This is a genomic window from Variovorax xiamenensis (assembly GCF_050916385.1).
In the GTDB taxonomy this organism is placed as follows: domain Bacteria; phylum Pseudomonadota; class Gammaproteobacteria; order Burkholderiales; family Burkholderiaceae_C; genus Variovorax.
Genome location: NZ_CP139038.1, coordinates 6,305,683 through 6,361,373 on the forward strand (window position 1 = coordinate 6,305,683; position 55,691 = coordinate 6,361,373).

Below are 55,691 nucleotides of genomic sequence, written 5' to 3' on the forward strand. Positions count from 1 at the left end.
GGGCCGGGGCCGATGCCCGCCATCTCGATCACCCTCAATCCCTGCAATGGACCAGCCATGTCTGTCTCCTTCGGCGCCGCGCGGGCGCTGTCGTGTGGAGGCATCTTGGCGCCGGGGGGCCGGGGGTGCATCGTCGGAAGCGACGAATGCGGGAGAACGCTGAAGGCGCGCCCGGCGCGGCCCAGCGCAGGTCAGGCAGCGCGCAGCTTCGCCACGCGCCGCAGGTGCCAGGACGGCGGGCCGAACTGCCCTTCGATGAGCGTGGCGCGACGCACGTAGTGGCCCACCGCCAGTTCCTCCGTCATGCCCATGCCGCCATGCAGTTGCACCGCGCCCTGTGCCACGGCCTTGCAGGCCCTGGCGGCTGCCACCTTGGCCGACGAGACGGCGCGCGCGCGTTCCCGCGCCTGTGCGGTGTCGATCATCTCGCCGACGCTGGCGGCGAGCGCGGCGGCCTGCTCCAGCGCCATGTGCATGTCGGCCAGCCGGTGCTGCAGCACCTGGAAGCTGGAGATCGGCACGCCGAACTGCTTGCGCTGGCGCACGTAGTCGAGCGTGTCGCGCACCAGGCGGCGCATCACGCCGACGGACTCCGCGCAGACGGCGAGCGTGGCCTCGTCGAGCGCCTGCTCGATATGCGGCAGCGCGCCGCCCTCTTCGCCCAGCAATGCATCGGCGGGCAGGCGCAGGTCGTCGATGGCGATGTCGGCGGCGCGGCCGCCGTCGCGCGTCGGGTAGGCGCGAAGGCGCAGGCCCGGCGCGTTCTTCGGCACGACGAACAGCGAGAGGCCGGCGCTGCCGCGCACGCTCACGAGCAGGTGACTGGCCCACGGCGCGGCGTGCACCACGGCCTTGCGGCCGCTCAGGCGGAAGGAGCCGTCGGCATCGCGCATGGCTTCGGTCTGCACATCGTCGCGGTCGTGCCGGCTCTGCGGCTCGTCGTGCGCGAATGCGAGCACGGCCTCGCCGGCGACCACGCGCCCCAGCAGCGCGTCGGCCTGCGCGCCGGGGTTGCGCTGCAGCAGGCCCGCACCGATCACCATCGTCGAAAGATAGGGCTCGGCAGCGAGCGCGCCGCCCAGCGTTTCCATCATCGCGAGATGCGCGGCCATGCCGCCGCCAAGGCCGCCCTGCGATTCGGGCAGGGCCGCGCCCAGCAGGCCCAGTTCGCTGGCGAGGCCGCGCCAGAACGGCGGCGGTGCGTCGTCGGCCTTGCGCAGCGCGTACAGGCGTTGCTCGAAGCCGTGGTTGTCGTCGAGGTAGCGCGCGAGGCTGTCGCGCAGCATCGAGAGGGTGTCGTCGCGTTCGGTGGTGGCGTTCATGGAAGAAAGAGCCTCAGTTCGCCAGCAGGTGGGCGGCGACGATGTTGCGCTGCACCTCGTTGGAGCCCGCGTAGATGGAAGCGGCGCGGTCGTTGAGGTAGGCCGACATGGAGAACACGGCGTCCTCGGGGATGGGCAGTTCGCCGCCCTGAAGACTGTCGTCCAGCGGCAGGTCGGCGGCGGCGTAGTGGGCGGCGATTTCCACGCCCAGTTCGGTCAGCCGCTGGCGCAGCTCGGAGCCGAGCACCTTGCCCATGGATGGGCGGATGCCGGGCGGCTCGCCGCGGGCCTGGGCGCGCAGCGATTGCAGCTCGGTGGCTTCCAGCGCGTCGATGGCGCATTCGGCTTCGGCCAGGCGCAGGGCCATGTCGCCGGCCTCGTGCGTGTCGCCCTGCGACGCTGCCGCGAAGGCCGCGTCGGCCGCCTCCTGCAGCCGGCGCAGGCGCGCGCGCAGCATCGGCGCCCATGCGCCGCCGCGCTCGTGCTGCAGCAGGTATTTGGCGATGGTCCAGCCCTGGTTCTCCTCGCCGATGAGGCCCTCGGCGGGCACGCGCACATCGTCGAAGAACACCTGGTTGAGCTCGTGGTCGCCCGAGATGCTGATGATCGGCCGGATGGTGATGCCCGGAGCCGGGATGTCGAAGCACAGGAAGCTGATGCCCTGCTGCGGCTTGCCGCCCGACGCGGTGCGCACCAGGCAGAACATGCGGTTGGCGTACTGGGCGTGGGTGGTCCAGATCTTTGTGCCGTTGATGACGTAGTCGGATCCGTCGCGCACGGCCTTGCACTGCAGCGAGGCCAGATCGGAGCCCGACTGCGGTTCGGAGTAGCCCTGGCACCAGTAGTCCTCGCCCGAGCGGATGCCGGGCAGCCAGGCGCGCTTCTGCGCCTCTGTGCCGAAGGCGATGATCACCGGCGCCACCATGCCCGGGCCCATCGGCGCGCGCGGCGGCGCGTCGGCTGCCGCCAGCTCGGCCGAGAAGATGTAGTGCTGCATCGGCGTCCAGCCGGTGCCGCCGTGCTCCACCGGCCAGTGCGGAACGCTCCAGCCGCGCTTCGCGAGGATGCGGTGCCAGCGGTTGCCGTATTCGTAGTCGCTGAAGATGCCGCTGCAGCGCCGGCCGGCGGCGCGCAGTTCGGGCGTCAGCTCGCGTGCCAGGAAATCTCTGACCTCGTCGCGGAATGCGGTCTCCGCCGCAGTGAGTGCCCAGGCCATGGTGCTTGTCATCTCCAGTCGGAATGGATGCTTGGATGCAGCCGCCGAGTGTGATGCCTGCAGGGCCGGGCGGCATCGTCGGATCGGACGAACATCTCCCGGCTGCCGGGGCCTACGGATTTCAGTGGACTTTTGTTTTCATCCGGGATAGTCCGATACGTCGCCGCACCGCTTCCTGCTTCAATCCGGCAGGGAGTTGTTCCGGGCGCCAGAAAACGCGCCGCCCTGAAGGAGCACAGCAGTGAGCACTGTCATTCCAGGCTTCCCGCACGCCAGCGTCGAGCGGCTGTGCGACTACGAACTGCCGGAACCGCCTGCCGCCGCCCTTTTGCAGAATTCACCGGAAGTCGACGGCCCCGAAAACCTCGCGCTCGCCTGGTGGCTGTGGATGGACGAGATGGGCAAGAGCATGTTCAGGTACTACGACGCGTGGCGCGAGCAACTCGGCCACGCTGACGGAAGCGGCCCCGCCCGCAAGGGCTGAGCGCCGGTAGCTGATACGGATCAGGCTGCAACGGCTTCGCGCTGCGGCGTTGCCTTTGCAGGCACGGGCATGTGCTGCGCCCAGTCGATGATTTCCAGCGTGCCGTCGGCATGCTCGGCCAGCGCCGTGAGGCTCTCGACCCAGTCGCCGTCGTTGCAATAGAGGATGCCGTCGATGTCGCGCATCTCGGCATGGTGGATGTGGCCGCACACCACGCCCTGAGCGCCGCGCTTGCTGGCTTCGCGCGCCACGGCCACTTCGAAGTCGCCCACGTAGCTCACCGCCCGCTTGACCTTGCCCTTGAGGTACTTGGACAGCGACCAGTACGGCAGACCCATGCGCGCGCGCAGCGAGTTGAGGTGGCGGTTGAGCTTGAGCGTGAATTCGTAGAGCGAGTCGCCCACGTAGGCCAGCCACTTGGCGCACTGGATCACGCCGTCGAACAGGTCGCCGTGGATGATCCAGAGCTTGCGACCGTCGGCCGTCTCGTGGATCCATTCCTCGGCCACGTCGATGCCGCCGAAGTTGTGGTGCAAGTACTTGCGGGCGAACTCGTCGTGGTTGCCCGGGATGAAGATCACGCGCGTGCCCTTGCGCGCCTTGCGCAGCAGCTTCTGGATCACGTCGTTGTGCGCCTGCGGCCAGTACCAGTGACGCTTGAGCTGCCAGCCGTCGATGATGTCGCCGACCAGGAACAGCGTCTCGCACTCGGTGTGCTTGAGGAAATCGAGCAGGGCCCGTGCCTGGCAGCCGGGGGTGCCCAGGTGCAGGTCGGAGATCCAGAGGGTGCGGAAGTGCAGTGGTGGACGCGCGCGGTCGTCATCCTCGGGGTCGAGGGCCCGGGTCGCGGTGTCGCGCCATGCGCGAAGGAAAGCGTCGTCGCGTTGCATGGACCGGTAGGCTCCCACCGCCGGGTGACCATACGATGGCGCCCCCGTGACATCCCGATGACTTGTAGGCCTATCGCAACGCCACAATCGCGCGATGCGACCTGGCCAGATCATCGTTCTAGCGACCCCAGTCTTCTTCCTCCTGATGGCGATCGAATTCGCGGTCGGCCGCGCGCGGGCGCGCCGCGGCACGGGGCAGGACACCTACCGCCTCGCCGACGCCGTCAACAGCGTCGGCCTTGGCATGCTGAGCCAGATCAGCGCGGTGCTCACCGGCCTGCTGCGCATCGGCATCTACACCGCCGTGTATTCGGCGATCGCGCTCTTTCCGCAGGAGGCGGCGAAGGAGTTCTGGACCACCTGGTACGGCTGGCTGCTGGCGCTGGTGTTCTACGACTTCTGCTACTACTGGCTGCACCGCATGGGCCACGAATCGGCCGTGCTGTGGGCGGCGCACGTGGTGCACCACCAGAGCCAGCACTACAACCTGTCGACCGCGCTGCGCCAGACCTCCAGCGGCGCGCTGCTGGGCTGGATCTTCTACCTGCCGATGGCGGTGGCGGGCGTGCCGCCGCTGGTGTTCGCGGTGGTGTCCCTCGTCGACCTGCTCTATCAGTTCTGGGTGCATACCGAGCAGGTCGGCAAGCTGGGCTGGTTCGACCGCTGGTTCTGCTCGCCTTCGAACCACCGCGTGCACCACGCGGTGAACGACAAGTACCTGGACCGCAACTACGGCGGCATCCTGATCGTGTGGGACCGCATGTTCGGCACCTTCCGCGAGGAAGACGAGCGCTGCGTCTACGGCACGCGCGGCGAGCTGCGCAGCTGGGACCCGCTGTGGGCCAACGCCGAGGTGTACTGGGCGCTGGCCAAGGACTCATGGCATGCGCGCAGCTGGGCCGACAAGCTGCGCGTGTGGCTCAAGCCGCCGGGCTGGCGGCCGGCGGACGTGGCGGCGCGCTTTCCCAAGCAGCCTTTCGACATCGCCAAGGTGACTCGCTACGAGCCGGCGGTGAGCCCCGGCGTGCAGTGGTTCGCGGGCATCCAGTTCCTGCTGCTGATCGCGTTCGCCGTGGTGTTCCTCTGGTACTCCGACATCGTCCCGCTGCCGCTGGCCGCCGTGTGGCTGGCCGCGCTGACGGCCATGCTGTGGGCGATCGGCGGCGTACTGCAGGGGCGGCTGTCGGTCACGGAAGTGCTGCTGGTCGAGGCCGCCGCACTGGCCACGGCCAGCGCGGCGCTGGGCATCGGCTGGCTGCACTACATCTTCAAGCCGCTGGCCCTGACGATCGCGATCGTCCTCGCGGCCCGGCGGGCATGGGCTGCCGGCTCGATCACCCACTTCGACGGCCTGTTGCTGGCCGGCCTCGCAGCCTCGCTCGCGGGCGACGTGCTGCTGATGGGGCCAAGCGGGCTCTTCGTTCCCGGCCTCGTGTGCTTCCTGCTGGCCCACCTCGCCTACATCGCGCTGTTCCGCATGGGCGTCGGCCTGTTCCCCCGGCCCTGGGTCCTGGCGGCCACGCTGCTGGTCGGCGCGGGGATGTACGCCTTTCTCTGGCACGGCGGGCTGCCCGCGGCCTTGCGGATTCCGGTCGCCGCCTACGTGGTGGTGATCGCCTGCATGGCGGCGCAGGCCATCGGCCGGGCCGCCGTGCTGCGCGATACGGACCCGTCCGCGCCCTGGGTGGCGGTGGGCGCGTGCTTCTTCATGCTGAGCGACTCGCTGCTGGCTACGAACCGGTTCGTGACGCCGCTGCCGCTGGCGCCGCTGTGGGTGCTGGCTACCTACTACGCGGCGCAGGTGTTGATCGTGCGGCACGCACGACCGGCCGCGTGACTCTTCCTGCTTCCTCCTTCCTCGCGGAGGCAGGAAGCAGGAGCCCGGCGCTTCGCTAGGCGGACCGTCGCCCCATGGTCGGCGATCCGATCTCGAACGATGCCGTCTGGATGAGGCCCTGACTGACCACATAGACACAGACCATCTCCACGGTCCCGACGCCCTCGGGGAAGTTGCGCGTCACGATCTCGTGGTCGACCACCACGTTCCCCATTACCGAACGCTGCAGCAGATGGGCATGCAGATCAGGCTCCCTGAAGCGGACCTCGGTGCGGGCACGCAACTCCGCGTGCCCCGAGGCCAGGAGCTTTCCCGCCAGTTCGTATTGACGGGCATCCTCGGCATAGGTGGCCAGCCATGCGTCGAGATCCCTGGCGTTGTAGGCGTCCAGCTGGCGCTGGACCACGGCTTGCGCGACGGACTCCGGCGCCATCGGCTCAGCCATCGAATCAATCCACGCAGCGCTGGATTTCCACCGTCGAGTGGCGGATTTCCTCGTGCATCGAGAAGCACGCCCGCACATGGTCGGCCGTGAGCGTCGGCGAGTGCGTCACCACCGTGAGCGCGCAGGCGTACGCATCGCGGCCCACGCGCCATACGTGCAGGTCGGCCACGCGGGTTTCGGAATCGGCCAGCATTGTCTCGACGCCTTCGCGGATTTCCTCGGTGACGGGATGGTCCATCTCTCGGTCGAGCAGCACCTTGCCGGTTTCCTTCAACAGCCCCTTGGCCCAGACCGCCACCAGCACCGCGCCGACGATGCCCATCACCGGGTCGAGCCAGGCCCAGCCGTAGAACCAGCCGCCCAGCAGCGCCGCGATGGCGAGCACCGAAGTGGCGGCATCGGCCACGACGTGCAGGTAGGCCGAGCGCAGGTTCAGGTCGTGGCCATGGCCGTGATCGTCGTGAGCGTGGCCGTGGTGGTCATGGCCGTGATGATCGTGGCCATGCCCGTGATGATGATGCGCCCCGCCCAGCAGCCGCGCGCAGACCAGGTTGACCACCAGCCCCAGCACCGCCACCGAGATGGCCTCGGGATAGTGGATGGCCGAGGGCGACCACAGCCGCTCCAGCGAACCCACCACCATCAGCGCCGCCACGCCCAGCAGCGCCAGCGCGCTCGCGAAGCCGCCGAGCACCTCGATCTTCCAGGTGCCGAAGGCGAAGCGCGGGTCTCGTGCATAGCGGCGCGCGGCCGCGTAGGCGAAGGCGCTCAGGCCGATGGCCAGCGCGTGCGAGCTCATGTGCCAGCCGTCGGCCAGCAGCGCCATCGAGTTGAACCACCAGCCTGCGCCGATCTCGATCACCATCATTGCGGCGGTGATCCACATCACCAGCCGCGTGCTGCGCTCGGCGGAAGAGGTATCGGCGCCGAAATGGTGGTCGTGCTGCCAGGCGCTCAGGTCGTGGGTATGCATGGGAAATCAGGCTCCAAAGAGATCGGGACCGTCGGCGCGGCCGGAAGGCGGGGCCACGCCGAGGTGGCGGTACGCGGCCAGCGTTGCGATGCGCCCGCGCGGCGTGCGCTGCAGGTAGCCCTGCTGGATGAGGTACGGCTCGATCACGTCCTCGATGGTGTCGCGCTCCTCGCCGATGCTGGCGGCCACGTTGTCCAGGCCGACCGGGCCGCCGTCGAAGCGGTGGATGACGGCCTCGAGCAGCTTGCGGTCCATCAGGTCGAAGCCCTGCGGGTCGACGTCGAGCATGGCCAGCGCCCGGTGCGCGATGTCTTCGGTGATGCGGCCGTTGCCCTTGACCTCGGCGTAGTCGCGCACGCGGCGCAGCAGGCGGTTGGCGATGCGGGGCGTGCCGCGCGAGCGGCGGGCGATCTCGAAGCCGCCGGCCGGGTCGGCCTCCACCTTCAACAGGCCGGCGCTGCGGTGCACGATCAGCGCCAGTTCCTCGGGCGTGTAGAACTCCAGCCGCGCGACGATGCCGAAGCGGTCGCGCAGCGGGTTGGTCAGCATGCCGGCGCGGGTGGTGGCGCCTACCAGCGTGAAGGGCTGCAGGTCGAGCTTGATGCTGCGCGCCGCGGGGCCCTCGCCGATCATGATGTCGATCTGGTAGTCCTCCAGCGCCGGATACAGGATTTCCTCGACGACCGGGCTCAGGCGGTGGATCTCGTCGATGAAGAGCACGTCGTTCGGCTCGAGGTTGGTCAAGAGCGCCGCCAGGTCCTTGGGCTTCTCGAGCACGGGGCCGGAGGTCTGGCGCAGGTTGACGCCCAGCTCGGCGGCGATGATGTGCGACAGCGTGGTCTTGCCCAGGCCCGGCGGGCCGAAAAGCAGCACGTGGTCGAGGGCTTCCTGCCGCTTGCGCGCGGCGCCGATGAAGATCTCGAGCTGCTCGCGCACCTTGGCCTGGCCGACGTACTCGTCGAGCAGCTTGGGGCGCAGGGCCCGTTCGATCGCCTCCTCGTTGGGCGAGGCAGGGGCGGCGGACACCACGCGTTGGGGGGCGGGCGCGAAGTCGTCTGTCTGGATGGTCATTGCGAGGGGGTGTTCGCCGGGGAGTTTAGTACCTGCCACACACTGGCAGAATGCTTCGGCCATATAACGAACGAGGGGAAGCCAGCACGTGTCGATCTACGAACTGAAGCCGCGTTTCCAGGCACTGCTGCGGCCGCTGGTGGTCCGCCTGCATGCGATGGGCGTCACGGCCAACCAGGTCACGCTGGCGGCATGTGTCGTTTCGGTCGCGCTCGGGCTCTGGCTCTTCTTCGCGGCGCCCTCGCTGGCGGCCTTCGGGCTCATCCCGCTTTGGATGTTCCTGCGCATGGCCTTCAACGCCATCGACGGCATGCTGGCGCGCGAGCACAACCAGCAGAGCAAGCTGGGCGCCTTCCTCAACGAACTGACCGACGTGGTCTCCGACGCGGCGCTGTACCTGCCCTTCGCGCTGGTGCAGCCCTTCAGCGGCTTCTGGGTCGGCACCGTCATCGTGCTGGCCGGGCTGAGCGAATTCGCCGGCGCGCTGGGCCCCACCGTGGGCGCCTCGCGCCGCTACGACGGCCCGCTGGGCAAGAGCGACCGGGCCTTCGTGTTCGGCGCGCTCGGCCTGTATGTGGCGCTGGGCGGGCCGCTGCCGGGCTGGACGGCCTGGCTGATGCCGCTGCTGGCCGCGCTCGTGGCCTGGACCATCGTCAACCGCATTCGCCGGGCACTGGCGGAGGCCGACGACAAGAATTCAACAGGGACTCAATGACAAACACAACTCTACGCATCGCCGAGGAACTCCACTTCCAGACGCACGACGGCGAATCGCTCTTCTACCGCCGCTGGCCCGCCACCGGTGCCGCGCGGCGCGGCGCCGTGCTGCTGTTCCACCGCGGCCACGAGCACGGCGCGCGCATGGCGCACCTGGTCGACGAACTCGACCTGCCCGACTTCGACTTCTACGCCTGGGACGCCCGCGGCCACGGCCGCTCGCCGGGCCAGCGCGGCTACAGCCCCAGCTTCGGCACCTCGGTGCGCGACGTGCAGACCTTCGTGCAGCACATCGGCGCCGTCCACGGCGTGCCCGAGCAGGACATCCACGTGGTCGCCCAGAGCGTGGGCGCCGTGCTGATCGCCACCTGGGCGCACGACTACGCCCCCAAGGTGCGCGGCCTCACGCTCGCCTCGCCGGCCTTCAAGGTCAAGCTCTACGTGCCCTTCGCCCGGCCCGGCCTGGCGCTGATGCACAAGCTGCGCGGGCTCTTCTTCGTCAACAGCTACGTGAAGGCGAAGTTCCTCACGCACGACCCGGAGCGCATCGCCAGCTACGAGAGCGATCCGCTCATCAGCCGGCCCATTGCGGTGAACATCCTGCTGGGCCTTTACGAGGCGGCCGACCGCGTGGTGGCCGACGCCAACGCGATCACGCTGCCGGTGCAGCTGCTCATCTCGGGCGCCGACTGGGTGGTGCACCACAAGCCGCAGCACCAGTTCTTCGAGCGACTGGGCAGCGCGGTGAAGACCAAGACCGAGCTGCCGGGCTTCTTCCACGACACGCTGGGCGAGAAGGACCGCGCGCCGGCCGTGGCGCAGATCCGCGAATTCATCCTCCAGCGCTTCGACGAGCCCGCCGTGCCGGTGGACCAGCGCGAGGCGCACCTGAGCGGCGAGACGGCCGACGAGTCGCGCGCGCTGGCCGAGCCGCTCTCGCCCCTGTCGCCGCGCGGTGCCTACTGGGCCATGACCCGCGCCGGGCTGAAGCTGGGCGGCACGATGTCCGAGGGCATCAAGCTCGGCCACGACACCGGCTTCGACTCGGGCAGCACGCTCGACTACGTCTACCGCAACCATCCGCAGGGCAGCTCGTTCATCGGCCGCTCGATCGACAAGACCTACCTCGAGTCGATCGGCTGGCGCGGCATCCGCCAGCGCAAGATCCACGTCGAGGAACTGCTGCGCATCGCGATGGAGCGGCTGGCCGAGATGCACCGCGAGGTGCGCCTGATGGACATCGCCGCCGGCCACGGCCGCTACGTGCTCGACGCGGTGCAGGCCAGCCCCGTCAAGGCCAGCTCGATCCTGCTGCGCGACTACAGCGACATCAACGTGCGCGACGGCCGCGCGCTCATCGCCGAGAAGGGCCTGGAAGACGTCGCGCAGTTCGTGCAGGCCGACGCCTTCGACCGCATGAGCCTCGCCAGCGTCACGCCGCGGCCCACGCTGGCCGTGGTGTCGGGCCTGTACGAGCTCTTTCCCGACAACGAGATGGTTCGCCGCTCGCTCGCGGGCGTGGGCGACGCGGTGGAAGACCGCGGCTACCTGGTCTACACCGGCCAGCCCTGGCACCCGCAGCTCGAAATGATCGCTCGCGCCCTCACCAGCCACCGCCAGGGCGAAGCCTGGGTGATGCGCCGCCGCACCCAGTACGAGATGGACCAGCTGGTGGAGGAAGCGGGCTTTCGCAAGATCGACCAGCGGGTGGACGAATGGGGCATCTTCACGGTGTCTCTGGCGGTGCGCGTTACGCAATGACGCGCACCCCGCCGGCACGACGGCCCTGGAAGCGCGCCGCCGCCTGGCTGGTGTTCCTGGGGCCGCTGTTCTACGCGACCTACGGCTTCGCCAACTGGTGGGCCACCACGCGCGCCAACGTGCCGTCGATGGCCTTCGAGTGGGAGCGGCAGGTGCCGTTCTGGCCGTGGACCATCTTTCCGTACTGGACGATCAACGTCTTCTACGCGCTCTCGCTGTTCCTCGCGCGCAGCCGGCACGCGCTCGACCGGCATGCGCTGCGGCTGGTGACGGCCACGCTGGTCGCCTGCACCTGCTTCATCCTCTGGCCGCTGCACTTCAGCTTCGGACAGCCGCCGGTCGACGGGGCACCGGCCTTCCTGTTCAACGCGCTGCGCGGCTTCGACCAGCCCTTCAACCAGGCGCCCTCGCTGCACATCGCACTGGCCGTGATCCTGTGGGACTGGTACCGGCAGTTCATCCGGCCGCTGTGGGCGCGGCTGGTGCTGCACCTGTGGGCCTTCGCCATCTGCGCATCGGTGCTCACGACCTGGCAGCACCACTTCATCGACATTCCGACCGGCGCGCTGCTGGGCCTGTTCTGCGTGTGGCTGTGGCCGCTGGAGCGCGTGGTTTCGATGCCGCGCGCATGGCGCACCGCCCGCGATCCCCAGCGCTGGAAGCTGGCGGGCTTCTACGCCGTGGGCGCGGCGCTGTTCCTGGCAGCCGCGCTCTACGGCGGCGGCCTCGCGCTGTGGCTCGCATGGCCGGCCGCCTCGCTCGCGCTGGTGGCGCTGAACTACGCCGGTTTCGGCGCGCGCGGCTTCCAGATGAACGGCCACGGCCGCATGGGCTGGGCGGCGCGCTGGATGCTGGCGCCCTACCGCCTCGGCGCCGCCGTCAACGCCCGGCTCTGGACGCGCAAGCTGCCGGCCTCGGTCGAGGTGGTGCCCGGCCTTCGGCTGGGCCGCCGGCCGACGCACGCCGAGTGGCTGGCCGCCGGGAAGCCCCGGCTGGTGAGCCTGTGCGCCGAGCTGCAGATGCCCGCCGGCGTGCCGCATGCGCGCTGCGTGCCGGTGCTCGACCTGACGGTGCCGCCCACCGTGCGCCTGCAGCGCGCGGCCGCCGTCATCGAAGGCCAGCGCAGGAGCGCGGACGGTGCCACAGTGTGGGTCTGCTGCGCGCTCGGCTTCTCGCGCAGCGCGGCGGCGGTGATCGCCTGGCTGGGCCGCTACGGGGCGGCCGGCGGCGTCGCCCAGGCCGAGGACACGGTGCGCCGGGCACGGCCGCAGATCGTGCTGCGGGATGCCTGGCGGATGTCGCTGGAGCCGATCAAGCCCTTGCAGGAGGTGCCGCGCCATGACCGATGACAACGACAGAACCACCTGCGCCGCGCTCGCGGCGCTGCTGCGCGCGATGGCGCTGCTGGCCCTCTGGGGCTTCGCGCTGACCTGCATCTCGGCGCTGGTGCTCGCGCTGACGCTGCGCTCACTTTCGACCACCGCCACCATGGGCTTCGGCGCGGTCGTCATCCTCGGGGCGCTGGAACGCTACTTCGCTTTCCGGCTGCGCTTCGACGAGGCGCTGTTCGACGGCCTGGCACGCAACACCGTCGCCTCGCTCGACGCGCTCGACCGCTCGCTCGCCTCCCTCGGCCTGCGCGAGCCTCCGCCCTCGCAGCACGCTCCCCGCCCGCTGGACGACCGCGTGCAGGGCACCCGCCAGCTCATGCAGCGCCACGCCATCGTGGTGGCCTGCCAGAGCGCCATGTTCCTACTTGCCTTGATGACACAGGACATCTCTTGAACGCAGAAGAAGAAAACAAGAACAAGGACGAAAAGCCCGAAAGCACAGTGCTGCGGCGCGGCCTCGCCATCGTGGCGGGCAAGCTCATCATCGGCGCTGCCGGGCTGCTGACCGGGGTGCGCGCCATCTGGTCGGGCTCCACGCCGAAGGCCGAGCAGACGCTGTACTTCGCCAACCACACGAGCCACGGCGACTTCGTGCTGCTGTGGGCTACCCTGCCGCCCGACCTGCGCGCGCTCACGCGCCCGGTTGCCGGGCAGGACTACTGGATGGCCTCGAAGACGCGGCAGTTCATCGGCATCGACGTGTTCAACGCGCTGATGATCCGCCGCGACGGCTCGGGCCAGGGCGAGAACCCGGTCGAGCAGATGAAACAGGCGCTGGACGCCGGCGACTCGCTCATCATGTTCCCCGAAGGCACGCGCAACACCGGCGACGAGATCCTGCTGCCCCTGAAGAGCGGCCTCTTCCACCTGGCGCGCGCCTGCCCCAACGTGCGGCTGGTGCCGGTGTGGATCGAGAACCTCAAGCGCGTGCTGCCCAAGGGCACGCTGGTGCCGATCCCGCTGGCCTGCACGGTGCGCTACGGCGCGCCGATCTCGCTGGCCGAGGGCGAGGACAAGAACAGCTTCATCGCCCGGGCCCGCGCCGCCATGCTCGACCTGCGGCCCGAGTACGACCGCATCGACGAGAACGGCACGGCCGGCAGCCAGAACAACAACGGAGGGACCGCCGCATGATCGAGCTTTCTCCCTTCGCGTGGACCACGCTCAAGCTCTTCGGCGGCGTGGCCGGCGTGCTGGTGCTGGCCTCGGCCATCGGCGCGCTGCTCAAGTGGCGGGTGGCGCACGGCCAGCCGCATTCGGTGATCGACAACCTCAACTCGCGCGTCAACGCGTGGTGGGTGATGGTGGCGGTGATCGGCATCGCCTTCGCCTTCGGCAAGGGCGGCGTGATCGTGCTGTTCTACCTGATCTCGTTCTATGCGCTGCGCGAGTTCATCAGCCTGGCCTATACGCGGCGCGGCGACCACGCGCCGATCGCGCTGGCCTTCTACCTCGCGCTGCCGGGGCAGTACTTCCTGATCTGGATCGACTGGTACGGGCTCTACGCCATCTACATCCCGGTCTACGCCTTCCTGCTGCTGCCCATCCTGGCGGCGGTGAGCGGCGACACGCGGCGCTTCCTGGAGCGCACCTCGAAGATCCAGTGGGGGCTGATGGTGTGCGTGTTCTGCATCAGCCACGTACCCGCGCTGCTCACGCTGCAGATCCCGGGCTTCGAGGGTCGCAACCTGCTGCTGATCGCCTTCCTCGTGATCGTGGTGCAGGGCAGCGACGTGCTGCAGTACGTGTGGGGCAAGCTCTTCGGCAAGCGCAAGGTGGCGCCCGAGCTGTCGCCCTCCAAGACATGGGAAGGCCTGATCGGCGGCGTGGCGAGCGCCACCGCCCTGGGCGCGGCGCTGTACTGGGCCACGCCCTTCAACCCGTGGCAGGCGGCACTGATGGCGCTCACCATCTGCCTGATGGGCTTCTTCGGCGGCCTCGTGATGTCGGCCATCAAGCGCGACCGCGGCGTGAAGGACTGGGGCTCGATGATCGAGGGCCACGGCGGCATGCTCGACCGGCTCGATTCGGTGATCTTCGCGGCGCCCATCTACTTCCACGCGCTGCGCTACTGGTGGGTGCCATGAGCAAGACAGAAGAGCGTGTCGTGCACGACACGCCCGTCGAGTGCACCAACGCGGCCTCGTGGGCGCGCTGGCTCAAGCGCCACCACGCCAGCGCCGCCGGCGTGTGGCTTCGCATCGCGAAGAAGGACAGCGGCATCGCCTCCATCGACTACGCCGGGGCTCTCGAAGAAGCGCTGTGCTGGGGCTGGATCGACGGACAGCGCAGGAGCGACGACGCGCAGTATTTCCAGCAGCGCTTCACGCCGCGCACCAAGCGCAGCATCTGGTCGCAGATCAACCGCGCCAAGGTGCTGAAGCTCATCGAGGAAGGCCGCATGCAGCCGGCCGGCCATGCCGAGATCGAACGCGCGAAGGCCGACGGCCGCTGGGACGCGGCCTACGAAGGCGTCGCCGCAGCCACCGTGCCGCCCGACCTGCAGGCCGCACTGGACGCCAACAAGAAGGCCGCGAAGTTCTTCGCCACGCTCGATTCGCGCAACCGCTTCGCCGTGCTCTTCCGCACGCAGAGCGCGAAGAAGCCCGAGACGCGCGCGCGACGCATCGCGCAGTTCGTCGAGATGCTGGCCAAGGGCGAGAAGATCCACCCCTGAGCGTCTTGCTCAGGTGCCGGCGGCAATGCGCGCCAGCCGCTCGGCATCGACGATGCGGATGCGCTTGTAGCGCATGTCGATGGCGCCCTCTTCCACCAGGCGCCCCAGTTCCTTGTTGATGGTCTGGCGCGACAGGCCGAGCATGGCCGCCAGGTCGTTCTGCGAAAGGCGCACCAGCGGGCCGGCATCGTCGCCTTCTCCCGCGCCCGGCCCCTGCCCGTTGTAGAAGTGGACCAGGCTCATCAGCGTCGCTGCCACGCGCCCGTGGATCGAGTTGAGCATCTGGTTCTGCAGCAGCACGATGCTCAGCCGCTGGCGCTGCAGGCCCAGCTTGGCCACGTCGCGCCACAGCACCGGCTCGGCGTCGAGCACCGCGATCACGGCGTCGCTGGGCAGGTGGATGATCACCGAGTCTTCGTGCGCGTGGTAGTCGTAGGGCAGCGGCACGTCTTCCAGCAGGCGCACCAGCGGCGCCACCTGCCCCGGCCCGAGCAGCGCGTTGACGTACTTGCGCCCGTGGGTGCTCATGCTGCTGATCTCGAGGCAGCCCGACACCACCACCAGCAGCTCGCGCCGGCTGCGGTCGTGCGCCAGCACCTGCGTGCGGCGGCTGTAGCGCTCCATGCGAGCGGACTTCATGAGCTCGGTGCGGCGCGCGTCGGGCCAGCGCGAGAACAGCTCGTTCCAGCGCAGCGCGCGCTCCATGAGCGCGGTGCTTTCTTCTGCGTTCCGAGGGGTTGAGCGGGGCGATCGGGTCAGCGGGTTCTCCCTGCCGTGATGTTCATGAATCTGTCAAGGCGTTGACAGATTCGGGAGTCCGTCATTTCTATCGTAAGCACCGGACATCCACAAGCACACAAGCGGCAACGCCATGCATCACCCGCATGCGGCAAGCCCTACCGGAGACATACAACACATGAAGAAGACAGCAGCCGCCGGCTTCGCGCTGGCGGCCTACTCCTCGCTCACGCTGGCGCAGAGCAGCGTGACGATCTACGGCACGGTCGACCTCTACATGGCCTTCGCCAAGTCGGGCAACACATCGTCGAAGCGGCTGGAAGACGGCGGCCAGACCGCCTCGCGCCTGGGCTTTCGCGGCACCGAAGACCTCGGCGGCGGCCTCAGCGCGCACTTCACGCTCGAAAGCGGCTTCGCGCCCGACACCGGCAACGGCACGCTGCCCGGGCCGGCCATGTCGTTCAGCCGGCAGTCCTTCGTCGGCTTGTCGGGGCCGTGGGGGCAGATCGACGCGGGCCGCATGTACACGCCGATGTTCTACACGCTGTTCAAGGCCGACCCGTACGGCGTGAACTCCGTGTTCTCGCCCATCAACCTGGTGGCCGCCACCGACGCGCAGCCGGGGCTCACGCCCTTCGCCGCGCGTGCCAGCAACATGATTCGCTACCGCACGCCGGCCAGCAGCGATTTCTTCGCGGACATCGCCTACGCACCCGGCGAATCGAGCGCGCCCAGCCACCAGAGCGGCAACTTCTACGGCGGCAGCCTGGGCTGGTCGCGCAAGCCCTACTACATCGCCTATGCCTTCCAGCGGGCGCGCTCCGGCTCGGCCGCGGCGCCCGTGGCCGACCCGGCCACCACCACCTACCAGGCGCTGAGCGGCGCGTACGAGCTGCCTGACATCGGGCTCCAGTTCTACGCCAACTACGTGCGCAACAGCTCAAGCCTGCCGCGCGTTCCCACTGCGAAGCTCGCGAGCCTGGGCGTCACCTACAACGTGACGCCCGCGTCGAACCTGATGTTCGAGGCCATGCAGCGCAAGGTGGACGACACCGGCCGCTCGCAACTGGCCTGGACGCTGGGCTACGACTACTACCTGAGCAAGCGCACCGTGCTGTACGCGCGCTGGCTGCGCCTTCTCAACCGCAACGGCGCCTCTGCCTCGCTCGCGACCATCACGGTCGCACCCGACAGCGGCAACGGCGTGCGCGTGCTCGCCGCCGGCATCCGCCACAACTTCTGAAACCGCCTTCCCGCCTCGACTCATGGATTTCTTCAGCTCCCAGGCCGAATCGCTCTCGGCCCTGTTCGCGCCACGCTCCATCGCGGTGGTCGGCGCCTCGTCCAACCCGCAGAAGATCGGCGGCATTCCGGTCGACTACCAGCGCCGCTTCGGCTTCGACGGCGCGCTCTACCCGGTCAATCCCAACGCCGACCGCATCCAGGAGCTGCAGGCATGGCCCAGCCTGCGCGCCATCGGCCAGCCGGTGGACCTGGCCGTGCTCGCAGTGCCTGCGGCGCTGGTCGACGGCGCGCTCGACGACGCCATCGCCGCGAAGGTGAAGGGCGTGGTGCTGTTCTCGTCGGGCTTCGCCGAGACCGGCGCCGAGGGCACCGCCGCGCAGGCACGGCTCGGCGACAAGGCGCGCGCGGCCGGCGTGCGGCTCATCGGCCCGAACTGCCTGGGCTTCATGAACATCGCCCGCAATGTCTACGCGACCTTCTCGCCCGCGCCCGGCGTGGGCCGCGTGAGCGCGGGGCGCATCGGGCTGGTGAGCCAGTCGGGCGCGTTCGGCGCGTACGCCTACTCGATGGCGCGGGCGCGCGGCGTGGGCCTGTCGCTGTGGGCCACCACCGGCAACGAGGCCGACGTGCAGTTCGCCGACTGCCTGGCCTGGCTCGCGCAGGACCCGGCCACCGACGTGATCATGGGCTACATGGAAGGCTGCCGCGACGGCCCCCGGCTGCGCGCGGCGCTGGCCCTCGCGCAGGCGAACGGCAAGCCGGTGGTGATGGTCAAGGTCGGCAGCACGGCGCTGGGCGCGCAGGCCGCCGCCTCGCACACCGCCGCGCTGGCGGGCGACGACGCGGTGTACGACGCGGTGTTCCGCCAGTACGGCGTGCTGCGCGCGCGCAACCTCACCGAGTTCTTCGACCTGGCCCACAGCGCGGCGGTGGCCGGCCGCCCGCGCGACCGCTCGATCGGCCTGTTCACGCTCTCGGGCGGCGTGGGCGCGCTGATGGCCGACGAGGCCTCGGCGCAGGGCCTCGACGTTCAGCCGCTGAGCGATGCAGCACAAGACACGCTGCGCAGCTGGGTGCCCTTCGCGGCACCGCGCAACCCGGTCGACATCACCGGGCAGGTCACGAACGACATGAGCCTGCTGGAGCGCAGCGCGCGCGTGATGCTCGACGACCGAGGCTTCGCGTCATGGATGGGCTTTCTCGCAGCCGCCGGTGCGTCGGATGCGTTATGGCCGGTGCTGCGCGAACTGGTGGGCTCGCTGCGCAAGGCCTACCCCGACACGCTGCTCGCCATCAGCACGCTGCTGGCGCCGGAGCGCCGCGCCGAGCTGGAGGCGATGCGCTGCCTGGTGTTCGCCGACCCGTCGGACGGCATCCGCACGATTGCCGCTCTGGCCGGATTGAAGACCGGAGCGCCGCTTTCTACGACCTCGGCTCCTGCGTCGAATCCGCTGAAGCTCGCGCCCGGCACCATGTCAGAGCCCGACGCGCTGGCGCTGCTCGCAGAAGCCGGCGTGCCCGTGGTCGAGCACCGCGTGGTGCGCAGCGCCGACGAGGCGGCAGCCGCCGCCGAAGCCATCGGCGACGCGGTGGTGGTGAAGATCGTGAGCGCGGACATCCCGCACAAGTCGGACGTCGGCGGCGTGGCGCTCGGCCTGCGCGGTGCGGCGCAGGCGCGCGCTGCCTTCGAGCGGACGCGTGACCACGCACTCATCGCGCGGCCCGATGCGCGGCTCGACGGCGCGCTGGTGGCGCGCATGCTGGGCGGCGGCGTCGAATGCATCGCGGGCGTTCACAGCGACCCGGTGTTCGGGCCGGTGCTGATGTTCGGCCTGGGGGGTATCCACGTCGAGACGCTGCGCGACGTGTCGCTGCGCGCGCTGCCGATCACGCGCGACGACGCGCTGGCCATGGTGCGCGAACTGCGCGCCTTCGCGATCCTCGATGGGGCGCGCGGCCGCGCGCCGGTCGACCTCGAATCGATCGCCGATGCGCTGTGCGCGCTGGCCGGCTTCGCGCTGCGCGCCGGCGACTCGCTCGACAGCGCCGAGATCAACCCGCTGATCGCGCGGCCTCGTGCCGATGGCGGCTGCGTGGCGGTCGACGCGCTGGTCGTCGGACGCGCCGGATGAACAACAACCGGAGACAGATCGCATGACGACATCGAAGAGACAACGCGCCGCACTCGGCATCGGCGCCATGCTGGCCCTCGTGGCAGGCGGCGCGCAGGCCGAAGCGCCCTTTCCGTCGAAGCCGCTGCGCATCATCGTGCAGTACCAGGCGGGCGGCTCCACCGACATCCTCGCGCGCATCGTGGCGGAAGGGCTGTCGAAGCGGCTGGGCCAGCCGGTGGTGGTCGAGAACCGCAGCGGCGCAGGCGGGATCATCGGCACCGACTACGTCGCCAAGAGCGCGCCCGACGGCTACACGCTGCTGCTGACGGTGCCGGGCCCTGTCACCGCGAACATGGTGCTCTACAGCAAGCTGCCCTACGACCCGCGCACCGACCTGCGCATGGTCTCGGACATCGCCACCACGCGCACGGTGCTGGCGGTGCATCCCTCGGTACCGGCCAAGGACTTCAAGAGCCTGATCGCCGCCGTGAAGGCCGCGCCCGGCAAGTACACGATGGGCTCCTGGGGCCCTGGCACGCAGCCGCACCAGATCCAGGTCTACATGGACAAGACCTACGGCCTGCAGACGCTGCACGTGCCCTACAAGGGCGAGAGCCCGATGGCGGTCGACCTGATCAGCGGCGTCATCAACATGACCGTGGGCTCGGTGACCACGCTGCAGCCGTACATCGCGGCCGGCAAGCTGCGACCGCTGGCGGTGGCCGGCCCGCGCCGCGCCAGGGCGCTGCCCGATGTGCCGACCTTCGCCGAGCAGGGATACGCCGACGAGGTGTACGCGCTCACCGGCCCGACCTCGCTGATGGCCCCGGCGAAGACGCCCGACGCGGTGATCGAACGGCTCGGGCGCGAAGTCAGCGCAGTGGTCCGCCAGCCCGAGGTGAGCCGACGCATCGAGGAACTGGGCGCCGAGCCCGTCGGCAACCTGCCGGCCGAGGCGAGCGCTGCCTACAAGGCCTTTCTTCCGGTGACGCTGCGGCTCACGCAGGCCACGGGCGTGAAGCTCGATTGAACCGATCCATGAACTCCAGCAAAGAGACATCCACCATGAACGCTCCCGATCCCAATCTCGCCGTTGTCCTCGCGCGCAAAGCGCTCGCCCGTTCCGTCGGCCTGGCCGCCTTCGTCTACGGCTACCCGCTCACCGAGACCTACCGCACCTGCGCCATGCAGACCGCGCCGCAGGCCGAGCGCCGCGCCGGAACCTCGCACGGCTCGGACGTGCGCGCGCCGCTGAACACGCTGCACCACGCACCGCGCCCCTCCACCCATGAAGACCGCGACGTGGTGACGCCGGCCAACGACCTGCTCTACACCATCGCATGGGTCCACCTGGCCCACGGGCCGATGCTGCTGACGGTGCCCGCGTCGGCGCGCCATCCCGGGCGCTACTTCGTGCTGCCGCTGTACGACGCCTACACAGAGAACTTCGAGAACCTGGGGCCGCGCAACTGCAACCCCGAAGGTGAGACCGTGGTGCTCGTCGGGCCGAACGGCGCGGTGCCCGCATCGCTCGCCGGCCATCGCGTGGTGCATTGCCCGACCGATCTCGTCTGGCTGATCGGCCGCATCCTGGTGGGCGACGAAAGCGACTGGCCCGCTGCACGCGCGCTGCAGTCCGAGATCAAGCTGGCGCCCGCCCCCGGCACTGCGCTGCAGGGTCGGCCGTCCGCTGTCGAGCACTGGGAGGGCCCTCCGGTGGACGCGATGGCCGCTGCCTTCGAGAACGGCGAGGCCGCAGCGAAGGTGGCACAGCGCTTCTTCACCAACATGTGCCGGGAGCTCGCCGAGGCACCGGGCCGCATGGAAGACCGTGCGCTGGTGGCCTGGTTCGGCCAGGCCGGGCTGCGGCCGGATGCCGCCTTCTCGTGGGACACGCTGGACGAGCCCGCGCGCGAGGGCCTGATCGAGGGCTTCGCCGAAGGCGTGCAGCTCGTCGGTGCGGCGGGCCGTAACCGCCGTCCCAAGCCCTGGTCGATGGCGCCCGCCACTGGACGCTACGGCAACGAGTTCCTCGGCCGCGCCCGCACCGCCTACCTGGGCCTGGGCGCGCTGGCCACCAGCGAGGCCGTGTACGCCGCGGCGCATTACGACGCGAAGCAGGAGCCGCTGGACGGCAAGCGCAGCTACACGATGCGCTTCGAGGCCGATGACCTGCCGCCGGCGGATGCCTTCTGGTCGGTGACGCTTTACGACGCCGACCGCTTCCTCTATCCCAACGAGATCAAGCGCCACGCCATCGGCGACCGCACGCCGGGCCTGAAGCACGGTGCCGACGGCAGCCTGGAGATCCGCATGAGCCACGCGCGTCCGGCCGACGCCGCCAACTGGCTGCCCGCGCCGGCCGGGCGCTTCTATCTGATCCTGCGCATGTACTACCCGCGCGAAGGCGTGCAGAGCTGGCGCGTTCCGGCCCTGCAGGCACAGGAGGGCTGAGCCGTGCCGATGACCATCGACAACGAACTGCGCGCGCTCGCCGAGGAGGCCGTCGTCTACGCCTTCCCGCTCTACGAGATGAGCCGCATGCGCGCGGCCACCTCGCCGCAGCGCACCGACGGCGCCGGCGGGGCGCCCAAGCCCCATCGCTGGTGCAACGTGTTCACGCACGCGCGCCAGCTGCTGGGCGCGGGCAAGAGCCGCGTGGTGACGCCGAACAACGACACGCTCTACACCAACGCCTGGCTGGACCTGGGCGACGGGCCGCTCGTGATCGACGTGCCCGACACGGCCGGGCGCTACTACGTACTGGGCCTGCTGGACTTCTACACGAACCCCTTCGCGCATATCGGCCAGCGGCTCACGGGCACGGCAGCGCGCTCGTTCCTCGTCACGCCGCCGGGCTGGCGCGGCGAAGTGCCTGCCGCGTTCGAGCAGCCCGGCGCGCACGTCGAGGCGCCGACGCGGTGGTCGTGGATCATCGGGCGCATCCTGGTCGATGGGCCGAACGACGTGCCTGCCGTGAATGCGCTGCAGGACGGCTTCATCGTGCGCACGCTCGGCGACTGGCAGGCGGGCAAGGCCTCTTCGATGCCGAAGCACTTCGACCCGGCCTGCGATCCGAAGGCGCCGCTGAGCGCCGAACACTTCGCGGCGCAGGTGAATCGCGCGCTGCGCGAGAACCCGCCGCCCGCGCGCGATGCCGGGTTGATCGCCCGCTTCGCCGCACTCGGTCTCGGCCCTGACGCCGATGCACTCGACGACACGCAGTACAGCGTGCTGCAGGACGCGCTCGATGCCGTGCTGCCGCGGCTGCGCGGCGCGCAGTCCGGCGCCGCGTCTTCCACCGGCTGGGTACAGATGCCGCTTGTCGAAGGCAGCTTCGGCGACGACCACCTGGCGCGCGCGCTGGTGGCGCTCAAGTACATCGGCATGCTCGAAAGCCGCGAGGCGACCTACCCTCTGGCATGGAACGACGCCTCGGGGCGCAAGCTCAACGGAAGCGGCCGCTACACGCTGCGCTTCGCGCCAGGCACGCTGCCGCCGGTCGAGGCCTTCTGGTCGCTCACGATGTACGACAGCCGTGACTACATGCTGGTGGACAACCCCATCGACCGCTACGCCATCGGCGACCGCACGCCCGACCTGTGCCGCGACGCCGACGGCGGGCTAACGCTGCACATCCAGCATGCGCGCCCCGAAGGCGAGGCCGCGCAGGCGAACTGGCTGCCGGCACCTGCCGGCGATTTCTATCTCTGCCTGCGCGCCTATGTGCCGCGCGAGGAAATGCTGGACGGCCGCTATGCGCTGCCGGCGCTGGTCCGCATCGAGGAGGCTGCATGAACACGAACGACACGAGCAACATCGACAAGGCCGAGCAGGAGAAGCCCTTTCTCATCGTCGGCACGGGCACCGAGACGGTGGCGCCCGGCCTGCACATCCTGCGCGGGCAGGGCCAGTCCTTCGTGGCCGAGACGAACGCCGGCCTGGTGGTTATCGATGCCGGGCCGGGCGGCCCGGTAACGCAGGGAATGATCGACGCGGTGCGCGAGCTCAGCAACGCGCCGCTGCATGCGCTTTGCTACAGCCACGGGCACGTGGGCTACAACTCCGGCGTGCCGATGTGGCTCGCGCATGCCGCGCAGCGCGGGGACGCGCCGCCGCGCGTCATCGCGCACCGCAACGTGCCGCGGCGCCAGGCCCGCTACCGGGAGACCGAGGCGCTGCAGCACCGCATGGCCGAGATCCAGTTCAACCGGCCCGCCGGCTTCTTCGACCGACGGCTCACCATGCATGCGCCCACGGAGACCTTCGACGACCGGCTGCATATCGGCCAGGGCGACAGCCGCGTCGAGCTGCGCTGGGCGCCTTCGGAGACCGACGACGCGATCGCGCTGTGGAGCCCGTCGCAGCGCGTGCTGTACGGCGGCGCGGCGCTGATCGATTCAATTCCCAACATCGGCACGCCCTTTCGCACGATGCGCGACACGGTGCGCTGGGCCGACACGCTCGATGCGCTCGCGGCGCTCGGCGCGCGCAAGGCGGTGCGCGAATTCGGCGCCACGCTCGAAGGCGAGGAGCAGGTGCGGCACGTGCTCACGCACACCGCCCGCGCGCTGCGCTGGCTGCGCGCCGAGGTCGTGCGGCTGATGAACGAGGGCTTCAACGAGCGCGGCGTGCTGGCGCGCATCCGCTTTCCCGACGAGCTGTTCGGCGTCGAGTGGATGAAGCCCACGTATGGCGACCCCGGCTACATCGTGCGCGACATCTACCGCTCGGAGAACGGCTGGTGGGACCGCAACCCGACCTCGCTGCATCCCGAGGCGCCAGAGACCATCGGCCAGGCCGTGGCCGAGGCGATCACCGACAAGCGCGGCGTGATCGCGCATGCGCGCAGCCTGGCGAAGGAAGGCCGCTGGCAGCTGGCGCTGCACGTGATCGACCTGCTGGCCATCGCCGAGGGCGATGCGCCCGAGATCGTGGAGGCGCGCTCGCTCAAGGCCGAGTGGCTGCGCGAGCGCGCGCGGCAGGTGCCCAGTTACGTGTCGCGCAACCTGTATCGCGTCGGCGCGGACATGATCGAGCAGGGAACGCAGGGGCGCTTCGGCATTCACTGACAGACAGATACAGAGACCAGGAGACAAGACATGAGAACCACACTCCTTCGACGCCACCTGCGTGCGCTGGCGCTGGGTGCGCTCGCGGCCTGGGCGACGACGGCCGTCCACGCGCAAGGCGCCGATGCCTACCCCGACAAGCCGGTGACGCTGATCGTGCCCACGGCAGCCGCCGGCGGCACCGACACCATCTCGCGGCTGATCGCGGACGCGCTCTCCAAGCAGCTGAAGCAGCCCTTCATCATCGACAACCGGCCGGGCGCCAACGGCATCCTCGGCACCGAACTCGCGGCGCGCGCCACGCCCGACGGCTACAAGCTGCTGTTCACCTACGCCGCGGCGATGGTGGTGAACCCCAGCCTCTACAGGAAGCTGCCCTACGACCCGCTGAAGGACTTCGCGCCGGTGGCGCAGATCGGCCGCGGCGGCAACCTGCTGCTGGTGCGCCAGGACCTGCCGGTGAAGACGCTCAAGGAATTCGTCGCCTATGCCAAGGCGCGCCCCGACAAGCTCAACTACTGCTCGTGGGGCAACGGCTCGGGCGGCCACCTCGCGATGGAGAGCCTCAAGAAGCAGGCGGGCCTTGCGATGACGCACGTGCCCTACAAGGGCAGCGGCCCGTGCGTGCAGGACCTGATGGGCGGACAGGTCGACGCGGCGTTCGCGGACATGTCCTCCACTGTGGAGCTGGTGCGCGCCGGTCGCCTGAAGGCACTGGCGAACAGCGGCCCTTCGCGCATCCCGATGCTGCCCGACGTGCCGACGATGACCGAGGCCGGCTACCCGTTCACGAACTACTCCTGGTACGGGGTGCTGGCGCCCGCGAAGACGCCGCCGGTCATCGTGAAGAAGCTCAATGTGGCGCTGAACCAGGTGCTGAAGGACCCGGCCGTGGTGCAGCGCCTGCGCGAGCTCAACTTCACCGACCTGCCGCAGAACACGCCCGAGCAGTTCGCCGCGACGATGCAGAAGGACCTGCACGACTGGAGCGTGCTGGTGAAGGACATCGGGCTGACGCTCGAGTGAGCAGCCGCCCGCTGGCCGAGGCCTACTTGGCGAGCGACTTCAGCGCCATCTTGATGCCCTCGCTCACCGTCGCGTCCTTCGGCAACGCCTTGAGGGCGAGCGCGGCTTCCTTGTCGCTGTAGCCCAGCGCGACCAGCGCCTGCAGGATGTCGGCCTGCGCATCGGAGGCGGCGTGCGCCGGCAGACCGATGTCGGCGCCGAGCTTGCCCTTGAGCTCCAGCAGCAGCCGCTCGGCCGTCTTCTTGCCGATGCCGGGGATCTTCACGAGCCGGCCCAGCTCCTGCGTCGTGATCGCCTGCGAGAGCTCGCCCACGCTCATGCCCGAGAGCAGGCCCAGCGCGGTACGCGGGCCCACGCCGGTGATCTTGATGAGCTGGCGGAAGGCCGCGCGCTCCTCGGCGGTGCCGAAGCCGTAGAGAATCTGCGCGTCCTCGCGCACGACGAAGTGCGTGAGCAGCGAAACCTTGGTGCCGACGTTCGGCAGGTTGTAGAACGTGCTCATCGGCACGTCGACCTCGTAGCCGACGCCGTTGCAGTCCACGACCACCTGCGGCGGATTGCGCTCCGCGAGGATGCCGGTCAGTTTGCCTATCATGGGTGCCCTTTTTCCTTGAAATGTCCGGCGTGATTCTGCGACACACCTTTACCCCACTGAACAATTCGCGCCTCAGCCACCTGTGCGGACCGCTGGACGCCCACCTGCGCCGCATCGAGGAGGCACTGGGCGTGAAGATCGCGCACCGCCACGAGCAGTTCAAGGTCGATGGCCACAAGGCGGCCGCGCAGCGCGCGATGGACGTGCTGCAGGCGCTCTACGAGATCGCCCAGCGGCCGATCGACGCGGCGGTGGTGCAGCTCACGCTGGCCGGCGACGGCGGAATGCTCGAGGGCGACGACGATGTGGCGATGCTCGTCACCCGCCGTGGCGACCTGCGGCCGCGCACGCCCACGCAGGCGATCTACCTGGACAACATCGCCAAGCACGACATCACCTTCGGTATCGGCCCGGCCGGCACCGGCAAGACCTATCTGGCAGTGGCCTGCGCAGTCGATGCGCTGGAGCGCGCAGCCGTGCAGCGCATCGTGCTGACGCGGCCGGCGGTGGAAGCGGGCGAGCGGCTGGGCTTCCTGCCGGGCGACCTGACGCAGAAGGTCGATCCGTACCTGCGTCCGCTGTACGACGCGCTCTACGACCTGATGGGCTTCGAGAAGGTGCAGAAGGCCTTCGAGCGCAACGCGCTGGAGATCGCGCCGCTGGCCTTCATGCGCGGGCGCACGCTGAACAACGCCTTCGTGATCCTCGACGAGGCGCAGAACACCACGCCGGAGCAGATGAAGATGTTCCTCACGCGCATCGGCTTCGGCGCCCGCGCGGTGGTGACGGGCGACGTGAGCCAGATCGATCTGCCGAAAAACCAGCTCAGCGGCCTGATCGACGCCGAGCGCGTGCTCAAGCGCGTGAACGGCATCGCCATGACGCACTTCACCAGCGCGGACGTGGTGCGCCATCCGCTGGTGGCGAAGATCGTCGATGCCTACGACAGCCAGCGCAAGCGCGCGGGGAGCCACTGAGATGGCCGCATCGAAGCTTCCGGCGCTTTCGCTCTCGCTGCAGTTCGGCCGCTTCAAGGGCGTGGAGCGCCATCGCGCCGCGCTGCCGCGCCACAGCGTGACGCGATGGATTCGCCATGCGCTCGACATCGACGGCGAGATCACGGTGCGCATCGTCGATGCCGACGAAGGGCAGCGCCTGAACCGCGAGTTCCGCGGCAAGGACTACGCGACCAACGTGCTCACCTTCGACTATGCGCAGAGCCCGGTCGCGATGGCCGACCTGGTGCTGTGCGCGCCGGTGGTGGCGCGCGAGGCGAAGGAAAACCGCAAGACGCTGGCCGACCACTACGCGCACCTGCTGGTGCACGGCACGCTGCACGCGCAGGGTTGGGACCACGAGACCAGCGAGGCCGACGCCGACGAGATGGAGGCGTACGAGATCGAAATCCTCGCCGGCCTGGGCATCCGCAGCCCGTACGGCAAGTAGCCGGGCGGCCGACCGCCGCTAGGCCGTCATCTGCAGCGGGATCGTGACGGGTCCGTCGTTCAGCAGGTGCACCTGCATGTCGGCGCCGAATTCGCCGGTGGCTACCACCGGATGCGCGGCACGGGCCTGCGCCACGAAGTATTCGTAGAGGCGCCGTCCTTCGTCGGGCGGCGCGGCCTGGATGAAGCTGGGGCGGTTGCCCGCGCTGGCGTCGGCAGCCAGCGTGAACTGGCTCACCACGAGCAGGCCGCCGCCGATGTCCTGCACGCTGCGGTTCATCTTGCCGGCCTCGTCGGCAAAGATGCGCAGCTTGAGGATCTTGGCGAGCATGCGGTCGGCGAGCACATCGACGTCGCCACGCTCGGCGCACAGCAGCACGAGCAGGCCCGCATCGATGGCGCCGACGGTGCGCCCGGAAATGTCGACGCGGGCATTCGCGACGCGTTGCAGAACGGCTTTCATAAGGGGTGATGTTCGCCGGCCTGGGTGGCGCGGGCTTCCATGGTGAGGGGCAGCAACTGGATGGTCACGCGCAGGCCGGGCACGGCGTCCATGAGCGCCTGCTCGAGTTCGTCGCGCATGTTGGCGGCGTGCTGCAGCGTCCAGTCGCCGGGCACGTGCATGTGCAGGTCGGCGAAGCGGCGCTGGCCGGCGCTGCGGGTGACCATGTCGTCGAAGCGCAGCCGGGTGCCTTCGGGCGTGCGAGCGACGAAGGCGTCGATCGTGGCGCGCACGGTGGCGAGGGTTTCGGGGTCGAGGGCCTCGTCCATCAGGCCCTGCGAGGAACGCCACACCAGCTTGACGCCCTCGCGCGCGATGTTCAGCGCGACGCCGATGGCCAGCACCGGATCGAGCCAGAGCCAGCCGGTGAACATCACGCCGACGATGCCGACCAGCACGGCGGCGGAGGTCCAGACGTCGGCCATCAGGTGGCGGCCGTCGGCCTCCAGTGCAATGGAGCGGTGAGCCCGCGCCGCCCGGAACAGCAGCAGGGCGAGCCCGGCGTTGAAGCCCGAACTGAGCACCGACAGTGCCAGGCCCCAGCCCAGCTGCTCCAGCGGCTGGGGCGACAGCAGGCGCTGCACCGAGACCCAGAGGATGGCGATGGCGGCGCCGACGATCAGGATGCCCTCGAAGCCCGAGGAGAAGTACTCGGCCTTGTGGTGGCCATAGGGGTGGTCGTCGTCGGCTGGCCGCTCGGCGACGGTCACCATGGCCAGCGCGAAGACGGCGCTCGCGAGGTTCACGAAGGACTCCATGGCGTCCGAGATCAGGCCCATGGAATTCGTCATGTAGCCGGCCAGACCCTTGAGCACGATCGTGATCAAAGCCACGGCAATCGACGCGCGTAGCAGCGTCTTAGGGGTAAACATCATGCAAATGCCATCAGGAACAGGGCAGGAAGCCACGCGAAAAGCGGTAAAAGACCGCAGAAACGGCCTGAATTATCAGCCTGGTGTCCATATGTAACGCCTTCGCATTAATAATGTTTGGCAAACGTTGCGCAACTGTTATCACAGAGAGCCAGATGATGAAAAACCTCGTGACCGCCCTCGGCGGCCTCGCCATCGCGGGATCCGCCATGTTGGCGCAGGCCCAGACGCCGCCGGCAGCTCCCGCGGCCGTGCCCGCTGCCGCTGCCGCTGCCGCTCCCATTTCCGCGGCAGCCGCGCCGGCGACCACCGCCAAGGCCGATCTCCAGGCCGGCTTCGTGAAGTCCGTGCGCGGCAGCGTCCAGTTGCTCAACGGCGCCGGCGCCGCCCGCACGGCCAGCCCCGGTGACGCACTGGGTGCCGTGGACCGCATCGTGACCGGCCCCGATTCCTCGGCCTCCGTGGTGCTGCGCGACGACACGACGCTGGTGGTCGGCCCCTCCTCGCGCCTCGATCTCAAGGAATTCCACTTCGACGGCACGACGCGCGACGGCGGCATCCTGCTGTCGCTGCTGCGCGGCTCCATGCGCATGATCACCGGCCTCATCGGCAAGACCAACCCCGACGCGGTGCGGGTCGAGACGCAGACTGCCACCATCGGCATCCGCGGCACCGACTTCATCGTGCAAGCCGACGGCCAGCCATGATGAAGATGCCGAAACTCAAATCCTCCCGCCTCGCATCCCTTTTCGCAGCCACGCTGGCCGCCGCGCTGCTGGCAGCGTGCTCCACGCCCGGCACGCGGGTGGTGCTGCTGCCGCAGGCCGACGGCAAGCCCTCGGCCGTGGTGGTTCGCGTCAAGGACGGCGAGGAAGTGCTTTCCACGCCCTACCAGCGCGCCACCGCCGCGGTGGGCGCCAAGGGCGCGCCGTTGGTCGACAACGCCGATCCGGCCAAGGTGCAGGCGGAGAACAAGCCGCTGTTCGACATGCGCCCGCCTCCGCCGCAGCGCTACACGGTGTACTTCGAGCTCGGCGGCACCACGCTCACGGCGGCGTCGCAGCAGATCATGACCGAGGCGCTGGCGGCCGCACTGGCACGCAGCGGCGGCGACATCGTGGTCACCGGCCACACCGACACCAAGGGCAGCGGCGAGCAGAACGACGAACTGTCGCGGCGCCGGGCGCAGGAAGTGGCCCAGCTCTTCGTGGAGCGCCAGTTCCCGGCCAACCGCATCGAGGCCGTGGGCCGCGGCGAGCGCGACCTGGCCATCCAGACCGCCGACGAGGTGGACGAGCCGCGCAACCGGCGCGTCACCATCGAGGTCCGCTAATTAAATAGGGGCAGAGCGGGGGCGCAACGCCCCCGGGGCGCTCAGCTCAGCGTCACGCGAGCGAACTTGCGCTTGCCGACCTGCACCACGTAGCTGCCCGCGGGCAGCTTCAGCGCCTTGTCGCTGACCACGGCGGAGTCGATCCGCACACCGCCGCCGTCGATCAGGCGGTTGCCTTCCGAAGCCGACGCCGCGAGATTCGCCTGCTTGAGCAGCTGAGCGATGCCAAGAGGAGCACCCGACAACGACACTTCCGGAATTTCGTCCGGCACGCCGCCCTTGCTGCGGTTGATGAAGTCCTGCTCGGCCGCATCGGCCGCCGCCGCGCTGTGAAAGCGCGCGGTGATTTCCTTGGCCAGCGCAACCTTGGCGTCCTTCGGGTTGCGGCCACCCTCGACCTCGGCCTTCAGCGCCGCGATCTGCTCGAGCGACTGGAAGCTCAACAGGGTGTACCAGCGCCACATCAGGTCGTCGGAGATCGACAGCACCTTGGCGAACATGGTGTTGGCGTCTTCGCTGATGCCGATGTAGTTGTTCTTGCTCTTGGACATCTTCTCGACGCCGTCGAGCCCTTCCAGCAGCGGCATAGTGAGTATGCACTGCGGTTCCTGGCCGTATTCCTGCTGGAGATGGCGGCCGACGAGCAGGTTGAACTTCTGGTCGGTGCCGCCCAGCTCCAGGTCGCTCTTGAGCGCGACCGAGTCGTAGCCCTGCATCAGCGGGTAGAGGAATTCGTGGACCGAGATCGACTGGCCGGCCTTGAAGCGCTTGTTGAAGTCGTCGCGCTCCATCATCCGGGCCACCGTGTACTTGGCGGCGAGCTGGATCATGCCGCGGGCGCCCAGGGGGTCGCTCCATTCGGAGTTGTAGCGGACTTCGGCGATATCGACGTTCAGCACCAAGCGCAACTGGTCGAAGTAGGTCTTAGCGTTGTCCTCGATCTGCTCGCGGGTCAGCGGCGGTCGGGTGCTGTTGCGCCCGGAGGGGTCGCCGATGGTGGTGGTGAAGTCCCCGATCAGCGGGATCACCGTATGCCCCAAGTCCTGCAACTGGCGCATTTTGTTGAAAACCACCGTGTGACCCAGATGAATATCCGGTGCGGTCGGGTCGAGACCGAACTTGATCCGCAGAGGGGTTCCGGTGGCTTCGGAGCGCTGGAGCTTGCGCACCCATTCGTCCTGCGGCAGCAGCTCGTCGGCGCCCCGGAGGGAGATTTCGAGCGCGCGTCCTACACTATTCGAGAGGCTCATGGATGTAACAGATTCGGCCTTTACGGGCTTTTTTGGCTGATTTTTGGGGTGCCGAAGCTATACTCGGCCCGACTTTTCAAGCGCCGAATTCTAAGCGGCGCTTCTTTCCGCACCGTCTCCTGCCGCCCTGAACGTGACTGGGCCTTGCAGCACGGACCTGCAGAACCTGAGCTGGAATTCATAGTTTGATCAACGGCATTCTTGCCGCCGAGGAGCTTCTCGCTTCTCGCGTGGCCTATACATTCCGGACGTACCCTAGGCAGATCACCGCGGTCATCGCGGCTGCCTTGCTGAGCGCCGGCACCCTCGCGGTGGCCTCCCTCGGCCCCGACGCATCCGACCTCCCGGTCCACCAGATCCTCGAAGCCACGGCGCCCGTCTCGTTCGCCGACCAGAGCGAATCGCTCGAGAGCTTCAGCTTCACCCTCTTCCGCACCGACGTCACCCGCTCCAGCGACACCGCCGATGCGCTGATGAAGCGTCTGGGCATCTCCGACCCGGCCGCCACCGCCTTCGTGCGCGGCAGCGTCGAAGCCCGCAACGCGCTCTTCTCGCGCGCCGGCCGCACCGTGACGGCCGAGGCCACGCAGGAAAACCAGCTCAAGAAGCTCAGCGCCCGCTGGATTCCCGACGGCGACGGCGGCTTCAAGCGCTTCGTCATCGAGCGCACGCCCACCGGCTTCGCCGGCGTGACGGAGCGCGATTCGCTCACCCCGGGCACGCGCCTGGCGAGCGGCACCATCCGCACCTCGCTCTTCGCCGCCACCGACGACTCGCGCATTCCCGACGCGGTAGCGAGCCAGCTGGCCGACATCTTCGCGGGCGACGTCGACGTGCGCGCCCTGCGCAAGGGCGACCGCTTCGCCGTGGTGTACGAGACCTTCGAGGCCGACGGGCAGGCGCTGCGCAGCGGCCGCGTGCTGTCGGCCGAGTTCGAGAACAACGGCAAGATCCACCAGGCCGTCTGGTTCCAGCCCCCGGGCGCGGGCCAGAAGGGCAGCTACTACCGCCCGAACGGCGACAGCCTGCGCAAGGCCTACCTGACGACGCCGGTCGAGTTCTCGCGCGTGTCCAGCGGCTTCGCGATGCGCATGCATCCGATCCTGAACAGCTGGCGCCAGCACAACGGCATCGACTACGCGGCGCCCACGGGCACCTCGGTGCGCTCGGTCGGCGACGGCACGGTCGATTTCGCCGGCACGCAGAACGGCTACGGCAACATCGTCATCATCAACCACCGCAACAACCAACAGACGGCGTACGCGCACCTGAGCCGCATCGACGTCAAGGCCGGCCAGGCCGTGAGCCAGGGCCAGACGGTCGGCGCGGTGGGCTCCACCGGCTGGGCCACCGGCCCGCACCTGCACTTCGAATTCCGCGTGGGCGGCGTCTACCAGGACCCGACCTCCATCGCCCAGGAAGGCGGCGCGCCGATCACCGCCGCCATGCGTCCGGCCTTCGAACGCGTCGCCGTGGGCGCGCGCACCGAGCTGGCCGCGGCCTTCTCCGTCATCCAGGCCAGCGCCGACTGATCTTCCGGCAATGGCGGCCGAGCTTTTCATCGGCCTCATGTCGGGCACCTCGCTCGACGGCGTCGATGGCGTGCTCGCCGACTTTTCCGGCGGCCGCATCACGGTCCGCTCCTACGCCACCGCCCAGTTTCCAGTGGCACTGCGCGCCGAACTGCTGGCGCTGAACACCCCCGGCGACAACGAACTGCACCGCGCCGCGCTGGCTGGCAACGGGCTGGCCCGCGCATACGCCGGCGTCGTCGCCCAGCTGCTGGCGGACAGCGGCACCGATGCCGGCGCGGTCACAGCCATCGGCGCGCATGGCCAGACCGTGCGGCACCGGCCGCTCGAGTTCGACGAGGTCGGCTACACGCTCCAGATCAACAACCCCTCGCTGCTGGCCGAGTTGACCGGCATCGACGTGGTCGCCGACTTCCGCAGCCGCGACCTCGCGGCCGGCGGCCAGGGCGCGCCGCTGGTGCCGGCCTTTCACCGCGCGCTGTTCGCAAGGCCCGACGAGACGGTCGCGGCGCTGAACATCGGCGGCATTTCCAACCTGAGCCTGCTGCCGGCCGCCAGCCAGCCGGAAGGCGCGGCCACCGTGCTCGGCTTCGATTGCGGCCCCGGCAACGCGCTGATGGACCACTGGTGCCAGTCCCACCAGGGCCAGCCCTTCGACCGCGGCGGCCAATGGGCGGCCAGCGGACAGGTTCTTCCCGGCCTGCTGGCGCAGCTTCTGGCGGACCCGTACTTCGCCAGGACACCGCCGAAGAGCACCGGCCGCGACCTTTTCAATCCGGCCTGGCTCGCCGCACAGCTCGGCACCACGGCCATGGCGGCCGAGGATGTCCAGGCGACGCTGGCCGAGTTGACCGCGCACGCCTGCGCGGCGGACCTCAAAAGCTATGGAAAAGATAGCAAGCTGCTGATCGTCTGCGGCGGCGGCGCGCTGAACGACCATCTGCTGGACCGCCTGCGCGCCCTGCTGCCCGGCGTGACGGTCGCGGCGTCCACCGACCACGGCCTGCCGCCGCTGCAGGTCGAGGCAGCAGCCTTCGCCTGGCTCGCCCGCGCCACTGTCCGCCGGGAAGCGGGCAATCTGGCGAGCGTGACCGGCGCACGCGGCGCCCGGGTGCTGGGCGCCATCTACCCCGCCTGACCTGCTCGATCAGCCCTGGCCGGAAACCTCCGGCTGCGCGGGGTGCGGCGCGCGCACTTCCGACGGGAGATGCCAGAAGATCAGCGCAGAAGCCACCGTGATCAGCCCCATGCTCGCAAAAGTGGCTTGGAAGGCATCCAGCGTGTGCGCGGGCGTGTCGGTGCCGAAGACGCCGTTGTAGCCCGCCAGCACCGCACCCGCAGCGGCCACGCCCATGCTCATGGCCAGCATCTGCACCATCGACAGCAGGCTGTTGCCGCTGCTGGCCATGCTGCCGTCCAGGTCCTTCAGCGTGATGGTGTTCATGGCCGTGAACTGCAACGAATTGACCGCGCCGAACGCCAGCAACTGCAGCAGGTGCAGCGCCATCGGCTGGCCCGGCGCCGTCAGCCCGAAGCTGGCCATGGTGCAGCCCACGAGGATGGTGTTGACCACCAGCACCCTGCGATAGCCGTGGCGGGTGATCAGCGGCGTGGCGAAGCGCTTCATGGCCATCCCGGCCAGCGCGATCGGCAGCATCATCAGGCCGGCATGCACGGGCGAATAGCCCATCGACACCTGCAGCAGCAGCGGCACCAGGAAGGGCATGCAGCTGCTGCCCAGCCGCGAGAAGAGGTTGCCGATCAGGCCGATGCTGAGCGTGGGCACATGGAAGAGCGAGGGCGCGAACAGCGGCTCGGGCGTGCGCGCGGCGCGCAGCCAGTAGCCGGCGATGCTGGCAAAGCCGAAGATCAGCACGATCATCACGCCGCCCTGGCGCAGGCCCACGCCGTCGAGAGCGAGCGAGATCGCCACCATGCCGAAAGCCAGCATCGCGTAGCCCACGCTGTCGAAGGGCTTGAGCGTCACGCCGCGCAGGTCGGGCATGTACTTGAGCGTGGCGATGCAGCCGGCCAGGCCCACAGGCACGTTGATCAGGAAGATCCAGTGCCACGAGGCGTACTGCACCAGCCATCCGCCCAGCGTGGGGCCCAGCAGGGGCCCTATCAGCCCCGGGATGGCCACGAAGCTCATCGCCTGGAGGAACTCCCCGCGCGGCACCGTGCGCAGCAGCGACAGCCGTCCGACGGGCAGCAGCAGCGCCCCGCCGAGCCCCTGCACCACGCGCGCCGCCACCAGCTGGCCCAGGCTGTGCGACAGCGCGCACAGCACCGAGCCCAGCGCGAACAGCACGATGGCCGAGAAGAAAATACGCCGGGTACCGAAGCGGTCGGCGATCCAGCCCGAGGCGGGAATCAGCATCGCCATGGTGAGCGCATAGGCCACCACCACCGACTGCATGCGCAGCGGGCTCTCGCCGAGGCTCGCGGCCATCGCCGGCAACGCCGTGTTGATGATGGTGGCGTCGAGCGTCTGCATGAAGAAGCCGACGGCGACGAGCCACAGCAGGCTCTTGCGAACGGGTTGATCGGCGGCTTCGGCCTCGGAGGTCATGGGCGGCAGGCAGTGCAGGAAAAACGGAGCGGGAACGAAAAAGCCGCCCGGAGGCGGCTTTTCTTCAGAAGGGCTGGGTGAGCAGCATTCGGCAGGAGATCAGGCCGAGAAGCTCGATCCGCAACCGCAGGTGCTGGTGGCGTTCGGGTTCTTGATCACGAACTGGGCGCCTTGCAGGTCTTCCTTGTAGTCGATCTCCGCGCCGACCAGGTACTGGTAGCTCATGGCGTCGATGAGGAGCGACACACCGTTCTTGGTCATGGTGGTGTCGTCTTCGTTGGTGATCTCGTCGAAGGTGAACCCGTACTGGAAGCCGGAGCAGCCACCGCCTTGCACGAACACGCGCAGCTTCAGGTCGGGGTTGCCTTCTTCGGCGATCAGGTCGGCCACCTTGGCGGCCGCGCTGTCGGTGAAGACGATCGGCTCGGGCATCTGGGTCTGGATGTTTTCGGCTACGGCGCTCATGGGCTAATAACTCCTTGGGGGGCCGGTTGTGCGGCCAATGAAACGAATCCTACTGCAATGACGCATTCCCGGCAGGCCGGGCTGGCGCGCACCCCATTGCAAGTGGGGTCGGCGCACCCTGCGCCAAGGGCGCTCCAATGAAAAAGCCGCCCGAAGGCGGCTTTTGCTCGCAGGAAGCGGATCAGCGCTTGCTGAACTGCTTGCGACGACGGGCGGAGTGCAGACCGACCTTCTTACGCTCGACTTCACGTGCATCGCGCGTGACGTAGCCAGCCTGGCTCAGCACCGACTTCAGTGCTGCGTCGTAGTCGATCAGCGCACGGGTGATGCCGTGGCGGGTAGCACCGGCTTGACCCGATTCGCCACCGCCGTGCACGTTGACCATCACGTCGAAGGTTTCGAGGTTGTTGGTCAGTGCGAGGGGTTGCTTCGCGATCATGATCGAGGTTTCGCGGCCAAAGAAATCCTGGATGTCCTTGCCGTTGACCGTGATCTTGCCCGAGCCCTTTTTCAGAAACACGCGGGCGACGCTCGATTTGCGACGGCCGGTGCCATTGTTCCATTCACCAATCATTCTCAAGGCTCCTTACAGTTCCAGCACTTTGGGCTGTTGGGCGGTATGCGGGTGCTCAGCGCCACCGTACACCTTGAGTTTCTTGATCATTGCGTAACCGAGCGGACCCTTGGGCAGCATGCCCTTGACAGCCTTTTCCAGGGCGCGGCCCGGGTGCTTGTTCTGCATGTCGCGGAAGTTGGTCGCCGTGATGCCGCCCGGGTAGCCCGAATGACGGTAGTACACCTTGTCGATGGACTTGGCGCCGGTGACGCGCAGTTGCGATGCGTTGATGATGACGATGAAGTCACCGGTATCGACGTGAGGCGTGTAAATGGCCTTGTGTTTGCCGCGCAAACGGAGAGCAACTTCGCTGGCTACTCGTCCGAGGACCTTGTCGGTCGCGTCAATCACAAACCACTCGTGCGTCACGTCAGCGGGCTTGGCGCTGAACGTTTTGGTCATGAGTTTTCTCTTGAAAAGAGGGTTTGGCGGGCCCTTTTCCACGGTCGGCGTTCCTCTGGCGGGAATCTCTTAGGTGGGTTTGAAGTCTTCGCCGCGGGGCCACAAAAACGCTGCGAAGCCCGCGATTATACGAAGAATGGCCTGGCACAGGCAAATTCGCGCTTCTGGGGCCCCAACACCGTTACCATCCTCCCCCTATGTTCAGTTACCGCCACGCCTTCCATGCCGGCAACCACGCCGACGTGCTCAAGCACACGGTGCTGATTGCCACGCTCGACCACCTGCTTGAAAAAGAGGCAGCCCTGACGGTCGTCGACACCCATGCCGGCGCCGGCCTCTACCGGCTCGACGGCGACTACGCCGGCACCAGCGGCGAGGCGGCAGACGGTGTCCTGCGCCTTCTTTCGGACAAGAAAGAGCCCGCTACCCCTGCCCCCACGGCGAAATCCGCTACCAAAAAGGTAGCACCCGAAGCCGAGACCCCGTTGGCCGACGCCATCGCCCGCTACCTGGGCGTGGTCCAGGACTTCAACCCCAAGGGCGGCGCCCGCGTCTATCCCGGCTCGCCGTTCATCGTGCAGCACCTGCTGCGCGACCACGACAAGCTCAAGCTCTTCGAGCTGCACCCCACCGACGCGCGCACCCTGGACGCCAACATCGCCCAGCTCGAGGCCGGCCGCCAGATCGCCATCCTGCGCGAGGACGGCTTCGGCAGCGCCACCAAGTTCCTGCCGCCGCCGTCGCGCCGCGCGCTCGTACTGATGGACCCCAGCTACGAGATGAAGACCGACTACGGCCGAGTGCTCGACTTCATGGCCGAGGCGCTCAAGCGCTTCGCCACCGGCACCTACGCGGTCTGGTATCCGATCATTCCGCGCCCCGAGGCACACGACCTGCCGCGCCGGCTGAAGACGATGGCGACCAAGGCCGGCAAGTCGTGGCTGCACGCCACGCTGACGGTCAAGTCCAGCAAGATCACCAAGGACGCCGCCTCGGGCGAAACGCACCGGCCGGGCCTGCCGGCCAGCGGCATGTTCCTGATCAACCCGCCGTACACGCTGAAGCCCCTGCTGGCGGCCGCCTTGCCGCAACTGGTGCAGCGCCTGGGCCAGGACCGCAACGCCGCGTTCTCGCTCGATTCGGACGGCTGAGCCGGCCGCCCTTTTTCGACCCGTCTATTTGCGGCGACGCGGCGGCACGACCGCCTTGCGCCGCGCCGGAGCCGGCGCACGCACCCGCTGCTGCGGCTCGCTCGACGCCACCGGCGGCGCCGCATCGCCAGCCTCCACCTGAAGGCCGCCGCAGCGCATGCCCTCGCGGTCGACGACCGTCAGCGCCACCTGCTTGATGCCAAGCCCGGTCAGGCCGATCCGGTCGGCCGCCGCGCGGCTCAGGTCGATCACGCGGCCCGCCGCATAGGGACCGCGGTCGTTGATGCGCACCAGCACCTCGCTGCCGTTGACGAGGCTGCGAACGCACACGCGCGTGTTGAAGGGAAGGGTCTTGTGCGCCGCCGTCATGGCGGTCATGTCGAAGCGCTCGCCGCTGGCGGTCTTGCGCTGGTGGAACTGGATGCCGTACCACGAAGCGCCGCCGCGCTCGAAGATTTCGCGCGGCCCGTCGTCGGGCACGCCGTCGTCTGGGGCCTGCTCTCCAGTGCCGGAGACGGCGAGGTCATAGCGCACCGCCGGCACGCTGGAGCGCGCGGCAGCGCCCGGGGGCACCGCGATGGCGCGAGGCAGGGGCAGCAATTTCGCGTTGCCCTCGGCGTCGGTGGCAGGCGGCATGGCGCATCCCGCGAGAACGCAGGTCGCCGCGACAAGAGCCGCCCGAAGCCCCGCGCGCCCTCTCAATCGAGGCGCTCCAGCACAGCCAGCGTGGCCGCCGACTGGTTCATCGTGTAGAAGTGCAGCGCCGGGGCGCCGCCTTCCTGCAGGCGCGCGCACAGTTCGGTGACCACGTCGAGGCCGAAGGCCTTGATCGATGCAGTGTCGTCGCCGAAGCTCTGAAGCCGCAGGCGGATCCAGCGCGGAATCTCTGCGCCGCAGGCGTCCGAGAAACGCATGAGCTGCGTCGAGCTCGTGATCGGCATGATGCCCGGCACGATCGGCGTGTCGAGCCCCAGCTTGCGCGCGTCGTCGACGAAGCGGAAATACGCCTCGGGGCTGAAGAAATACTGCGTGATCGCCGAGTCGGCGCCCGCCTTCACCTTGGCGGCGAAGGCCTGCAGGTCGGCCTCGGGCGAACGGGCCTGCGGATGGATCTCGGGGTAGCAGGCCACCTCGATGTGGAAGTCGCGGCCGGTCTCCTCGCGGATGAAGGCGACCAGGTCGCTCGCGTACTGGAACTCGCCGCCGATGCCGTAGCCGCTGGGCAGGTCGCCACGCAGCGCCACGAGACGCTTAACGCCCATGGCCTTCAGCTCGGCGAGCTGCTCGCGCACCGTGGCGCGCGTGGCGCCGATGCACGAGAAGTGGCTCGCGGCGTCCACGCCCTCGGACAGGATCTCCTGCACCGCACCGAAGGTGCCCTGGTGCGTGGAGCCGCCCGCTCCATACGTGACCGAGCAGAACTGCGGTTTGCGCGCATACAGCTGCTGGCGCACCGCGCGCAGCTTGACCGCGCCTTCGGGCGTCTTGGTCGGGAAGAATTCGAAACTCAACGGAAGGCGCACCTGCGTCTCCTTAGGAACCGTTCGCGCGAGCATCGCGAACGGCGTGAATGAAAAACTCGCGGTTGCCGTCGCCCCCGGCGATCGGGCTGTCGACCCACTGCAGCACCCGCAGGCCGAGCGCCTCGCAGGCGTCGTGCAGGCGCTTCTCGACCACCGCATACATGGCCTCGTCGCGCACGATGCCGCCCTTGCCGACCTGGCCGGGCTGCAGCTCGAACTGAGGCTTGACCAGCATCAGCAGGCGCCCATCGTCCGCCATGAATCCGACGACCGCCGGCAGCACCAGCGTGAGCGAGATGAACGACAGGTCGCCCACGATCAAGTCGAAGCGCGACTCGCCTTCTTCCCCAAGATCGTCGGCCGACAGCGCGCGCGCATTGACGCCTTCGATGGGCACCACGCGCTCGTCCTCGCGCAGCTTCGCATGCAGCTGCCCGTGGCCGACATCGACGCCCACCACCTTCGCCGCGCCGCGCTGCAGCAGGCAATCGGTGAAGCCGCCGGTCGACTGGCCCACGTCGAGGCACAGCCTGCCGGCCGGGTCGATGCCGCTCGCCGCCAGCGCGCCCTCGAGCTTGAGGCCGCCGCGCGAGACATAGCGCGCCTCGGCGGCGTCAAGCAACTCGAGCTCGGCGGATTCGGGCACGTCGTCCTTGTTCTTGACGACGGTACGCCACGCGTCGCTGGTGCCCGCGTCGCGCCAGCGCAGGCCGCCGGCAATGAGCCGCACCGCCTGCGAACGCGACGCGGCCAGGCCGCGCTCCACCAGCAACTGATCGGCGCGCACGCGCTGCTGCCTGTCGCCTGCCTGCCCGCTCAGTAGCGGTAGGTGTCCGGCTTGTACGGACCGTTCTTGTCCACGCCGATGTAGGCGGCCTGGGTGTCGGTCAGCTCGGTGAGCATGGCGCCGACCTTCTTCAGGTGCAGGCGCGCGACCTTCTCGTCGAGGTGCTTGGGCAGCACGTAGACCTTGCCGGCCTGGTAGGCGTCGGGCTTGGTGAACAGCTCGATCTGGGCGATGGTCTGGTTCGCGAACGACGACGACATCACGAAGCTCGGATGGCCCGTGCCGCAGCCCAGGTTCACGAGGCGGCCCTTGGCCAGCAGGATGATCTTCTTGCCGTCCGGGAAGGTGATGTGGTCGACCTGCGGCTTGATCTCTTCCCACTCGTACTTCTCGATCGAAGCGACGTCGATCTCGTTGTCGAAGTGGCCGATGTTGCAGACGATGGCCTGGTCCTTCATGGCGGCCATGTGCTCGTGGCGGATCACGTCGCGATTGCCGGTGGTGGTCACGAAGATGTCGGCCTTGTCGGCGGCGTATTCCATCGTCACGACCTTGTAGCCTTCCATGGCGGCCTGCAGCGCGTTGATCGGGTCGATCTCGGTCACCCACACCTGCGCCGACAGCGCGCGCAGAGCCTGGGCCGAGCCCTTGCCCACGTCGCCGTAGCCGGCCACCAGCGCCACCTTGCCGGCGATCATCACGTCGGTCGCGCGCTTGATGCCGTCCACCAGCGACTCGCGGCAGCCGTACAGGTTGTCGAACTTGCTCTTGGTGACCGAGTCGTTCACGTTGATCGCGCGGAACAGCAGCGTGCCCTTGGCGGACATCTCGTTCAGGCGGTGCACGCCGGTGGTGGTTTCTTCCGTGACGCCGATGATCTCGGCCGACTTGCGGGTGTACCAGGTGCCGTCGACGGCCAGCTTGGCCTTGATGGCGGCGTAGAGGATGCGCTCTTCCTCGCTGGTCGGGTTCGCGAGCACGCTCTGGTCCTTCTCGGCGCGCTGGCCCAGGTGCATCAGCAGCGTGGCGTCGCCGCCGTCGTCCAGGATCATGTTCGGGCCTTCGCCCTTCGAGTCCTTGGGACCGAAGTCGAAGATGGCGTGGGTGTAGTCCCAGTAGTCCTTCAACGACTCGCCCTTGATCGCGAACACCGGCGTGCCGGCGGCGGCGATGGCGGCGGCTGCGTGGTCCTGCGTCGAGAAGATGTTGCACGATGCCCAGCGCACCTGCGCGCCCAGTGCCTGCAGCGTCTCGATCAGCACGGCCGTCTGGATCGTCATGTGCAGCGAACCGGTGATGCGCGCGCCCTTCAGCGGCTGCGACTTCGAGAACTCCTCGCGGATGGCCATCAGGCCGGGCATCTCGGTTTCCGCGATCTTGATCTCCTTGCGGCCCCAGGCGGCGAGGGACAGGTCGGCGATCGCCTGGTCGGCGGTCGAAACGGGGGTGGGTTTGAGAACAGCGCTCATGGGAACTCCAACAAAACTGGTTTGAAAGATGCCGCCGGATACGGGAAATGGGCTCACCGCAAGAACAGCGGGTGAGCGTCGTTGCTATATGTGGTCCGAGCCTCACGCCTGACGGCGCTGCAACGCTCCTCGGAGGGGCGGATTGTAGACGGGGCGACCTGCCGCGCCAATGCCGCGGGTTTTGGCCCCGACTGGGCTGACATCCGCCAGCCTCGGCGTTGTGTTGACCTCTGGTTACGATTTCCCCGGGCCAGGTTCAGGAGCCAGCCGGCTCGCTGCAGGGCCCGTTCTGAAAAAAAGAGGGAACGACACATGAGGATGACAAGGTATCTCGCAAGCCTGAGCATGGCCGCCCTGCTGGCGGCCTGCGGAGGAGGCGGCGGCAGTTCCGGCGGCCTGTCGCTGTCGCCGGGCGGCAGCTCCAAGCCGGAAGCCCAGTCCGCCAAGACCCTGGCCACGCCCGACGTGCGCAACGGCAGCTATCGCGTCTACGCGGCCAACGGCACACAGCAGCAGCTCTCGGTCGACTTCGACGCCGGCAGCTACACGATGACGGACAACCTCGGCGTGCCCGAGTCCGGCACCTTCGCCGAGGACTTCACCGAGCCCGGCACCTACGTGTTCGCGAGCAGCCGCATCACGACCGCGGCCAACACCTCGCGCTTCCGGGTGACGAGCGACGCCATCGTCGGCGCCTTCCCTTTCCAGACCGCGTACTCGAGCCCCGCCGCGTACGCCGCACAGCCCTTCGTGGCGGCGCGCGACTTCGTCACCACCGCGGCGCTGCTGGACGGCACCTACAACCGCTTCAGCGTCACGCGCAGCCCCGGCGGCGCCCAGGACTCGTCGATCCTCGCGATGCGGCTGTCGGGCAGCGGCACGGTGCTGGAAATCTGCAACGACGCGATCATCTACAAGATCGACCTCTGCCCCGCCGCCTCGAAGCGGACCTACTCGGTGGCGGCCGGCACCGACGACGCCTGGGTCGCCACCAACGTGACCAACAGCAGCGACGTCGCCAACTTCCGCATTGCGCGCGTCGGCGGCCAGAACGTCTACCTGGCCGGCGGCGTCAGCGCGACACCGGCCGTGCAGTTCATGCGCATCGCCCTGTCCGAGTCCTCGAGCTGGCCGACCACCCGCGGCATCGGCTCGTCGACCACGGGCAGCTGGGGCGCGAACCTGATCAGCACCACGAGCTCGGTGCGCACCTCCACCGGCACGGACGACACCTACGGCACCCTCACGATGCCGGTGGACAGCACCGCCTACACGAACCAGCCCCTGGGCATCCGCGGCGTCAACTCCACCGGCGCGAGCAAGTACTTCGCGATGCAGGCCGGCGAGCTTTCGGTGCTGGTCGGCGCGCGCAGCAACACCGCCACGCAGGGCTACATCCAGCTCAACCTGATCGACACCGGCGCCGCGCCCGACGCCCGCAACGGCCGCTACAAGGTCTACGCCACCAACGGCTCGCGGCAGACGCTGGCGCTGAACCTCGACAGCAAGCGCTACGAGATGACCGACGCCGCCGGCACCGTCGCCTCGGGCAGCTTCGCCGAGGACACGGCGGAAGCCGGCAGCTTCATCTTCGCGAGCAGCCGCATCACGAGCACCGCGAACACGGCGCGCTTCCGCTTCACGACGGACACGGTGGTCGGCTCGTTCCCGTTCGCGGTGGCGCAGGTCACGCCCGAGAGCTATGCCGTGCGGCCCTTCGTGGCATCGCGCGCGCTGGTGAAGACGCAGAGTGCGCTCGACGGCACCTACAACCGCCTGGGCATCAACCTGACGGCCACCGCCGGCGATTCGTCGATCACGCAGATCCAGATCGCCAGCGGCGGCACGGTGCTCTACCTGTGCAACGACAACGTGATCTACCGCATCGACACCTGCCCCGCGGCATCCGTGCGGACCTACACCGTGTCGGCCGGCGCGACCGTGGACACCTGGCGCATCGTGAACGTAGCCAACCCGTCGGACAACGGCAGCTTCGCGATCGCGCGCGTCGGCGGCGAGAACGTCTACCTCTCGGCCGGCATCGTGCCCTCGTCGCCTGCGACATCGGTGTTCCGCATCGGCCTGCCCGAACGCGCGGCATGGCCCACCGTCATCGCACGCGGCGCAGCCACCAGCGGCAGCTGGGGCAACACGGGCGCCGACGCTTCCTACTACACGCGCACGCAGACGCTCCCTGACGGCACCAGCGCCACGCTCAGCGCAACGCTGGGCTCGATGGGCACGAACGGCCCGCTCAACATGCGCTCGGCGACCTTCACCGGCCCGAACTACCACTTCGCCAGCCAGAGCAGCAAGCTGTTCGCGATGGTCGGCTCGCGCAACCCGGCCACGGCCGGTGCGATGGAAATCGACCTGATCGACTGAAGCCACGGGCGCTCCGCCCGCAAGGCCGCATGCCGCGCAAGACCGCGTGGCATGCGGCCTTTTTTCTTGCTCATTCAGGCCTAAGACGGCCGCCTGCACATTTCGCCGCCGGGACGTACATTGGCCGGCCCACAGCCCCTGAAAGCCAACATGCAGATTCATTCATCCAGCACGCCCAGGACCTTTCTGCTCGCAACCATTGCCGCCCTCGGCCTGGCCGCTTCCCTGCTGCCGGCCGGCGCGTCCGCCCAGACCGCCGACACCGTCCGCATCCGCGGCACCCTCGTGCGCGTCGATGCCAGCACCCTCGTGGTGCAGGACCGCGGCGGCGAGGTCGTCTCGCTCGCGCGTCCGGCCGACCTGGCCGTCTCCGAGGTCTATCCGATCAAGCTCTCCGACATCAAGCGCGGCAGCTTCATCGGCACCGCCGCCATGCCGCAGGCCGACGGCACGCAGAAGGCGCTCGAAGTGGTGGTGTTTCCCGAGGCCGCGCGCGGCACCGGCGAGGGCCACCGCCCGTGGGACCTGCTGCCCGAGAGCACGATGACCAACGCCACCGTCGCCGACCTGGCGGCGGCGCCGAAGTCGGTGCGCGGCGGCCAGCAGCTGCATCTGACCTACAAGGGCGGCGAGAAGACCGTCATCGTGCCGCCCGACGTGCCGGTGGTCACCTTCCGCCCCGGCACCGACGCGCTGCTGGTGCCCGGCGCCCGCGTGCTGGTCAATGCGCAGGAGAAGAACGGCACGCCCACCGCGCTGCGCGTGACGGCCGGGCGCAACGGCTTCGCGCCGCCGATGTAGGCCGGGCCGCGAGCGGGATGCCCTGCGGGCACCCAAGGGAAATCCCGCAGGCATTTTTGTCGCTGCGGCGACCTGCGGCGCTCCGGCGCGGCGTATCGTGGCGAGGGATTTTTGCCGCCAGGCTGGTCCCTGCCATCCATACGTCCACCGTCACAGGAGATTCCGCACCATGGCCACTGCCAAGAAAGCCGCAGCCAAGAAGACCACCGCCAGCAGCAGCACCGCCGGCGCGAAGAAGGCGGCGCCCAATGCCGCGGACATGCTCAATCCGCTGAAGGGCATGGCCGACCGGTTGCAGAGCCTCAACCTGACCGGTGGCGCCGGCAAGCTGCTGGAAAGCGGTCGCAAGGACCTGGCAGCGCTGATGCAGGCCAACGAGAAGTCCTACCAGGGCCTGCAGACGGTGGTGCAGCGGCAGACCGAGATGATCAAGAGCGCCATCTCCGAATGGCAGGCCGCCGCCAAGGAAATGCCCGGCAAGGACCCGAAGGAAAACCTCGCCAAGCTCGACGAGCTCGGCCGCCAGTCGTTCCAGCGCGCCATCGACGACATCAAGGAACTGGCCAACCTCGCAGCCAAGTCGCAGGCCGATGCCTTCGACGTGGTGCGCCAGCGCATCCAGGCCAACGTGGACGAAGTGACGAAGATGCTGCAGCGCAAGTAGGCAGACAGAGCAACAGCCCCTGCGCGCCGCCATGACCGCAGTTCCGCCCCGCGTCGAGCAGCGCACGCGCGCCAACGGCATCGAGCTGGCCTGGGACAGCTTCGGCGACCCCGCCGCCGAGCCCCTGCTGCTGGTCATGGGCCTCGGCGCGCAGATGGTCGCCTGGGACGACGCCTTCTGCGCCCGGCTCGCCGAGGCCGGCAGGCACCGCGTGATCCGCTTCGACAACCGCGACATCGGCCATTCGACGCACCTCACGCTGCTGGGCGTGCCCGACATCCAGGCGCTCATGGCGCAGGCGATGGCAGGCCTGCCGATGCGAACGCCCTACAACCTGCGCGACATGGCCGCCGACTGCGTCGGGCTGCTCGACGCGCTGGGCATCGCGCGGGCGCACATCGTGGGCGCCTCGATGGGTGGCGCCATCGGGCAGGAGATGTGCATCCACCATCCGCACCGCATGCTGTCGTTCACCAGCATCATGTCGAGCACCGGCGCGCCGGGCCTGCCGCCGCCCACGCCCGAGGCGATGGCGGTGCTCTTCTCGCCCGCGCCGACCACCTTCGACGCCTACCAGGCGCATCACGCGAAGGTGTGGCGTGTGCTGCGCGGACCGGCGAGCTTTCCGCTGGACGAGGCGCGCGATGCCGAGAAGGCCCAGCTCGTCTTCCTGCGCGGGCTCAACCCGGCCGGCGTGGCGCGGCAGTTCGCGGCCATCCTGGCTTCGGGCAACCGCAAGCCCGCGCTGCGCGAGGTGCGCGTGCCGACGCTGGTGATTCACGGCGACGACGATCCGCTGGTGCCGGTGGCCTGCGGCGTAGACGTGGCCGATGCGATCGCGGGCTCGCAGCTGCTGCGCATTCCGGGCATGGGGCACGCGCTGCCGATTCCGATGTGGCCGCAGATCGTCGACGCCATCGCGGCGCACACGGCGCGGCACGCGGACACCTGAGGCAGCGACGACAGGACGACACGAGACGGCACAAGACAAGGCGACAAGGGAGCATCCGCCATGACGAACAAGTTCTCCCCCCTCGACCCGATGGCCATGTGGCGCGAGCTCACGGCCCAGTGGGAAAAGAGCACCAACGAATTCGCCAACGAGACCATGGCCTCGGACCCGTTCCGCCAGGGCATGCACGGCGGCATGAACGCCTCGCTCACCGCGCAGAAGGCGCTGGGCGACCTGATGGCGCGCTACCTCGCGATGCTGAACCTGCCCACGCGCGCCGACCTGCAGGTGCTCGGCGAGCAGTTGCAGCGCATCGACGACCATCTGGCGCGCATCGCCCGTGCGGTGGAAGGCGGGCCTGCATCCAACACCTCGGCCGCTGCGGCTGCGGGACCGCGCCGCACCCGCCAGCCACCTGCGGCCGCCCCTGTGCCGACGGCGTCGAAAGCGCCGAAAACGCCGCCGGCACCAGCCCGTACGCGCAAGCCCGCCGGAAAGCGCCCGTCATGACCGCCGCGGCAGACGACACCTTCGCCCTGCCCGACATCGCCGCCGAGATCGAGCGCGCGATCCAGCGCAACATCAAGGGCCTGGACTTCCTCACCTCGACCGCGCCCTCCGTCGGCCAGACGCCCAAGGACGAGATCCACCGCCGGGGCACGCTGAGCCTGTACCACTACACGCCGATGGTCGACGAGATCTACCGCGTGCCGTTGCTGATCGTGATGGCGACCACCAACCGCGGCTACATCCTCGACCTCGCGCCGGGCCAGAGCATGGTCGAGCACCTGCTGCTGCGCGGCTACGACGTCTACATGATGGACTGGAACGCGCCGCGCCCGCAGGAGAAGTACCTGCGCATCGAGGACTACGTGCTCGACTTCATCCCCGACTCGATCCGGCGCGTGCAGGAGCGCTCGGGCGAGGAAGACATCACGCTCGTGGGCTACTGCATGGGCGGCGTGCTCTCCACGCTGTATGCCGCGCTACACCCCGACGGGCCGATGAAGAACCTCGCGCTCTTCACCACGCCCATCGACTTCAGCCGCATGAAGCTGTTCCACGCGTGGTCGGACCGCCGCTACTTCGACGTCGACCGGCTCGTCGACACCGTGGGCAACGTGCCGCCCGAGATGCTCTTCACTTCCTTCGACATGCTGCGCCCCGCAGGCCGGAGCGCCGGCATGGTGCAGCTGTGGGACAACATGGACAACGACGAATTCGTCAAGTCGTACCGCATGTTCGACCGCTGGGGCAACGAGATGCTGCCGCTGGCCGGCGAGTACTTCCGCCAGACCGTCAAGGAACTCATGTGGGGCAACAAGCTGCTCAAGGGCGAGCTGGTGCTCGGCGGGCGCAAGGTGCAGCTGAAGAACATCAAGGTGCCGGTGCTGCACGCGCTCGCGCAGCACGACCACATCGTTCCATACGAGGCCGGGCAACCGCTCGTCGCCGGCATAGGCTCCACCGACAAGGAAGAGGTGGTGCTCAAGGGCGGCCACGTCAGCCTCGCCGCCGGCCCGAACGCCGTGCGCAGGCTGTGGCCCAGACTCGACGAATGGCTTGGAGTGCGATCGACATGAGCATCACCACCGTGACCGACTCCTTCTCGCGGACCTACCCGCGCACCGTGACCAGCAGCGAGGGCAGCATCGTCCTGCGCCTCATGGGCGCGGAAGACGCCGAAGCCGTGCTCGCCTTCGCGCAGGCATTGCCGGCGCACGACCTGCTCTTCCTGCCGCGCGACATCACCCAACCCAAGGTGATGAACGCCTGGGTTCGCGCCATCGAGCGCGGCGACATCGACAGCGTGCTCGCCGTGCGCGACGAGACGGTGCTCGGCTGCGCGGCGGTGATCCGCGATCCGCATTCGTGGTCCAGCCACGTCGCCGAGCTGCGCGTGCTCGCCGCGCCCGAGCTGCGAGGCAGCGGCCTGGGCCACAAGCTCGCGCGCGAGGCCTGCGCGCTGGCCATCGAGCGCGGGGCGGAAAAGCTCGTCGCCCGCATGACCGTCGACCAGCGCGGCGCCATCGCCGTCTTCCAGGCCCTGGGCTTCAAGCCCGAGGCGCTGCTGGGCAGGCACGTGAAGGACCGCCAGGGGCTGACGCACGACCTGGTGGTGCTGAGCCACGACGTGGCGCGGTTCGAGGCGCAGATGCGGGCGTATGGGATGACCGAGGCGGTCTAGGACAGATGAGACGAGTCGACGCTCAACCGGCTTTCAGGCAACTTTTTCGCAGGTTTTTGTTATACAAAGTATCCAAAATCAACAATCGTAGATACGATCCCGGCAAGAGTGCTCGGAGGGAGCACAAGGCCGATGCCACCGCATCAAAGAGCCGATCCGGAGAAACAAGCAATGAAAAGAGCATTCGCCGCGCTCGCAGGCACGGTCGCGTTGTGCCTGGGCCTGGCCTCGTGTGGAGGCGGAAGCGGCGGAGCAGCAGCAGGAGCGGCATCGCCGGGAACCGGCACTTCTGCCCAAGGCGCAGGCAAGAGTGACGAGGCAGTCGCATACAGCCTGCAGGCTGCCGGCAAGCAAGACGGCGGCGAAGCGATCCTGGCGCAAGTCGTGGATGCAGACCGGGACCAGACCCGGCCGGCCGGCCTGACCCGCAATCCTGCCGGCGACGACAGCCGCAACGGGGTCTACACGGTCTACGCAGCCAACGGGACGGAACAGGTGCTGTCGATCAACTTCGATACCGGCACGTACGCGATGACCGACGCGTCCTTGCAGGTGACGGCCGGAACCTTGAGCCGCGATTCCGTGGAAGCCGATGTCGGCATCTTCAACAGTCCGCGAATCACCACACAGGTCAACACGGCACGCTTCCAGACAACGGACGGAGTCATTCTGGGCGGCTTCCCGTTCAGGCAAGGCGATTCGGCCTCGCCCACGTACGCGGTGCAGCCTTTCCTGGCGTTCCGCTCCTTCGTGGACGATCCGAAGCAATTCGACGGCATCTACAACGTCGTCGGTGTCGCGGTCGGGCCGACCAAAGGCTATTCCAGCTCGCAAATCCAGCAGATCAGCATCGAAGGCAACGGTGCACGATTGAAGTTCTGCATGAACGATCTCGTCTTCTCCAGCGGCGGATGCGCCGGTGCCGGGGTGGAGAACTACACGATCAGCAAGGACGCCTCCGGCGCATGGCTCGCCGCGAACGTTGGCTTCCCGGGCAACAAGTTCAGATTCCGGATGGCGCGCATCGGGGGCCAGAACGTATTCCTGGCTGCAAATCCGTTCTCGACTCCCGGCTACCCACCCGAGAACTACCAGCGGCTGAGCATCGGCTTTTCTGACATTCCGAGCACACAGGAAACACTCAAGGCGCGGGTATACGCATCGGATGGCAGCTACGGCATCGCCGTGACCGATGCCCCCATGTACAGCACCAACACCCGCCGGCCAGACACGACGACCAGCGGATTCGCCTACGACGCGAAAGTCGTGGCGGGCACGCAGGGTGTGCAGCAGATCAACGGCGCGGGAAACGCCAGGTTCTTCGCCATCCGGAACACGAAACTGGTCGCGCTGGTGGGCACCCCCGCCAACCTGGACACGCGGGGCTACCTGCAGATCGGACTGATCGACGGCCCCGTCAGCCGGGGACCGAACAGCGGCACCTATTCGGTCTTTGCAGCACTCGGCTCGCGGCACACCCTGAGCATCGACCTCGCGGCAAAGAGCTACGGCACGGCGGACGAGGCCGGCGTGTCGACGAGCGGCACACTCGCCGAGGATCCCGCCGAGCCGGGCACCTACATCGTCAGCAACGTCCGCATCGGCGCCGCCGTCAATACGGCGCGGGTCCGCCTTGCGAAAAATACGGTGGTAGGTGCATTTCCCTTCCCGACCAGGCCACTCGGGGACCTGTTCCAGGTCCAACCCTTCATCGGCTCGAGCGCGCTTGCAACCGCGCAATCCGCAATCGATGGCACCTACAACCAGTTCACGCTGACCTCGGACAACTACTCGGCAAACAAGCGAGTGGCGCGGCAGGTCAGGATCGCCAACAACGGCACGAGCCTGCAGATATGCGACGACGACGCGAGCTGGCAGGCGCGCTACACCATCGACAACTGCCCGGCCGAGCTGAAAACGGTCTTTGCGATATCGCCCGGTGCCGCAAGCGGCAACTGGACGGCCGAGATTCCGGGCGTGCCGCCGAGTTCGCCCAACTTCGCACGGAAGTACGGCTTCAGCATCATGGAAATGGCTGGTCAGAAGGTCTACGTGGGTGCGCAGTACGACTCGTGGGCCAACAAGACCTTCAGCATCGGCCTGGAAGACAGCGACGCATGGCCAGCCGTCGTGGCCCGAGGTGCGTCCACGCGGCGCGTGGCCGGCTATCCCTCCAACAGTTCCTGGAACAGCGTGGGGCTGGACTCCTCGTGGCTCGACCGCACGGTGACACACGCCGACGGCACCCAGGGCACCGAGCGCCTTGCGCTCGCGCCTGCCGACCTGACCACGCCCCAGGGCCTGCGCGGCATCGGCCTTGAACCAGGCATCGGCCCACGCTACATCGTCATGCAGAGCAAGGGGCTCGCAGTCATGTCGAACGGTTCGGGCTTCGGTATCGATTTCGGAATTTTCTTGATTGAGGGAGCGGATCAATGAGCATGAAGCCCGAACACATCAACGCGTGGACGCGTGGTGCATTTCTCGCGTTGGTATTGGGCCTCGCAGGATGCGGTGGCGGTGGCGGTGGCGGTGGCGGTGGCGGTGGCGGAAGCGCAGGTGGAAGCGCTGGTGCGGGAGGCGTATCCACGGCGATGAAGGGCGACGCCGGCGCAGAGGTGGCCTCCGGCGCCCTCCAGGCGCCAGGCATCGAGGACGACTCCGGATTGACTGCGCAGCAGGCAACGAGCGCTGCACTCGATCCATCCTCCGCCATGCCGCGCCTGAATGCAGGCGACCCGCGCAACGGCGTGTACTACGTCTATTCCGCCGACGGCAGCAACGGAACCAGGCAGAAGCTCGGGATCAACTTCGATACGAAGAGCTATTCGCTGGTCGACAGCAAGGGAAGTGCCACGTCCGGCACCTTCAGCGAAGACCCGGCGGAACCGGGCACCTATGTCTTTGCAAGCAGTCGCATCACCAGCGCGGTGAACACGGCGCGCTTTCGCATCACGACCGATGCGATCGTCGGGGCGTTTCCGTTCGAGAAGCCATGGTCGGATCCGGTCACCTACCAGGTCGCACCCTTCATCGCGGCGCGGGCCTTCGTCACCGACCCCTCCCAGCTGGACGGCGAATACAACCGCCTGGGCATAAGCCTGAACAAGAACGGTACGGCGGACTCCCAGATCCTGGCGATGAGTATCTCGAAAGAGGGCACGCAGCTTGAGTTGTGCCTGGACAATGTCATCTACTACGTGGAGGCGTGCCAGTCGCTACGCACTTTCGCGCTCACGCCCGCTGCCGATTACGCGTGGACCGGCATCAACATCGCCGCGCCAAGTGACGTACTGCAGTTCCGGATGGCTCGGATCGACGGACAGAATGTAGTTCTATTCGGAGGCAGCAGCGCCACGGCGCCTGACATACGCCCGTTCCGCATCGCGCTGCGCGACACAACCACCTGGCCCACTGCGCGTTATGTCGGCAGCTCTTCCGATGGCCGATGGGGAACAAACCTCATCGGTCCGGCCAGCACCACACGCACCAGTTTCGACTCGACGGGCGCCTCCGCCAGCCTCACGCTACCAGTGAGCGACGCGGCTTCCAACGGCGCGCAGGGCATCCACCCGATCAACAGCACCGGCACGGACAGATATTTCGCGACGCAGAATGGCGTACTTTCTGTGATCGTCGGCGCCCGCAATCCCGGCACACAGGGCTACATCCAGATCGGCTTGTTCAAGGACAACGGAGGAGTCGACCCTCGCAGCGGTAGCTACAGAGCCTTCTCGGTCCAACGCAAAGACGTCAAGCTGACTCTCGACTTCGATGCAGGCACTTATCAGATGGATGAGTCCTTTTCGAATGCCAGCGCCGGCACGTTCAGCCCCGACCCTGCAGATCCTGGCTCCTATGTCTTTTCCAGTCCGCGCATTGGAACAGTGTTGAACACGGCACGGTTCCGTATCACTGAAGACGCCATCGTTGGCGCCTTTCCTTTCTACGCAGGAGCCCTCGCCACACCCAGGTATCAGGTACAGCCCTTCATCGCGGTACGCAGCTTGGTCACAAGCCCCTCCGACTTGCCTGGCAGCTATGACTTGATGGTGGCGGGGATGCCGACTGCCGTCGCGCCGCCGTACTTCTCGTCCAGCATGGCGCGCCTCGTCATCGCAGCAGACGGCCATCGGGCGCAAGTCTGCAAGCTCGCCCCGGTCACGACCTGCGTCGACGAGGCCACTCCGGGCGCTTACGTCGTGGCGGCGTCGTCAACCTCCTGGTATCTGTTTTCTGGAGGCGGCGTCATGCTTACCCCCTTCCACATAGCAAACGTGGGGACTCGCAAGGTCTTGGTGGCGTCTGACTTTGAGTTCTACGGAAGCGACGACAAGCTCGGCTCCTACCTCATGCTCGGCATACGTCAGCCTGCCACGAGTTCGAGCACATGGCTCGGCAACAGCGTCCACAGCTATTCGGGCGCTGGCGAACTGGGGTCGTTGCTGACCAGTCCCACAAGCTATGGCGGGACTTACAGGAAAGCAGATGGAACGACAGGGCCGTTCGCGCTGACGCTTGGACCGGTCACGAACAATGAGCGGGTCAAGATCGGTACCGACACGGCCGGAACACCGTACCTGGCGATCAACGATGGCCGTTTCGTTTTCGCGATGCCGTCGAACGGTGACGGGAGTCAGTTGCACATTGGCCTCGTAGATTGATGACGGGCTGCCAACAGTCAATGCAGCCGGACCATCCTGCAGGGGCGCCGAGGCGCTGCAGAAAGCGGCGTTCGCTGCATCGCAAGCGAGCGCAGCCTTGACTCGGGGGCCGCGGGCCCGCAATCGCGCAAGGGAGAGAAAAAATGAAATACAAGATCCGGTCCTGCCGAGCGCTTCTGTGCGCGGCATTCGCATGCATTGGCTTGCAGGGATGTGGAGGTGGCGAAAACGGCGGTGACGGCGCAAGCGCGCCGATGGCAACGAGCGTCGGCACGGTCAAGCGCGCCAACGAAGTCGAGTCGGCGAAAGAGTCCATGCGGTCCGACGAAGCGGCATACCTCGTCGAGGCCCAGCAATCGAGCGCTGCGACTTTTGATCGCCGAGCCGCCACCGCACTCTCGAACAGCCACGACCCACGCAGCGGCGTCTACTACCTCTACGCTGCCGACGGCACCAACGGCACACGCCAGAAGCTCGGCATCAATTTCGACACCCGAAGCTACACGCTGACGGACGACCGCGGCCAGGCCACCTCCGGCACCTTCAGCGAAGATCCCGCGGAGCCGGGCACCTACGTCTTCTCAAGCAGCCGCATCACGAGCGCCGCCAACACGGCACGCTTCCGTCTCGCTCCAGATGCGGTCGTCGGCGCCTTTCCTTTCGAGAAACCTTGGTCGAACCCTGCGGCCTATCAGGTGATGCCGTTCGTCGCGGCACGCGCCTTCGTCACGGACCCGGCGCAACTCGACGGCAACTACAACAGCTTCGGCATCATCCGCAAGAGCGATGGAACGTCGGACTCGCAGGCTCTCACGATGCGCATCACGGGGCACGGCACAACGCTTGAAACGTGCTTCGGCTACCAGGACCTCCACAGCCTCGATTCCTGCCCCACCATCCTGAAGCGGACGTACGCCATCACGGCCTCGCCGGATTTCACGTGGACGGGAACCAGCAGTTCGCCCGCCGACGTCCTCCAGTTCCGCATGGCCCGAATCGGCGCACAGAACATCCTGCTCTCGGGCGGGTACACCGACACAGCCCCCGACACCCGGGTCTTCCAGGTCGGCCTGCCGGACGCCCCTGTCTCCGGTAGGACCCAGACCAGATACATCGGCGCGGCAACCAATGGCAGTTGGGGAGCCAATGTCTTCGGCAACTGGGACTCGATCCGCACAGCGGTCACGCCGGAAGGAACCGTCGATGAACTCAGCCTCCCGCTGGCATCGATCGGAAGACCGCAAGGCGTCCGGCTCCTGAACTCCGCAGGCACCAAGAGGTACTACGCGATGTTCAACGGCACCCTTTCGGTCGTCATCGGGCGTCCCATCGAGAACGCCCGTGGCTACATGGAAGTCAGCCTTTACAACGACAGCTGGAACGCCCGAAACGGACACTACACGGTGTTCACGACCAACGGCACCGAGCAGACGCTGGACATCGACTTCGACAAGAAGCTCTACACGATGACGGCCCCCGGTGGCGACGCAACCACAGGCATCTTCAGCGAAGACCCGAACGACCCCGGGACCTACATCTTCGCGAACGGGCGCATCACGGCCGCATCCAACACCGCGCGCTTCAGGACCAAGATCGACGCCATCGTCGGAGGATTTCCATTCGCTCTCTTCAAGTCGAATCCCGTCGCCTACGCAGTCCAGCCCTTCATTGCCGCGCGCTCCTTCGTGACTCAAAGGAGCGAACTGGCCGGCACCTACGATGTGATCGTTACGGCGGGAGGCAGCAACAACCTCACGCATCCAGGTGCCTACTGGCAGCTCTACATCGATGCGGCGGGAACGGTCGCAAGGCAATGTCTCCCCGCGACCATAGCCTGCATCCCTGCTGCGAGCCTGGGCGACTACGCCATCTCCCCGGGCGCGTCGCCTGGCATCTGGGTGTTTACCCGGGACGAAAAGACGTCTTTCACCGGACGAGTTGCCCGCATCGATGGCCGGAACGTCATGCTGCAGGCCTCGGAGTCCTACTCACCGTACATTGCGCCAAGCTCCCCGCTTTACCCATACCCGATCTGGACACTCAACACCGGCTTTCCGCGGCCGACGGGTGTGACAAACCCCGTGTACTGGCCTGCGATGCGCATGCATATCGCCTCGACGGGGGGCACATTCGGAACCGCATCCCTCGACGCGACCCGCTACGCGACCAGCTACTCGCGGCCAGACGGCACTTCCGGCTCGCTGGCGCTCGAAATGCAGGGCATCTCAGGCAACGCGCAGGTGCGAGAAGGCACCGACAGCACCGGGACCAGATACCAGTTGGCCCAGAACGGTGTCATCGCGCTCATGCAGGCGCCATGGCCCTTCGACAACCTGCACATAGGCCTGGCCGACTGACCCGTCCGACCGCCTCGGTCCAGTCTGCGAAAATCACGGGTTCTTGGAGTTCCCCGTGTCATCGCCCTTCGTAGCCGAAACCCGCCGCCGCCGCACCTTCGCGATCATTTCCCACCCTGACGCCGGCAAGACCACGCTGACCGAAAAGCTGCTGCTTTTCTCCGGCGCGATCCAGATCGCCGGTTCG

At 68.1% G+C, this 55,691-nt stretch carries 54 protein-coding genes and 1 riboswitch (2 of these 55 only partly in view); of the genes, 34 read left to right on the top strand and 20 right to left on the bottom strand.

Annotation, left to right across the window (positions count from 1 at the left end; genetic code table 11):
- The 3 genes from SFB74_RS28925 to SFB74_RS28935 all read right to left on the bottom strand — a co-directional run.
- Positions 1-59, bottom strand: the start of a protein-coding gene (locus tag SFB74_RS28925) for a CaiB/BaiF CoA transferase family protein (protein ID WP_432727852.1). It extends 1,054 nt beyond the left edge of the window; the window shows 59 of its 1,113 coding nt (coding positions 1-59); the start codon lies at positions 57-59; its stop codon lies beyond the left edge, outside the window.
- A gap of 132 nt (positions 60-191) precedes the next feature.
- On the bottom strand, positions 192-1,322 hold the full coding sequence (locus SFB74_RS28930) for an acyl-CoA dehydrogenase family protein (RefSeq protein ID WP_432727853.1): 1,131 nt from the start codon (positions 1,320-1,322) through the stop codon (positions 192-194).
- Positions 1,323-1,335: 13 nt separating this feature from the next.
- Positions 1,336-2,550: an acyl-CoA dehydrogenase family protein gene (locus SFB74_RS28935; RefSeq protein WP_432727854.1), complete on the bottom strand. Its 1,215-nt coding sequence runs from the start codon at positions 2,548-2,550 to the stop codon at positions 1,336-1,338.
- 229 nt (positions 2,551-2,779) lie between these two features.
- Here SFB74_RS28935 and SFB74_RS28940 point away from each other — a divergent pair, with 229 nt between their 5' ends.
- Entirely contained in the window at positions 2,780-3,022 is a 243-nt protein-coding gene (locus tag SFB74_RS28940) for a hypothetical protein (protein WP_432727855.1), read from the top strand.
- 20 nt (positions 3,023-3,042) lie between these two features.
- On the opposite strand, the gene SFB74_RS28945 is transcribed toward SFB74_RS28940, so the two are convergent.
- Complete coding sequence (locus SFB74_RS28945) at positions 3,043-3,912, bottom strand: UDP-2,3-diacylglucosamine diphosphatase (RefSeq protein WP_432727856.1); 870 nt, start codon at positions 3,910-3,912, stop codon at positions 3,043-3,045.
- Positions 3,913-4,006: 94 nt separating this feature from the next.
- On the opposite strand from SFB74_RS28945, the gene SFB74_RS28950 reads away from it, so the two are divergent.
- Positions 4,007-5,749: a lysoplasmalogenase family protein gene (locus SFB74_RS28950; RefSeq protein ID WP_432727857.1), complete on the top strand. Its 1,743-nt coding sequence runs from the start codon at positions 4,007-4,009 to the stop codon at positions 5,747-5,749.
- Between the two features lie 55 nt (positions 5,750-5,804).
- On the opposite strand, the gene SFB74_RS28955 is transcribed toward SFB74_RS28950, so the two are convergent.
- The 3 genes from SFB74_RS28955 to ruvB are packed head-to-tail and all read right to left on the bottom strand — an operon-like array spanning position 5,805 to position 8,238.
- On the bottom strand, positions 5,805-6,194 hold the full coding sequence (locus SFB74_RS28955) for a nuclear transport factor 2 family protein (RefSeq protein ID WP_432727858.1): 390 nt from the start codon (positions 6,192-6,194) through the stop codon (positions 5,805-5,807).
- 4 nt (positions 6,195-6,198) lie between these two features.
- Positions 6,199-7,167: a CDF family Co(II)/Ni(II) efflux transporter DmeF gene (gene dmeF / locus SFB74_RS28960; RefSeq protein ID WP_432727859.1), complete on the bottom strand. Its 969-nt coding sequence runs from the start codon at positions 7,165-7,167 to the stop codon at positions 6,199-6,201.
- Between the two features lie 6 nt (positions 7,168-7,173).
- Positions 7,174-8,238, bottom strand: coding sequence for a Holliday junction branch migration DNA helicase RuvB (gene ruvB / locus SFB74_RS28965; RefSeq protein ID WP_432727860.1), 1,065 nt, complete (start codon positions 8,236-8,238; stop codon positions 7,174-7,176).
- A gap of 88 nt (positions 8,239-8,326) precedes the next feature.
- Here ruvB and SFB74_RS28970 point away from each other — a divergent pair, with 88 nt between their 5' ends.
- From SFB74_RS28970 to SFB74_RS29000, 7 genes are read left to right on the top strand one after another with little or no spacing between them, the layout of a single operon-like run.
- Positions 8,327-8,953 carry a CDP-alcohol phosphatidyltransferase family protein gene (locus tag SFB74_RS28970; RefSeq protein ID WP_432727861.1) on the top strand — a complete coding sequence of 209 codons (627 nt, stop codon included), beginning with the start codon at positions 8,327-8,329 and terminating at the stop codon, positions 8,951-8,953.
- On the top strand, positions 8,950-10,716 hold the full coding sequence (locus SFB74_RS28975; protein WP_432727862.1) for a bifunctional alpha/beta hydrolase/class I SAM-dependent methyltransferase: 1,767 nt from the start codon (positions 8,950-8,952) through the stop codon (positions 10,714-10,716). The genes SFB74_RS28970 and SFB74_RS28975 overlap by 4 nt, the downstream gene beginning before the upstream one ends.
- Positions 10,713-12,065, top strand: coding sequence for a phosphatase PAP2/dual specificity phosphatase family protein (locus SFB74_RS28980; RefSeq protein ID WP_432727863.1), 1,353 nt, complete (start codon positions 10,713-10,715; stop codon positions 12,063-12,065). Before SFB74_RS28975 ends, SFB74_RS28980 begins: the two co-directional genes overlap by 4 nt.
- Entirely contained in the window at positions 12,055-12,501 is a 447-nt protein-coding gene (locus SFB74_RS28985; RefSeq protein ID WP_093205770.1) for a hypothetical protein, read from the top strand. The genes SFB74_RS28980 and SFB74_RS28985 overlap by 11 nt, the downstream gene beginning before the upstream one ends.
- A gap of 47 nt (positions 12,502-12,548) precedes the next feature.
- Positions 12,549-13,241, top strand: coding sequence for a lysophospholipid acyltransferase family protein (locus tag SFB74_RS28990; protein ID WP_093206037.1), 693 nt, complete (start codon positions 12,549-12,551; stop codon positions 13,239-13,241).
- Positions 13,238-14,194: a phosphatidate cytidylyltransferase gene (locus SFB74_RS28995; protein WP_093205772.1), complete on the top strand. Its 957-nt coding sequence runs from the start codon at positions 13,238-13,240 to the stop codon at positions 14,192-14,194. The genes SFB74_RS28990 and SFB74_RS28995 overlap by 4 nt, the downstream gene beginning before the upstream one ends.
- The gene (locus SFB74_RS29000; RefSeq protein ID WP_432727864.1) at positions 14,191-14,784 is read left to right on the top strand and encodes a YdeI/OmpD-associated family protein; all 594 of its coding nucleotides are present in this window, start codon (positions 14,191-14,193) and stop codon (positions 14,782-14,784) included. Before SFB74_RS28995 ends, SFB74_RS29000 begins: the two co-directional genes overlap by 4 nt.
- A gap of 9 nt (positions 14,785-14,793) precedes the next feature.
- Here SFB74_RS29000 and SFB74_RS29005 read toward each other — a convergent pair whose 3' ends face one another.
- A complete protein-coding gene (locus tag SFB74_RS29005; protein ID WP_432727865.1) occupies positions 14,794-15,489 on the bottom strand; it encodes a Crp/Fnr family transcriptional regulator in 696 nt (231 codons plus the stop codon).
- A gap of 211 nt (positions 15,490-15,700) precedes the next feature.
- Between SFB74_RS29005 and SFB74_RS29010 the strand changes: the two genes are divergently transcribed.
- From SFB74_RS29010 to SFB74_RS29040, 7 genes are all read left to right on the top strand, one after another.
- Positions 15,701-16,765 (top strand): porin, encoded by a 1,065-nt coding sequence (locus tag SFB74_RS29010; protein WP_432727866.1) that lies wholly within the window; start codon positions 15,701-15,703, stop codon positions 16,763-16,765.
- Positions 16,766-16,787: 22 nt separating this feature from the next.
- On the top strand, positions 16,788-18,899 hold the full coding sequence (locus SFB74_RS29015) for an acetate--CoA ligase family protein (RefSeq protein WP_432727867.1): 2,112 nt from the start codon (positions 16,788-16,790) through the stop codon (positions 18,897-18,899).
- Positions 18,900-18,966: 67 nt separating this feature from the next.
- Positions 18,967-19,911, top strand: a complete 945-nt coding sequence (locus SFB74_RS29020; RefSeq protein WP_432732016.1) for a Bug family tripartite tricarboxylate transporter substrate binding protein — start codon at positions 18,967-18,969, stop codon at positions 19,909-19,911.
- Positions 19,912-19,946: 35 nt separating this feature from the next.
- Positions 19,947-21,335, top strand: coding sequence for a DUF1254 domain-containing protein (locus SFB74_RS29025; protein ID WP_432727868.1), 1,389 nt, complete (start codon positions 19,947-19,949; stop codon positions 21,333-21,335).
- Between the two features lie 9 nt (positions 21,336-21,344).
- Positions 21,345-22,679: a DUF1254 domain-containing protein gene (locus tag SFB74_RS29030; protein ID WP_432732017.1), complete on the top strand. Its 1,335-nt coding sequence runs from the start codon at positions 21,345-21,347 to the stop codon at positions 22,677-22,679.
- Positions 22,676-23,953, top strand: coding sequence for an alkyl sulfatase dimerization domain-containing protein (locus SFB74_RS29035; protein WP_432727869.1), 1,278 nt, complete (start codon positions 22,676-22,678; stop codon positions 23,951-23,953). Before SFB74_RS29030 ends, SFB74_RS29035 begins: the two co-directional genes overlap by 4 nt.
- 30 nt (positions 23,954-23,983) lie before the next feature.
- Positions 23,984-24,979, top strand: coding sequence for a Bug family tripartite tricarboxylate transporter substrate binding protein (locus SFB74_RS29040; protein WP_432727870.1), 996 nt, complete (start codon positions 23,984-23,986; stop codon positions 24,977-24,979).
- Between the two features lie 22 nt (positions 24,980-25,001).
- Here the strand turns inward: SFB74_RS29040 and ruvA are convergent, their stop codons facing one another.
- Positions 25,002-25,574: a Holliday junction branch migration protein RuvA gene (ruvA, locus tag SFB74_RS29045; protein ID WP_339092540.1), complete on the bottom strand. Its 573-nt coding sequence runs from the start codon at positions 25,572-25,574 to the stop codon at positions 25,002-25,004.
- A gap of 20 nt (positions 25,575-25,594) precedes the next feature.
- Between ruvA and SFB74_RS29050 the strand changes: the two genes are divergently transcribed.
- Both SFB74_RS29050 and ybeY read left to right on the top strand, forming a co-directional pair.
- Positions 25,595-26,551, top strand: coding sequence for a PhoH family protein (locus SFB74_RS29050; protein WP_432727871.1), 957 nt, complete (start codon positions 25,595-25,597; stop codon positions 26,549-26,551).
- 1 nt (position 26,552) lies between these two features.
- Positions 26,553-27,020: an rRNA maturation RNase YbeY gene (gene ybeY, locus SFB74_RS29055; RefSeq protein ID WP_432727873.1), complete on the top strand. Its 468-nt coding sequence runs from the start codon at positions 26,553-26,555 to the stop codon at positions 27,018-27,020.
- Positions 27,021-27,038: 18 nt separating this feature from the next.
- On the opposite strand, the gene dtd is transcribed toward ybeY, so the two are convergent.
- The gene (gene dtd, locus SFB74_RS29060) at positions 27,039-27,482 is read right to left on the bottom strand and encodes a D-aminoacyl-tRNA deacylase (RefSeq protein ID WP_432727874.1); all 444 of its coding nucleotides are present in this window, start codon (positions 27,480-27,482) and stop codon (positions 27,039-27,041) included.
- Positions 27,479-28,396 carry a cation diffusion facilitator family transporter gene (locus SFB74_RS29065; protein ID WP_432727875.1) on the bottom strand — a complete coding sequence of 306 codons (918 nt, stop codon included), beginning with the start codon at positions 28,394-28,396 and terminating at the stop codon, positions 27,479-27,481. The genes dtd and SFB74_RS29065 overlap by 4 nt, the downstream gene beginning before the upstream one ends.
- 152 nt (positions 28,397-28,548) lie before the next feature.
- On the opposite strand from SFB74_RS29065, the gene SFB74_RS29070 reads away from it, so the two are divergent.
- Together SFB74_RS29070 and SFB74_RS29075 are read left to right on the top strand one after the other, a co-directional pair.
- Positions 28,549-29,100, top strand: a complete 552-nt coding sequence (locus tag SFB74_RS29070) for a FecR family protein (RefSeq protein WP_432727877.1) — start codon at positions 28,549-28,551, stop codon at positions 29,098-29,100.
- Positions 29,101-29,105: 5 nt separating this feature from the next.
- Positions 29,106-29,726 carry an OmpA family protein gene (locus SFB74_RS29075; protein WP_432727879.1) on the top strand — a complete coding sequence of 207 codons (621 nt, stop codon included), beginning with the start codon at positions 29,106-29,108 and terminating at the stop codon, positions 29,724-29,726.
- Between the two features lie 41 nt (positions 29,727-29,767).
- Here SFB74_RS29075 and tyrS read toward each other — a convergent pair whose 3' ends face one another.
- Positions 29,768-30,976 (bottom strand): tyrosine--tRNA ligase, encoded by a 1,209-nt coding sequence (gene tyrS / locus SFB74_RS29080; protein WP_432727880.1) that lies wholly within the window; start codon positions 30,974-30,976, stop codon positions 29,768-29,770.
- A gap of 185 nt (positions 30,977-31,161) precedes the next feature.
- On the opposite strand from tyrS, the gene SFB74_RS29085 reads away from it, so the two are divergent.
- Complete coding sequence (locus SFB74_RS29085) at positions 31,162-32,508, top strand: peptidoglycan DD-metalloendopeptidase family protein (RefSeq protein ID WP_432727881.1); 1,347 nt, start codon at positions 31,162-31,164, stop codon at positions 32,506-32,508.
- A gap of 10 nt (positions 32,509-32,518) precedes the next feature.
- Positions 32,519-33,646 carry an anhydro-N-acetylmuramic acid kinase gene (locus SFB74_RS29090; protein ID WP_432727882.1) on the top strand — a complete coding sequence of 376 codons (1,128 nt, stop codon included), beginning with the start codon at positions 32,519-32,521 and terminating at the stop codon, positions 33,644-33,646.
- A 9-nt stretch (positions 33,647-33,655) separates the two neighbouring features.
- On the opposite strand, the gene mdtD is transcribed toward SFB74_RS29090, so the two are convergent.
- The 4 genes from mdtD to rplM form a co-directional block, all read right to left on the bottom strand.
- On the bottom strand, positions 33,656-35,080 hold the full coding sequence (mdtD, locus tag SFB74_RS29095) for a multidrug transporter subunit MdtD (RefSeq protein WP_432727884.1): 1,425 nt from the start codon (positions 35,078-35,080) through the stop codon (positions 33,656-33,658).
- Between the two features lie 99 nt (positions 35,081-35,179).
- Positions 35,180-35,545 carry an iron-sulfur cluster insertion protein ErpA gene (gene erpA / locus SFB74_RS29100; protein ID WP_007827949.1) on the bottom strand — a complete coding sequence of 122 codons (366 nt, stop codon included), beginning with the start codon at positions 35,543-35,545 and terminating at the stop codon, positions 35,180-35,182.
- A 181-nt stretch (positions 35,546-35,726) separates the two neighbouring features.
- Positions 35,727-36,119 carry a 30S ribosomal protein S9 gene (gene rpsI, locus SFB74_RS29105; protein WP_126023695.1) on the bottom strand — a complete coding sequence of 131 codons (393 nt, stop codon included), beginning with the start codon at positions 36,117-36,119 and terminating at the stop codon, positions 35,727-35,729.
- A gap of 12 nt (positions 36,120-36,131) precedes the next feature.
- Positions 36,132-36,563: a 50S ribosomal protein L13 gene (gene rplM / locus SFB74_RS29110; protein ID WP_093205810.1), complete on the bottom strand. Its 432-nt coding sequence runs from the start codon at positions 36,561-36,563 to the stop codon at positions 36,132-36,134.
- A 197-nt stretch (positions 36,564-36,760) separates the two neighbouring features.
- Here rplM and SFB74_RS29115 point away from each other — a divergent pair, with 197 nt between their 5' ends.
- Positions 36,761-37,714 carry a 23S rRNA (adenine(2030)-N(6))-methyltransferase RlmJ gene (locus SFB74_RS29115; protein ID WP_432727885.1) on the top strand — a complete coding sequence of 318 codons (954 nt, stop codon included), beginning with the start codon at positions 36,761-36,763 and terminating at the stop codon, positions 37,712-37,714.
- A 24-nt stretch (positions 37,715-37,738) separates the two neighbouring features.
- Here the strand turns inward: SFB74_RS29115 and SFB74_RS29120 are convergent, their stop codons facing one another.
- The 4 genes from SFB74_RS29120 to ahcY all read right to left on the bottom strand — a co-directional run bounded on the left by SFB74_RS29120 (position 37,739) and on the right by ahcY (position 41,493).
- Positions 37,739-38,350, bottom strand: a complete 612-nt coding sequence (locus SFB74_RS29120) for a septal ring lytic transglycosylase RlpA family protein (RefSeq protein ID WP_432727886.1) — start codon at positions 38,348-38,350, stop codon at positions 37,739-37,741.
- A gap of 62 nt (positions 38,351-38,412) precedes the next feature.
- Complete coding sequence (metF, locus tag SFB74_RS29125) at positions 38,413-39,237, bottom strand: methylenetetrahydrofolate reductase [NAD(P)H] (RefSeq protein ID WP_432732018.1); 825 nt, start codon at positions 39,235-39,237, stop codon at positions 38,413-38,415.
- 10 nt (positions 39,238-39,247) lie between these two features.
- Positions 39,248-40,024 (bottom strand): TlyA family RNA methyltransferase, encoded by a 777-nt coding sequence (locus SFB74_RS29130; RefSeq protein WP_432727887.1) that lies wholly within the window; start codon positions 40,022-40,024, stop codon positions 39,248-39,250.
- A 29-nt stretch (positions 40,025-40,053) separates the two neighbouring features.
- Positions 40,054-41,493, bottom strand: a complete 1,440-nt coding sequence (ahcY, locus tag SFB74_RS29135; protein WP_432727888.1) for an adenosylhomocysteinase — start codon at positions 41,491-41,493, stop codon at positions 40,054-40,056.
- 66 nt (positions 41,494-41,559) lie between these two features.
- Positions 41,560-41,628: riboswitch (S-adenosyl-L-homocysteine riboswitch) on the bottom strand.
- Between the two features lie 177 nt (positions 41,629-41,805).
- Here ahcY and SFB74_RS29140 point away from each other — a divergent pair.
- The 11 genes from SFB74_RS29140 to SFB74_RS29190 form a co-directional block, all read left to right on the top strand.
- Positions 41,806-43,878: a hypothetical protein gene (locus SFB74_RS29140; protein WP_432727889.1), complete on the top strand. Its 2,073-nt coding sequence runs from the start codon at positions 41,806-41,808 to the stop codon at positions 43,876-43,878.
- 150 nt (positions 43,879-44,028) lie between these two features.
- Entirely contained in the window at positions 44,029-44,679 is a 651-nt protein-coding gene (locus SFB74_RS29145) for a hypothetical protein (RefSeq protein ID WP_432727890.1), read from the top strand.
- Positions 44,680-44,848: 169 nt separating this feature from the next.
- Positions 44,849-45,343 carry a TIGR01841 family phasin gene (phaP, locus tag SFB74_RS29150; protein WP_432727891.1) on the top strand — a complete coding sequence of 165 codons (495 nt, stop codon included), beginning with the start codon at positions 44,849-44,851 and terminating at the stop codon, positions 45,341-45,343.
- 31 nt (positions 45,344-45,374) lie between these two features.
- Positions 45,375-46,295: an alpha/beta fold hydrolase gene (locus SFB74_RS29155; RefSeq protein ID WP_432727892.1), complete on the top strand. Its 921-nt coding sequence runs from the start codon at positions 45,375-45,377 to the stop codon at positions 46,293-46,295.
- A gap of 60 nt (positions 46,296-46,355) precedes the next feature.
- On the top strand, positions 46,356-46,805 hold the full coding sequence (locus SFB74_RS29160) for a hypothetical protein (RefSeq protein WP_432727893.1): 450 nt from the start codon (positions 46,356-46,358) through the stop codon (positions 46,803-46,805).
- The gene (locus tag SFB74_RS29165) at positions 46,802-47,878 is read left to right on the top strand and encodes an alpha/beta fold hydrolase (RefSeq protein ID WP_432727894.1); all 1,077 of its coding nucleotides are present in this window, start codon (positions 46,802-46,804) and stop codon (positions 47,876-47,878) included. The genes SFB74_RS29160 and SFB74_RS29165 overlap by 4 nt, the downstream gene beginning before the upstream one ends.
- Entirely contained in the window at positions 47,875-48,483 is a 609-nt protein-coding gene (locus tag SFB74_RS29170) for a GNAT family N-acetyltransferase (protein ID WP_432727895.1), read from the top strand. Before SFB74_RS29165 ends, SFB74_RS29170 begins: the two co-directional genes overlap by 4 nt.
- A gap of 171 nt (positions 48,484-48,654) precedes the next feature.
- On the top strand, positions 48,655-50,922 hold the full coding sequence (locus tag SFB74_RS29175; protein WP_432727896.1) for a hypothetical protein: 2,268 nt from the start codon (positions 48,655-48,657) through the stop codon (positions 50,920-50,922).
- The gene (locus SFB74_RS29180; protein ID WP_432727897.1) at positions 50,919-53,147 is read left to right on the top strand and encodes a hypothetical protein; all 2,229 of its coding nucleotides are present in this window, start codon (positions 50,919-50,921) and stop codon (positions 53,145-53,147) included. Before SFB74_RS29175 ends, SFB74_RS29180 begins: the two co-directional genes overlap by 4 nt.
- A gap of 143 nt (positions 53,148-53,290) precedes the next feature.
- Positions 53,291-55,504: a hypothetical protein gene (locus SFB74_RS29185; protein ID WP_432727898.1), complete on the top strand. Its 2,214-nt coding sequence runs from the start codon at positions 53,291-53,293 to the stop codon at positions 55,502-55,504.
- A 55-nt stretch (positions 55,505-55,559) separates the two neighbouring features.
- Positions 55,560-55,691: the beginning of a peptide chain release factor 3 gene (locus SFB74_RS29190; protein WP_432727899.1), read on the top strand. Its footprint extends 1,503 nt past the window's final position; only the first 132 of its 1,635 coding nucleotides appear in the window; the start codon lies at positions 55,560-55,562; the stop codon falls past the right edge of the window.

What these genes read in the sequence shown, in the direction of transcription:
- rplM (WP_093205810.1), bottom strand. Translation starts at nt 36,563, where the DNA reads ATGACCAAAACGTTCAGCGCCAAGCCCGCTGACGTGACGCACGAGTGG.
- SFB74_RS28975 (WP_432727862.1), top strand. Translation starts at nt 8,950, where the DNA reads ATGACAAACACAACTCTACGCATCGCCGAGGAACTCCACTTCCAGACG.
- SFB74_RS29020 (WP_432732016.1), top strand. Translation starts at nt 18,967, where the DNA reads ATGCTGGCCCTCGTGGCAGGCGGCGCGCAGGCCGAAGCGCCCTTTCCG.
- SFB74_RS28980 (WP_432727863.1), top strand. Translation starts at nt 10,713, where the DNA reads ATGACGCGCACCCCGCCGGCACGACGGCCCTGGAAGCGCGCCGCCGCC.
- SFB74_RS29000 (WP_432727864.1), top strand. Translation starts at nt 14,191, where the DNA reads ATGAGCAAGACAGAAGAGCGTGTCGTGCACGACACGCCCGTCGAGTGC.
- SFB74_RS29180 (WP_432727897.1), top strand. Translation starts at nt 50,919, where the DNA reads ATGAGCATGAAGCCCGAACACATCAACGCGTGGACGCGTGGTGCATTT.
- SFB74_RS29005 (WP_432727865.1), bottom strand. Translation starts at nt 15,489, where the DNA reads ATGGAGCGCGCGCTGCGCTGGAACGAGCTGTTCTCGCGCTGGCCCGAC.
- SFB74_RS29070 (WP_432727877.1), top strand. Translation starts at nt 28,549, where the DNA reads ATGATGAAAAACCTCGTGACCGCCCTCGGCGGCCTCGCCATCGCGGGA.
- SFB74_RS29140 (WP_432727889.1), top strand. Translation starts at nt 41,806, where the DNA reads ATGAGGATGACAAGGTATCTCGCAAGCCTGAGCATGGCCGCCCTGCTG.
- SFB74_RS29040 (WP_432727870.1), top strand. Translation starts at nt 23,984, where the DNA reads ATGAGAACCACACTCCTTCGACGCCACCTGCGTGCGCTGGCGCTGGGT.
- mdtD (WP_432727884.1), bottom strand. Translation starts at nt 35,080, where the DNA reads ATGACCTCCGAGGCCGAAGCCGCCGATCAACCCGTTCGCAAGAGCCTG.
- SFB74_RS29075 (WP_432727879.1), top strand. Translation starts at nt 29,106, where the DNA reads ATGCCGAAACTCAAATCCTCCCGCCTCGCATCCCTTTTCGCAGCCACG.
- SFB74_RS28985 (WP_093205770.1), top strand. Translation starts at nt 12,055, where the DNA reads ATGACCGATGACAACGACAGAACCACCTGCGCCGCGCTCGCGGCGCTG.
- SFB74_RS29025 (WP_432727868.1), top strand. Translation starts at nt 19,947, where the DNA reads ATGAACGCTCCCGATCCCAATCTCGCCGTTGTCCTCGCGCGCAAAGCG.
- SFB74_RS29145 (WP_432727890.1), top strand. Translation starts at nt 44,029, where the DNA reads ATGCAGATTCATTCATCCAGCACGCCCAGGACCTTTCTGCTCGCAACC.
- SFB74_RS28930 (WP_432727853.1), bottom strand. Translation starts at nt 1,322, where the DNA reads ATGAACGCCACCACCGAACGCGACGACACCCTCTCGATGCTGCGCGAC.
- SFB74_RS28935 (WP_432727854.1), bottom strand. Translation starts at nt 2,550, where the DNA reads ATGACAAGCACCATGGCCTGGGCACTCACTGCGGCGGAGACCGCATTC.
- erpA (WP_007827949.1), bottom strand. Translation starts at nt 35,545, where the DNA reads ATGAGCGCCGTAGCCGAAAACATCCAGACCCAGATGCCCGAGCCGATC.
- phaP (WP_432727891.1), top strand. Translation starts at nt 44,849, where the DNA reads ATGGCCACTGCCAAGAAAGCCGCAGCCAAGAAGACCACCGCCAGCAGC.
- SFB74_RS28950 (WP_432727857.1), top strand. Translation starts at nt 4,007, where the DNA reads ATGCGACCTGGCCAGATCATCGTTCTAGCGACCCCAGTCTTCTTCCTC.
- SFB74_RS29035 (WP_432727869.1), top strand. Translation starts at nt 22,676, where the DNA reads ATGAACACGAACGACACGAGCAACATCGACAAGGCCGAGCAGGAGAAG.
- SFB74_RS29120 (WP_432727886.1), bottom strand. Translation starts at nt 38,350, where the DNA reads ATGCCGCCTGCCACCGACGCCGAGGGCAACGCGAAATTGCTGCCCCTG.
- SFB74_RS29155 (WP_432727892.1), top strand. Translation starts at nt 45,375, where the DNA reads ATGACCGCAGTTCCGCCCCGCGTCGAGCAGCGCACGCGCGCCAACGGC.
- SFB74_RS29090 (WP_432727882.1), top strand. Translation starts at nt 32,519, where the DNA reads ATGGCGGCCGAGCTTTTCATCGGCCTCATGTCGGGCACCTCGCTCGAC.
- SFB74_RS29115 (WP_432727885.1), top strand. Translation starts at nt 36,761, where the DNA reads ATGTTCAGTTACCGCCACGCCTTCCATGCCGGCAACCACGCCGACGTG.
- ybeY (WP_432727873.1), top strand. Translation starts at nt 26,553, where the DNA reads ATGGCCGCATCGAAGCTTCCGGCGCTTTCGCTCTCGCTGCAGTTCGGC.
- SFB74_RS29030 (WP_432732017.1), top strand. Translation starts at nt 21,345, where the DNA reads ATGACCATCGACAACGAACTGCGCGCGCTCGCCGAGGAGGCCGTCGTC.
- ahcY (WP_432727888.1), bottom strand. Translation starts at nt 41,493, where the DNA reads ATGAGCGCTGTTCTCAAACCCACCCCCGTTTCGACCGCCGACCAGGCG.
- SFB74_RS29170 (WP_432727895.1), top strand. Translation starts at nt 47,875, where the DNA reads ATGAGCATCACCACCGTGACCGACTCCTTCTCGCGGACCTACCCGCGC.
- SFB74_RS29015 (WP_432727867.1), top strand. Translation starts at nt 16,788, where the DNA reads ATGGATTTCTTCAGCTCCCAGGCCGAATCGCTCTCGGCCCTGTTCGCG.
- SFB74_RS28945 (WP_432727856.1), bottom strand. Translation starts at nt 3,912, where the DNA reads ATGCAACGCGACGACGCTTTCCTTCGCGCATGGCGCGACACCGCGACC.
- SFB74_RS29160 (WP_432727893.1), top strand. Translation starts at nt 46,356, where the DNA reads ATGACGAACAAGTTCTCCCCCCTCGACCCGATGGCCATGTGGCGCGAG.
- SFB74_RS28955 (WP_432727858.1), bottom strand. Translation starts at nt 6,194, where the DNA reads ATGGCTGAGCCGATGGCGCCGGAGTCCGTCGCGCAAGCCGTGGTCCAG.
- SFB74_RS29010 (WP_432727866.1), top strand. Translation starts at nt 15,701, where the DNA reads ATGAAGAAGACAGCAGCCGCCGGCTTCGCGCTGGCGGCCTACTCCTCG.
- dmeF (WP_432727859.1), bottom strand. Translation starts at nt 7,167, where the DNA reads ATGCATACCCACGACCTGAGCGCCTGGCAGCACGACCACCATTTCGGC.
- tyrS (WP_432727880.1), bottom strand. Translation starts at nt 30,976, where the DNA reads ATGAGCCTCTCGAATAGTGTAGGACGCGCGCTCGAAATCTCCCTCCGG.
- dtd (WP_432727874.1), bottom strand. Translation starts at nt 27,482, where the DNA reads ATGAAAGCCGTTCTGCAACGCGTCGCGAATGCCCGCGTCGACATTTCC.
- rpsI (WP_126023695.1), bottom strand. Translation starts at nt 36,119, where the DNA reads ATGATTGGTGAATGGAACAATGGCACCGGCCGTCGCAAATCGAGCGTC.
- ruvB (WP_432727860.1), bottom strand. Translation starts at nt 8,238, where the DNA reads ATGACCATCCAGACAGACGACTTCGCGCCCGCCCCCCAACGCGTGGTG.
- SFB74_RS29050 (WP_432727871.1), top strand. Translation starts at nt 25,595, where the DNA reads ATGTCCGGCGTGATTCTGCGACACACCTTTACCCCACTGAACAATTCG.
- SFB74_RS28995 (WP_093205772.1), top strand. Translation starts at nt 13,238, where the DNA reads ATGATCGAGCTTTCTCCCTTCGCGTGGACCACGCTCAAGCTCTTCGGC.
- SFB74_RS29175 (WP_432727896.1), top strand. Translation starts at nt 48,655, where the DNA reads ATGAAAAGAGCATTCGCCGCGCTCGCAGGCACGGTCGCGTTGTGCCTG.
- SFB74_RS29065 (WP_432727875.1), bottom strand. Translation starts at nt 28,396, where the DNA reads ATGATGTTTACCCCTAAGACGCTGCTACGCGCGTCGATTGCCGTGGCT.
- SFB74_RS29185 (WP_432727898.1), top strand. Translation starts at nt 53,291, where the DNA reads ATGAAATACAAGATCCGGTCCTGCCGAGCGCTTCTGTGCGCGGCATTC.
- ruvA (WP_339092540.1), bottom strand. Translation starts at nt 25,574, where the DNA reads ATGATAGGCAAACTGACCGGCATCCTCGCGGAGCGCAATCCGCCGCAG.
- SFB74_RS29165 (WP_432727894.1), top strand. Translation starts at nt 46,802, where the DNA reads ATGACCGCCGCGGCAGACGACACCTTCGCCCTGCCCGACATCGCCGCC.